Origin of the sequence: Criblamydia sequanensis CRIB-18, from assembly GCF_000750955.1 — a bacterium.
Taxonomy (GTDB): domain Bacteria; phylum Chlamydiota; class Chlamydiia; order Chlamydiales; family Criblamydiaceae; genus Criblamydia; species Criblamydia sequanensis.
Genome location: NZ_CCEJ010000010.1, coordinates 57,672 through 113,046 on the forward strand (window position 1 = coordinate 57,672; position 55,375 = coordinate 113,046).

The window sequence follows — 55,375 nt, forward strand, 5'->3', positions numbered from 1 at the left end:
CCAAAGGTCGCTTCCGGAAACACATGGGAGCGGCCTGAATTGTAGTGTTCAAAAGCTTGAAGCGAAGGGTACCAAGGAGGGTTAGGCGGGATAATTAAGAGGTTTGCAGCCAAGTTGTCACCGACTCTGAATAAATAATAACCATTTTTAAAGGGTGCAAGGCCAGCTATTCTATAGCCAGGCTTTTCAATTTTTATTCCTGCGAAATTGTAAATGTGATTTGGAACCGTTGTTGTAATGCTTAAATTTAGAGCGTTCACGAGATAGTTTTGAACTGTTACCGGGCCTATTCCATTAAGAGCAAGCTTAATGCGCAGCGGATCCGAAGTTCCGGTTTCAGCTACATTAAAAAATAAGCCTGTGCTTGCATAGCTAGGCCCAAGGGTTAAGAGAAGCGTTATAAGAAATAAACCCTTTAAAATACTAAATGGAGATCGTAAAAAAGAGTGCATTAGCATAGCTATTTCCTGTGCTTAAAGAATTTATTACCTGACTGTTAATGCGCTTTAGCTTTCCCTCGCCCAAATAAAAAAAACGATAGTCAATTTCAAGAGAGAAATTTCTAAATAAATGATTAAACCGCCACCCTAATCCTGCGGTAGCACTAAAAGCAGCCTTGGTTTTCCCGGAGAATATCTTATCACTTTCAGTGATTCCGCCATCGAGTGATCTCTCTTTAAAACCATGAGTGCTTGCAATATTAACACCTAAGCCTAAATCAAGAATCAAATCATAACTAGAACAGCAGCCAATTAGAGCTCTTGTAGCTAAATAGATCGGATAGTTGGATCGATAATATTGATAAGAGAGGTTAGCAAAAAGATCTTCTTGAATGACTTTGCCTTTTACTTTAGTTGGAGCCAAATAAAAGGCATTTATTCCATATAAAATTCTTGTCTCTCTTATTCTGAGACCCTCTAAATAAGCCCCAAGCCCAAAAAGAAGATTTTGACCCGAGTGCTTATCGACAGTAAATTGATCCCCTATCAAATCTTCAATATCCACATGCTGGGACTTGCCTTGATGGGCTGAAAACACACCTAGCTGTATGAGCGTTTCAAAGCAGCAACTTGCTAAACTAACACTCGGAATTAAAAAGCTTACAATAATCGCTAATAGCTTAAGAGATGATTTGTATCTCATGATAGGAAACCCGGGGCTTCGTAAAAGCCTCCTTCTTAGTCTAACTTAAAAAATCTGTCAATCTGAGAAAGCTATTATTTAGAGACTTTTAATCATCTGATAGGGTTTCTTTAACTCGCTGAAGTTGAGGAAATTTTTCTACGAAAGAATCTAAAACTTCCAGGGCCTTTTCTCTACTTATGCCTATACCTGATTCGCTTAAGGATTTTAAGGAGTGATTTGTCCATAGGGTATTAATTTCTAAAGCAAGACAGTCGAGTTGGTTTAACACCATATCTTTGCAAAGAGGGCTTTCGAAAGTTTTACCTATAAAATTCAAAATTTCTTGATATCTTTCAGTAATTTTTGCGGCTATCTCTTCTTTCATATTGTTTTCAGTTTCTTGATTAAAATTTGAAGCTGGTTCTTTCAGCCTTATAGAATTTATAGCGGTAGTTTGAAGATTCAAAGTTTCTGGTCTTGTTGAAGGTTTTAGGGTGCTGCAAGAAACAATCCGATAAATGGCCAATGGAATTCCAAGCGTTAGTGAGTGGAATACCACATTCATAATTCTATTTAAAAGCGACTGTCTTTCACAAAGAGGTTGGTCAAATAGATGATTAGCGTGGGAACAGATAGAAGGGGTTAGAGAGATACTACTAGCATTTTTACCTTATTAATTTTTATAGTATTTTATTTAGATTCCATAATAATAACGCCGGCGCTTGTACCAAGCCTTGACGCTCCAGCTTCAATCATCGCAAGAGCTGTTTTTAGATCGCGTATTCCTCCTGAGGCTTTAACCCCAAAATTTGGACCAACCACTTTTCTCATTAAAGCGACATCGTGAATCGTAGCTCCGGATTTAGAAAAACCGGTAGACGTTTTAACAAAAGCTGCTCCCGCATCCATTGATAAAAGACAGGCCGCTTCTTTTTCTTCATCCGTAAGCAAACAAGTTTCAATAATAACTTTAACAATCCTTGGGTCGGCAGACTTAACTACAGACTCAATATCCTGACGAACTTTTTTGTAATCTTTAGATTTTAAAGCGCCGATATTGATCACCATGTCAATTTCATGGACGCCACCCTTTGAAAGCTCGCTTGCTTCTCTAGCTTTAGTATCTGTCGTGTTTGCACCTAAAGGGAAACCGACGACGCTGCAAAGTTTAACGTTAGATCCTTTTAAAAATTCATGCGCCTCTTTAACCCATGTAGGCTGAATACAAACTGCTGCAAATTGATAATCGATACTTTCTTGGCACAACTTTTTAATTTCTTCAAAGATGGCTTCCGGCTTAAGCAAAGTATGATCAATATATTGATTTAATGTTTGCAACATAAGGCTTCGTTTTTGGTTAAGAGGCTATTATAACAAAGATTACATCAGATTGCAATGAAGGGGCTTCGAGAATAAAAAAGGCAATGCATCCGCATTGCCTTTTTTAAATAGGATATTTGACATACTTTTAGTTATAAATCAAATTGAAGACCTAAAGCAAAAGCATTGTAATTTATGTTTTTAATGTTAACATTCCAAATCGTCGTTGGAGCATGAGTCGGGTAAATGGTCGATCCTAAAATATAGTTGCTTGAATCTACAAAAACATAGCGATACTCAGCAAAAACATGGAATCGGCAGAGAAAGTTATAGCGAACGCCCACTTTTGCTTGAGCTGCCACAGTCCATGTTGAATTGCTAGTATTGGAGTTGAAGTGGTTGATGCCGGCTTCAAGAGGAGCTACTTGTAAAGAATCTGCATTTCGAATGGATATTCTAGCAGGGCCAAAACCACCGCCTATGTAAGGCGTAAAGTTTCCAAAGCAGCAATTATTTAGTGAAAGTGTGCCATTGAAAAGATAGAGGCCCATTCTCATTGGGAAGGTATCTAAAAAGTCATGTTCATCTAGTCTATCAGTTGGGTTTAAAAGATCGCCCTTCTTAGTATGACGATACCAAAAAGCTTCAAATTCCACACCAGGCGTTAAACCCCAGCCTGAGCACCCAAAATTACAAGGATTGGCTGCGAGTTCATATCCAAGCTGTATTCCGCCAAATCCTGCTGAATTTTTATCGGTTCTCCCCCTTGCATCTACAGCTAAAGGACCTCCTTGAGCTTCTAGAAATAACGCCGTTCCCATTTGTATAATTTCAACTGAGTTAGAGTAAAGGCCGCCACCAAAGGCACCGATATAAAATCGATTGCATTTAGTCTGACAGCTTGTTAGGCAACAGTCCTCTGCTGAAAAAGAATCGTCTGGATAAAAAGAATCATTAGGATAATAGTACTCTTCAGCGGTTAATGAACTAGCCGTATTGAGCACTAAAAGCGCGAGAAGCGCAGAAAGATGTTTTTTATTGAATATTTTGAGCATTTTTCTCCAGTTTTGTTAATCAGCCGCTAAGGTATGATATCAGTTTTAAGATCACGTTGTTTTATTTCAAAGACTCTCATAACACTAATCCTTTTTTTTATAATAGTTTTTTTTAGATATACTTAAGGATAAGTTGAAAAATAGATGGCTCAAGGACTGCTGAAGCCTATTTGGTAACAAAAAATTAATAGAACTGCATGGTTGATTTATGTTATTCTTCTCGTTAAATGATTTTATAAATAATTTTTCTTATAAAGGTTTCTAGTCGGAGCTCAAGCCCCTGTTCGATTTATTGCGATTATTTAACAAAAAGTGATCTTATGGAAAAAATCAATCTTAAGGAAAAATTTAGTAAATTTTCAGATTATTGGAATCCAAGAATTGTGGGAGAGCTAAATGGCCAGCATGTCAAGTTAGCCAAATTTCATGGGGACTTTGTATGGCATAGCCATGAACATGAAGATGAACTCTTTTTTGTCATCAAGGGGCGTCTTTTGATGAGGTTTCAGGATAAAGAGGTTTGGGTAGAAGAAGGTGAAATGATTATAGTTCCAGCCAAAGTGGAGCATCAGCCCGTGGCAAACGAAGAAGTTGAGGTAATGCTCTTTGAACCTAAATCGACTCTTAATACAGGGAATATAATTGAAGAAAGAACTAGAAATAATCTCGAAGAAATTTAAAAAAGGATAGCCCATGAGTCAGGAAGTGCTGCCTTGTTTTTCTGAAAAAGCCAAATCCATTTTTGTTGGCAGCCGCTATGAACATTATAAAGGCAACCTATATAGGATTCTTGGGATTGCCAGGCATACTGAAACTTTGGAAGAGTTAGTGGTCTATCAAGGTTTGTATGGAGAGGGCGATATTTGGGTTCGCCCTCTCGATCATTTTCTTGAAACGGTTGCCATAAATGGACAAATTCGCCCTAGATTCAAATTAATTGAATAGCTCTATTGCTTTAGGCGGACAAGTGTCCAAGTCTGTTCGGCGCCATCAGAAAAACGAACCGTAATCGGTGTTTGGTCTTGAGTTAGGTTGTAAATACCGGTGGAGGCCACAGGCGCCCCCGGTCTATTATCAAAAGACCAATAAGCCATTTGGGTTTCTTTATTTAAGATCCCGGCCAGATCTTGTGCGGAATCAGTTGATGAATTGTATAAGACCCCGGCAATTTCTCCGCTACGGCTGATAGCAAGTTGAATAAATCGATTGCTTTGAGCAGCAGTGTTAGCATTATTCGACACGGCAAAAACGCCAAGCGGCATCCAATCCCCTTCTTCTTCGTTAGCTGCAATCTCAGAACTTTGAAGCGGATTTAAAGAAGGTGCTGTTTCTATCGGCTGCTGTTGAACAACCGTCTGAGCCGGTGCCGGAGCTGCTGTAGTTGTGGTTGTCGAGCCGCTAGAGGGATAGTTATCATAAGAATAGTCTGAGCTTGACACTGGGTAAGCATAGCCTCCATCATCATAGTAATAAGGAGTTCCCCACCCCCAATCACCCCAATTAGCTAAAGCTGCCCAACCAACCGGTCTCCACCAATTGTTGCCAAGTCTCCCATAATCATTATCAAGATTGTGTCTTTCAAAAAAATTTCTATTAAACCAATCTTTAGAATTAGGCTGAACTTGTTTTAAGCGTTGGCTTGCCCTATCTGAAGCTTGTCTATTTTGGGCTAACTGCTGGGGGCGGTTATTTGAAAAATTCTGAGCTTTTTGCTTAAAGTCAGGGCGATTAGCCATATCTCTTGGCCTATTGGCTTCATACCGATTGACTTGGTTGCGTAATTCAGCACGGTTTGCAGCAGATGTCCTTTGCGTAGAAGGAGAACCGGGTCTTGTGGCAGGTCCTCTATTCTGTGCCATCGCAGGCCTCGTTGCTGGCCTTGCAGGTGTTGTCCTGGCAGGCGTTTGTCTTGCTGCTTGCTGTCTGCTGCGAGAATCAGAAGGCGTTCTTGAAGCCCGGCTCATCGTGGGTGTACGGTTCATAGTATGGCCTCCTTTATAGGAGCCCCCTCTTGAAGCCCCGCCTGCACGTCCTCCTCCCCCTCGGCCGCCGCCGCCTCCTCTTCCGCCTCCCCCGCCTCTACCTTCCATATCAATAGGGGCGAGTATCAGGCTCATTCCTGTAACTAAAACCATAAAAACTGCTATTTTATTCCACATGGCCTACTCGACTTTTTCAACGGTAACAGGATTCATATCGGGTAGAACTTCTCCATCTACTTCTCTCTCAACAGAAGAAAAGGTATAGCTTTTACCATCGATAGGAGTGTAAATATTTTTAGAGGTGGCAATGCGTCCATCACTTAAAATATAGCGCATAGTGGCATACCAACTATTATCTACTTTTTCCCAAGTCCCCTCTCCAAATTCGCCGTCGGAATCAAAGACCCAAGATCTGATAACTTGCTTTTCAGGATCCCAGGCAATGATCTGTTTGCCTTCAAAATCATCCTGTCCATAAACTTTCATTTTAAAATTCTGAGTTATGAAATTCTTGAATTTGTCCCATTGATTGTCCGATAAAATTTCAACGTTGTCATCAATATCCGACCACTTACCGATAAACCAAGACAACTCATTGAGATGTTCTGAATCATTTTTTATGGGAGATTCTAATTCAATCTCATTTAAGGCTTTTACAACCCACTTGTTGTTTTCTTTAGCGTATTCAGCTTGATAAGCGATATGCATCTCGGGACGATCATCAATTTTGATCTTCATCACCCCTTTTTCAATAGCCTCATCGCTGCTTGGAAATTGGATATCTTTTATCACAATTTCTAAGTGTCTTTTCTGGCTGTCGGCAAATTTTTCCTTGAATAGCTTTTCTATAGCCTCTTTACCCTCAGCTGACTCGCCCGTAAGGGGATTATTATAAGTGGCGTCTGAAGCGAAATCAGCAGCTAACTTCTCGGCATTTTCCTGATTATACGCCTCTTCATAAGAATGAACGATATTACGTATGGCTTTCTCATCGGCTTCTTCATGCCGATTGACCTCGTTGCACCCAAAAACCACGACTAGGGCAAACAATGTGAGACAAATCTTGAAAGTGGTCTGCATATAACAATCCCCCGTTAGCTTTTGTTTATAGATCTCCTCAAATTTCTACAATTAAAAATAAACAAGATTTACGGGCTCTTGTAGAACTTCTTAGGTCTTGTTTTTCGGAGAGGATTGAATCCCTTTGATTAGGTAAAAAAAGCGATAAAGCAACTACTAAGAACCCTAATTTTCAAATGTTTTGGTCTTTTTCGTTAGAATTAAGTCCAGCTTTAATAACCCAAAAACCTTTGACAAAAAATTAATTTTTCCATTAAAGTTTGCAGAACTTCCTACTTCTTAATAAGTTCCATTCACTTTTATCACCCCTTTTTTTGTTATGGATTACGATCAACTTAGAATAAAGTCTTATAAAAATTGGGATCTCTATCTTCATGAAAACCAATGTTATCTTGGCAGAGTGTTTGTTCTTTTAAAAGAAGATGACGGTGTCGAAGATTTTCTTTCAATTGAAGGAGAGGTTAGGGATGAATTTTTCAAGATAGGTGAAGAAGTAAAAAAAGCTCTTATGGAACTCTTCCAGCCTGATAAAATGAATTATGCCGCCCTAAGCAATACCTCCCCAAAAATTCATGTGCATCTTGTACCGCGTTATAAAGACTCTCGAGAATTTAATGGTTTCCTTTTTGAGGATGCGCGCTTTGGAAAAAACTACGCTCCTTACGATAAATCCTTTGAATTGGAAATGGACATGCTCATCAAAATTAGAGACGCTTTAAATCAAAAAATGAGTAGCTAGCAAATGCTCCCGATTATCAAGACAGAACGACTTATCTTACGTCAATGGAAGGAAGAAGATCGAGAACCATTTGCAAAGCTTAATGCAGATCCTCGCGTAAGAGAATATTTTACAAAACTTTTAACCCGTGAAGAAAGTGATGAGAGCATTAAGCTCTTCTCCGATCATATTGAAAAGCGAGGCTATGGGCTTTTTGCAGCTTCTCTCATCGAAACAGATGAGTTTATCGGTTTTATAGGGTTACAAGAGGTTAATTACAAAGCCGCTTTTAACGAACTCAAGCCTGCTGTAGAGATTGGATGGCGCTTAGCTTTTAATCATTGGGGAAAAGGGTATGCCACGGAAGCTGCCAGAGCTTCTTTAAAATATGGCTTTGAAACTCTAAACCTTGAAGAAATCGTTGCCATCACGGCCGTTCAAAATAAAAGGTCTCGCCATGTTATGGAAAAGATTGGCATGAGCTACGATCCAAAAGATGATTTTGACCACCCAAGATTGCCTGCAGGTCATCCTTTAACAAGACAAGTGCTTTATAGAATCTCTAAGTGAGATGAAAAGCCCTTTTACTGCCCTTGAAATTAACACTCTACTATCGGTCTCTACCCATAACATCGGTAATAAGAATTAGGGATTAGTTTTGAAATTTTTGCAAAAAGGATTCAAAACGATTTAGGCAATCTTGGAAATTTTTTTTGCCGAAGCCAATTCTAAAAAAGTTGCCCGGCAGGTCAAAATTAGAGCCCGGCATAATTAAAACCCCTTCAGACTTAACTAAATCTTCCGCAAAATTTTCAACTGAGTGCGGCAGCAAGAGTTTTATAACGGCCATCGTCCCGCAAGAAGGACGAACCCAGGAGAGGGCTTTTTGGTTTCGCTTCATAAATTCATCTAAAATTTTCAAATTTGCAAATATTATCTCCCGATTTCGTTTAAGGAGGGTTTCTTTGGCCCGAAGCGCCATAATAGCTAAGATCTCACTTGGAGCGCTATTACAAATCGATGTGTAGAGTTTATAAGAGCCGGCTTGTCTTAAAACATCAGTATCCTTAGTAGCCATCCAGCCAACTCTTAAGCCCGCGAGCCCAAAAGATTTTGTCATGACATTTATGGAAATTCCCTTTTCATAGGCATCTGCAAGGGAAGGTAGGCGGCTTGACTCATCCAATTCAAGAAAGCGATACACTTCATCAGAGAAAATGTACGCTCCCTCTTTTCGGGCAAGTTCAATCAGGCCCTCCTGGGTCTCTTTATCTAATAGGGCCCCCGTAGGGTTATGAGGGTAATTTAAAATAAGCAATTTCGTATTGGCTCGGAACGCTTTCTTTACTTCGCTTAAGTCTAACTTCCATTGATTTTCAAACTTAAGACTAACAGCTGTCACATGAGCGCCAAAAGCTTCAGGCAACGTTCCAAGAGATTGATAAAAAGGATCTATGACAATCACATGATCGCGAGGCTTTATCAATACTTTAAGACCGCAATAAATGCCCTCTTCAGCCCCGGCAAATGTGAAAATATCATCGGGGGTTAAAGTAGAATAAAGCCCCGCTATTTCTTCTCGAAGAGTCGGATGACCCGGGGCCTCTGTGTATCCAAAATGCAAGGACTCCCAGAGTTTTTTGGAACCTTCATCTGCAAGAGTTAAAATCTCTTTCATTTCCCAAGTTTCAGCATCCGAGCAGCAAAGCAAATAAGGGGTTGAAAATTCATACTTTTTCCAAAATTCTTCTAATTTAAATGGCGGCAGGATCATAGGGTTCCTCTATGGATTTTTATTTTAAGACATTTTAGTATAAAATAGATTTTTTTGTCTATTTATCAAAAAGGAAAGACCGTACGGATCTTTAAGAGAATGAGGTTTTTTTTTGCTAAGAAACTAAATTAGAAAACGTTTCTTTCACTCATTTTACCGCCGAAGGCGTGCTTTTTGGGGTTCGGCTGGAAACAAGGGGCTAAAATGAAGTGGCTATAAGTCCCCCTCTCGATGCTGGCATATAATTTTCGTCCATCATAGGGCCGAAATAATCCATATACGGCAGCTAATTCTAGAGCAAAATAAGAAATTGGGGTCGCGATAATTTTCAATAAATCACTTCCTGCATCAGAAAATCTTTCTCTGAGATTATACTTTGTTTGATTATTCATCCAAAAGTGAGAGAAAGTTGCAAGCTTTAGAATTCTATAAGCCACATTTAATAGGCCGGCTACGGCATGAATGAAAGGCGTACCTATAGAGAGCAAAAGACACTTAAAGCGTACGATATCTTGGTCTTCATTAAGATACTTTCGCCCTGTGCTTTGATCGATAAGAAAAACCGGTTCGCCTGAGCGAAATTTTTCTCCCTCAGAATCCAATTTCCACTCATTTACCGGTTGAAAATCTTTTAAAGTAACATTCATTTTTATTTTATGTTTTTATTAATAAAGAAATAATTATAAATATCTTTGTTAATAAAGTCAATTATCTAAGGAATGTTAAAAATTAGATAATATGTAAATTCATTCGATAAGATGTGAATTTATGAAAGACAGCTTCTTGCGCTTGCTTCAAGAATCTCCTTTATTTCTCGAAGATCAATAGGGTTAAGCCAAAGATTAAATTGACATGCGGCCTGTTCAACAAACATCTCGTAGCCAAACACAACACAGCATCCTCTTCTAATGGCTTGTAACAAGAACACGGTCTCTTTTGGTTTTGATTTGATATCCATGACAAGAGTCGAGGGGGAAAGAGTCATCGGAAGTTCGAATGAAATAGGAGTGCTATTAATCAAAATATCGCAATTTTCAAAGCAAGTTGATAGTGAATCTAAGCCGACACCTTTTAAGCTCAAACGTTCCGCAATCTGTTGGGCCTTAGTTTTATCCCTGTTTACAATCGTAACTAAAGCGCCCTTTTTATGCGCTTCATAGGCAATGGCTTTAGCGGCTCCTCCGGCACCTATAATTATCATTCTTTTATTTTTAACTAGAAAATTCCTCTCAATAGCATTTAAGGCGCCGATACCATCAGTGTTGAAACCGGAAATTTTTCCCCGGTCAAATACAAGGGTATTAACAGCCCCTATAGCTAAAGCTTGAGAATCTATGGTGTCTAAAAAAGGAAGGATAGCTTCTTTTAAAGGCATTGTAACGCTCAGTCCTTTAAAAGAAAAATTTTTTGCATAAGTTAAAAAATCCGGCAACTCTTCTCGCGATACTTGAATTTTTATATAAACTGACTCTATCCCTAAAGTTTTAATCAAATAATTATGGGTCTCATCACTTATGCTTTGATCAACAGGATCGCCTATTAACCCATAAAGAGTTGTTTTAGGGCTTAGTGAATAATAACGATACTTTTCAATAAGTGTTTTTGCTGTCAACTGCCCGGGTGCCGATTTTTGAGCCTCATTTAAAGCCGCGTAAGTAATAGGATTTCCTATAACCGGTCCAAGAATTCTACTGATTTGTCCATGCTCCCCCATGCTTACTGCAATAAGCCTATCGTGAGAATGCTTAGCCCAAGCTAAGAACCTTAAAGCGTCTAAACTACAATTTGCCGTCACTGCCATTTTATAAAAAAATGCGTATGGGTTTAGCATTTTTTGATAAATACCTTCAAGATCTTTTGGAGTTTCTTCAAAATTATGGTAGGAAAGAATCAGTTTGATCCCTGGGTATTTAAGAGCAATTTCTTCAATAAATGAAGTTTCTATATCATATTCCAGGTCTAGAAATTCGGGCTTTAACTTCAAAAGGCAACGGATGTCCTTTAATCGATTATCCTCGGATTGAGTATAGCTGCCTCCTTGCCTTTGACTTCGCAAAGTAAAAATCATCGGGATGGAAAAATGGGCACGCAATCTTTCTAAAGACGGAAAATCCAAAAAGTTAAAATAATCTAGCCTTAGCTCCACAAGATCAGCGTAAGGGATTGCCAACATAATCTGTTGATACGCTTCCTCGAAGGCCGGGCCTTTAATGACAACAGAAATCATGGTTCATCCATTCCAGTGTTTTTTTAAATAACATTTTCTCAACTGGAAAACAGTAATTATCTTCAGAGGATAGTGGTGAGCCTATTTCTTCAATCAAAATAAAACGGGGTTCGCCATTTCTTGATTTTTTGTCTAAAATCATGGTCTTCACAATATCATCAATGGCAACCTGAGATGGAAAACGAAGCGGAAGCCCATATTGAACTAGAATTTTTTTGATACGGTCAAAAGAGTTTTGATCAAGCTTTCCCATTTGTAAAGAGAGGTAGCTTTCTACAATGAGGCCTATGGCAACGGCTTCACCATGTGATAGTGCATGATTTGTTAAATTTTCTAAAGCATGCCCCACAGTATGGCCAAAATTTAGAAGGCTTCTTTTTCCTTTTTCTTTTTCATCTTGCTCAACAATCTCTTTTTTAATACGGCAGCTTTCAAAAATAACTTGCTCAAGCAGAGCCGAATCTTTAGCTAAAAGAGCTTCCGCATTATTTTCAAGATGGCAAAATAAGCGATAATCGGCAATCACACCATGCTTGATAATCTCAACAAAACCGTTTATATATTCTTTTTTAGGCAGGCTCTTAAGCACATTCAAATCGAGAATCACTTTTTTCGGTTGATAGATGCAGCCTATCATGTTCTTTCCTTGAGGGACATTCACTCCTGTTTTTCCGCCAATGCTGGCATCCACCATTCCTAAGAGCGATGTCGGAATCATAACGAGAGGAAGACCTCTACAGTAAGTCGCCGCTAAATACCCCGAAACATCAGTCACAACGCCTCCGCCTAAAGCTATGATGCAAGTATCTTTGCCAAGCCCGTTTTCAAGCAAGCGATTTTCCAAAAGCTCTTTGGTTGCACGCGTTTTATGGGATTCACCGCTTGAAAAAGAAAATAAATAAGCGTCTAAACCAGATTGCAAAAGGTCTTCTTTTAATTTTTTTCCATACAAAATTTCAACGTTATCATCTGTAATGATAGCAACTCTCAAACCTGCATTTTTTAAATAGTCAGCTTGTTCTTTTAATAAATCAGTCCCGATTTCTATTTCGTAAGACTCTTGGAATTGGGGAATTTGACACTGTATTTTTTTTGTCATAATTTCATACATCTTTTTAAAAGAAGGGCATCTGCTAATACTAAAGAAAGCATCGCTTCAACAATTGGAACGGCTCTTATAGCAACGCAAGGGTCATGGCGAGACCCTTTAGGCAGCTCAAAAATAGCTTCATCTCCTCCGGTTGTAAGGGTAGACTGCGGCTTCATGATGCTTGAAGTCGGTTTGAAAGCCACCCTTCCAATAATAGGCATTCCACTAGAAATGCCTCCTAAAACACCTCCTGCATGATTGCTTTTCGTCTGTACGCCCTCCAGTTCCTTAAAAAATAAATCATTATGTTTTGATCCTGTCATTGTCGCAGATTGAAATCCTGAACCGATCTCAAATCCTTTAGTGGCGGGTATCCCCATCATGGCATGCGCCAAATTGGCCTCTAGCTTTTCATAAACAGGATCGCCAAGACCTACCGGAACGGACAACGCAATAAACTCAATAATTCCGCCTACAGACTCCCCCTCAGCTTTTGTTTTTTCAACTAAAGCCATCATGGAAGAAGAAGCCTCGGCATCAGGACAAAACACGGGACTTTGATAGGTTAAACTTCGGATTGAATCCAAATCGACCTCATCCAACCCCGCAATAATCGAACCCATTTGCTTAATATAGGCCATTACTTTTATGCCATTGTATTCTAAAAACTTTTTAGCAATAGCCCCGGCTGCTACTCGGCAAGCCGTTTCCCGAGCCGAAGCTCTTCCGCCGCCTCTATAATCAAAAATTCCATATTTTTCCAGGTAAGTGTAATTGGCATGCCCAGGTCTAAGAAGGTCTTTAATAGGCTCATACTTACTCGGATCCGCATCTTTATTTGGAATCAGGATGCTGATCGGAGCTCCTGTCGTCTTGCCTTGAAACACACCCGATAGAATTTCCGCTTTATCTTCTTCATATCTTGGTGACGTGTAGGGATTTCTTCCAGGCTGCCTTAAAGCTAAAGCCTCGTTAATATCGCTTGCATTAATTTCTAAACCGGAAGGGCAGCCGTCAATCACAACCCCAATTGCTTTTCCATGGGATTCACCCCACGTTGTAATTTTAAAAATATTTCCAAAAGAGTTACTCGCCATACTTTACCTTGCTTTTTGAAAAATCTCTTCCGCGATTTCTTCAACGGTTTTTTGATCTGCATCAATGACATGATCCGCCGCTTTTAAATAGAGGGGCTGACGAAAATTATAGAGCGATTCAGCTTCTAGAATATCTTTAAATAATGGACGCGAGGCGTCGTTTGCCAATCGCATGGATAATGTCTTAAAAGAAGCCCTTAAAAAAAATATTTTCCCCTTGGGTTCTTTCAAACGTTCCAGGATAATTTTATTTAATACCACTCCGCCCCCTGTTGAGATAATGCTTTCTTTAAAAGAAGCTATTTCTTCTGAAAGGGCAAGTTCTGTTTCTCGCAAAAGAAGCTCCCCCCCTTTGGCAAAAAGCGCATCCATGTTTTTTGACTTAGTTTTCTCAAGCACAAGTTGATCCATTTCAATGACGGGCCAGTTAAAAAGATTGCTTAACTTCCCGGCAACAGAAGACTTTCCGGAGCCCATAAAACCGATTAAAATAATTTTCATTTTAAACAACCTTCTAACTTTTCCCAAAAAGTCGGAAAAGTTTTATTAACGACTTCAGGTTCTCGGATTTTCATTCCCGGTAACTTAGCTTTCGCCACAGCAAAAGCCATGGCCATACGATGATCCCTATAGGTATCAATAATAGATGGCTTTGGGTCTCCCCCATAAATCGTAAGGACGTCATGGCTATCCTCTACTTGAATCCCCATTTTTGCGAGTTCATTCTTTAAGGCAAGAACCCGATCTGTTTCTTTTAATCGTAAAGAACGAATGCCGGAGATTCTCGAAACACCTTTTGCGAAAGCGGCAAGAATCGCCACTGTTGGAATTTGATCCGGACAATCGAGCATATTATGAGACAAGGGTAAAATTTGTTTTCCCCGAATTGTGATCTGATTTTCAAAAAATTCAATTTCATTTCCCATATCAGATAAAATATTTAAAAGTTTTTTGTCCCCCTGAAGGGATTCTGGATTTAGATTTTTCAGTGTAAATGTAGATTGAGTTAATGCCGCTATTGCAAAAAAATACCCGGCAGAGGAAAAATCCCCCTCGATCATATACTCTTTTCGATTATACCTTTGATTTGAGGGGATATAGAGGCTCCCATCCTCAAAGACCATCACCTTTATACCCCACTCTTCCATAGCACGAAGGGTCATTTCCCTATAAGGCCTAGAGATACTCTTTCCTTGAGGACGAAGAGTCACTCCCCCTAAAAAAGGAGCGATCATTAGAATTGAAGAGAAAAATTGACTGCTCCTTGAGCCATCTATGGCAATTTCTTGATGGTTCAATAAAGAAGCAAATTCTACTTTTAAAGGCAGCTCTTCTTCCTTTTCAAGATAATCTATTTTCGCCCCCAAAAGACGTAAAGCATCGACCAATTCTTTTATAGGCCTCTTGTTTAAACGAGCATTCCCCTTTATAACCTTATCTCCTGGCACAAGCGTTAGCAAGCTAAGTAAAAAGCGAGCGGTAGTACCCGAATCTTTGACATATAAATCGTAAGACCTATCTTGAATGACGGTTAGATCATCATGAACGATAATCCGATCCTCTAGGGTGTCTATCCTTAACCCAAGTGTTCGTAAACAAGAAATCATAACCTCAGTATCTTCAGAATACAAAGGGTTAGAAAGAAAGACAGGCCCTTTAGTTAAAGCAGCCATAATCAGAGCTCGATTAGTATAGCTTTTAGAACCGGGAATTTCAATAACCCTTATCGGATTACCATTGGGGAGAATTTCAAAAATAGTCATAATTATCTTTCGGTTCTTGAAAACCGTTAAGACAAGGCTGCCTTGTCTTAACGAATAAGAGAAAACTTTACCGGATTCTTATAAAAAAATCACGGACAACTCAAAGGCCCGATACGAACATTTAAAAAAGTATTTTATCTTGCAAAAGTTTAATTTGAGATAAAGGCCACGCATGAAATTTCAACTAAAGCATCCAGAGGAAGTTTAGCGACTTGCATCGCTTGTCTTGCAGGTTTAATTTCATTTGAAAACTTTTCCGCATAAACCGAATTCATTCCTTTAAAATCCTTCATGTCCTTAAGATAAACTTCAGATTTGACGATATCTTTTAAACTTAAATTCTGGGCTCTTAAAATAGCTTCGATATTATTGAGGACTTGCAAGGTTTGCTCTTCAATGGTACTCCCGATTAACATATTGGTCATAGGGTCTAAAGCTAATTGTCCTGAAACAAAAAGGTATTGCCCGGCACGAACCGCCTGAGAATAAGGCCCTATCACTTGAGGAGCTTCTAGAGTTCTAATTTCATGAATGCCATTATCAGCACATATTGGTGAAGAAGCTATTAAGGATGCGATCAAAATTTTTTTAAACCATGTTGTCATAAGTATTTCCTTGAATGATTGTGGATGGGTAGCTAGATTTAAGAGCTACTACTTAAAGCTATAAATTTTCCTTTGCAAAGTAGCAAAGAGAGGTAAATTTTCCTATGAAAAAGCTTACGAGACTTCGATGAAGGTAAAGATTTATCAAACGCAGCTTTATAAAATCCCTCTCTCTAATGGCATAGAAAGGTCGGGCCTTTTAATTGGAATTTTAGATGAAAATGGGAATAAGGGTTTTGGCGAATGCGCTCCCCTCCCTAAATGGAGTAGAGAAACGCTAGAAGACTGCCTGCAACAATTTCGCCAAAAAATGACAGACATTGTGAGCATCGAATGGTCAACTAGTCATTGGCAGTCAAAACTTTTAGAACTCAACCTTCATCCTGCCTTATCCTTTGGTTTAGAATCAGCTCTCCTTTCCCTAATTTCCCCTCTTCCGAAAAAGCTTTCCTTAACAACTAGTGCTCTTTTAATGGGCTCTCCCGAAGAAATTTTGAAAGAAGCCGATCAAAGATCTAAAGAAGGTTTTACTTTTGCAAAGCTAAAAGTTGGCCACCTAGATTTTAAAACCGCTGAAAATTTAATTATACGATTGAAAGATGTCTTTCGCTTAAGAATTGATGTGAACCGTGCATGGGACACTTTAGACTCCCTTAGATTTTTTTCAAAATTTTCTTTAGACTCATTTGATTATGTTGAAGAACCCTTTAAAAACCCTCTTGACTTAGATAAATTCGAACATTCTCTTGCTGTGGATGAATCTTTCCCCAAGGATCTTTCTCTTGCTCAACTAGAAAAATTGCCGGCACTAAAGACCCTCATTTATAAACCCACAATACAGGGTGGATTGCTTCAATGCCTCCCTCTTAATGAATGGGCAAATAAAAGAGCAGTTTCTATTGTGCTTAGCAGCTGTTTTGAAAGCGATTTAGCCTTAAGCCATGTGGCTTCTTTAGCCCATCGGCTTTCAATTACAACTGCAAGCGGCATTGGCACTTACCATTACTTAAAAGACACACTCTTGTTGCATCCTTTGAAATTTTCAGGAGCTTTAGTGCATATCCCTGATAAAATTCAACCGAAACCCGGATTAAAAGACCTAGAAATTAATAACACTTAACCTTCTTTAAGAAAACGAAGGGGTAGGAAAGTTTGCATGATTGGCAGGCCTTGGGTGTTTATCCTAGGAGCCCTAGGCAAGGAATGGGTTCAAGAAATGCTTCCAATCATTCCAGGCAGAACTGAAAAGAACATTCTAGATATGCAGAAATGGATAGTAGATATTATCTACTAATGTAATTCTTAATTAAATCTTAATAAAAAACCGTTAAAATAATTGTTTTAATTATTAAAATTAATATCCATGAGATTTTTCTATGTTATCCATTGATTCTTCCCAAAGTTATTCACTATCACCCGAAGAACTAGCAGCTTTAGTAGTTGAGCTTGAAAAGAAAGAATTTCAACAAGAATTCGGAGAAATTGAATCCCCTTTTGAAGTCTCACAACCCAACTGGGAAAAGAAAAAAAAGAAATACAGGGTTTTGGAAGAAAAAATCAGGTCTGCTAGTGTTGATATCCCATCTTGGGCTGTAGCCGGACCCCTAAACTATGGATTGACCCTTGAGAAAATGAAAGAAGTCATTACCAATAAATTTATGGAAATGGCGAACTCGGGGCATTTGATATCAGAAAAACAATTAGAAAGCTGCAACCGTGAAAGTTTCTACCCTCCGGATAAAAAAGGCGGGGACAATTTAACAAGAATTTGGGGAGCCGAGTTTTTAGTTTCCAATCTCAAACATGAAAAATCATTAAATGCTCCTGAACATTTTCTTATTATAGAGGATCCAGCCTCAGACATTGAAGTACAGGTTTGGCATGGTCCATACCCTTACCTTTCAATTGTGAAAAAAAATGGCTATATCCTCTCAAAAAAAATCGAAGGAGAATCGAAGGCTCTTGCATATCGATGTTCCACGGATCTGGCTAAATTAAAATATAAGGATTTTGGGGATCCCGGGAATGTTATTAAAGATTCGAAAGGAACCGGGTGGGTTGTCGATACTGAATTAAAAAGTTTTGATCCTCCTAAATTAACCCGCGAATCGGCTTTAATTCAAGATTACTCAAAGAAGCGTTTTGAAGTTTTAGCAAAAGATGAATTTTCTTCTCTTTTTCAAACTTTTAAAATATCAGTCGCGGATTTTCTCAAGTAGTAATAAATTTCACCTCATTAGGTTCCAAGAAGCTATTTGCGCTTCTGAATCCTCTTCGTAACCCATAATGAGGGTTGAATAGTCGTCGAAAAAATAAAGTCCGAAAGGATTTCCAAAATAAGCGACTATAATCTTTTGTTCATAGGGTTTCAGCTCTCTAATTAAAGAAGCCAATGAGTCTGTTATCCCATGCACTCTAAAATGTCTTAGCTCTTCCTTTTGCTTATTTTCATTCATCAATCGAATTTCAGCAATACGTCGAGGATCTGCCGGAAAAATGGCTAAGATAACCACTCCATATTTTTCCATGTTTTTAAATAATCTTTCCTCTTCAATTATATTCTTTTTATCTAAGGAACAAAAATAGGAATCGGTATTTAAAGTGAGTTTTAATTGATTTAATAAATCAAGGGTAGAAGCCTCTCCTAGCTGAACATAAGCCGCATTTTCTTGAGAAAGTGGAATTAGCTTTCTTTCATTTCTTAGAATTGACACAGCTTCTTGGAAAAGCTTTATTCTTAAATCTTGCGAAGAAGCTGTGTGAAGGTCATTTTTATTCGGTATAGCCGCAAAACGATCAAGATCAAGATTTACTTTTTCTTTTAATTTTAAAATTGTTAAAACTCGTTCATCGATGTCTTTTTCGTTAATTTTTCCCTCTTTCAAGGCAAGTTTTAAAGCATTATAGGCCTTGGGAAAATCTTGAGGCATAAGAAGCATATCGCTTCCTGCAAGAAAGGCCCTTAAAACAATCTCTTCTTCCGACATAAAATCTGTCAATGCCTTCATACGTAAAGCCCCGCTTAAAACAAGGCCTCTAAATCCGAGCTTTTCTTTCAATAACCCCTGAACGACTTTTTGAGAAAGACTTGCCGGGATTTTTAGATCTTCAAATGCCGGAATAATTAAGTGTTCTGTCTGAATAGACAAAACCCCTTCTTTAATAGCCTCAATAAAAGGGAAAAGCTCAATTTCTTCTAATCGCTTCTTTTCATGTTTACAGTATGGCAACCCAAGATGAGGATCCACTATAATATCTCCAAGTCCCGGAAAATGTTTGGCTGAAGCAATGATTCCGGCATCTTGCAAACCTCTTATCATGGACCTTCCTTTTCTAGCGACCTCTTGAGGCGTGCTTCCGAAGGAGCGAACATTTATGACCGGATTTTCAGGCTCGGTATTCACATCAAGAACAGGGCTTAAATTCATGTGAACTCCAATAAGCTTCGCCTGTCTTCCAATTTCCAAACCCATTTGATAAATCAAATCATTATTCTTAATTGCTCCAAGAGTAATATTTTTAGGAAAACCCATGCCATCCTTAAGTCGCATGGAAAGTCCCCATTCTAAGTCTTGCGCTATAAGAATCGGGTATTTGCTAATTTTTTGATAACGATTCGCAAACGAGACTTGGGATTGGCTTAAAGATGGACCTACAAAGGCAATTCCCCCAACATGATATCTCGTAATGTAATCTTCGATCTCTTCTATGATATGAGGGTTTCCTATCTCTTTAGCTGCAAACTCGGAATCTACATAGCCTGCGATCATAAAGAGCTGTCCGATTTTTTCATCTGTCGACATGGATGCAAGCGTTCTTTCAGCCCATGAAATATTTTCATTTGCGATTAAAGTTATAGGCAGGAAGATAACAAGAAGGAAGGAAGAATAAAAACTTGAAAATCCCATGCAAACTTTAGTTATTTTGTCTAAGTTTTTCAAAAAGAAAAATAGAAGCAATATTTTGGATAATAAGTGATAAAGTGTTCATAGGCCACCCTTTATAGAGTTTTACGATGTCTTTTCGATTTAAATGATGAAGAGGATTTAAGTTTTTTGCTTGTTTCAAAGTGTTAGCAAAGTCAAAGGGTGCACCTACAAAACTTACAATAAAAGCTACTTCTACACCGACTTTTAGCATTTCGTAAGCCTTAAGTTCTTTATCTCCCTCTCGATTTTTATTTCTCAAGTATTCCTGCACAGTTAAAAAAGTGACCATATTAACAGAGCGCTTAATCCAATAAGTTGAAAAACCTTTCCAACCTTCTTTTATAATGTCGATTAATGGAAGGGATGTTTTTTTAGCCGTCGCATAGACAACCCTTACTTTTTCAAGATGAATCGTGCCAATAGAATCGACAGTTGAGATGGAAATCCCGGTCGCAATTTGTTGTTCGCGATCATTTAATCCATAGCATTTAAATAATTTTGGCAGCTCTATAATCATGGGCCAACACCAAGCTTGTTTGACGCAAGTTTTTAGAAGCTGCGGACTCAATCCATCATAAAAAGAGCGGATCCCCTCATTTTGAAAGATTTGTCTTGCTACCTTATAACTGCTTTCAGATTTATTAGAACATTGTTGGCGAAGTTTAATCAATTCAATTGGACAAACTAATATCTCAGTACCAAGGCCTCTTGCTACTGCCCAAAAACTGATCTTTCGTCAGCGAAGAGTCGGTGCTTCCACTTGTCATAAAAAGCTTCTCTTATTTTAGAAGATCCTGCCGTCTTTCCAGGGAAAGGCGGCATCGTTTAAAAAAACTTATTGCTTCTTAGCCACAAAAACAACGAAGGGAGAACAGGCGACTTCATCTTTCCAAGCATACCCTTCATCCTCTTTTCCTAAAGGATAGTGAACCTCTAACAAGTCAAAGCCTGCTTTTTTAAAGAAGAGGCGATAATCCGCTTCTGTCCAATAAAAATCTGTAAATTCAATCTCTGCTTCTCTAAGGTAGATCCTAGCTAAATCTCCGCTTTCAAGATTTTTATTTTCCGGATAGTCGGTATTAAAGATATACCAGTCCCTTGAGTACATGTCTTGGCTTCCTGTAACGGCTATTAGAACACCATCTTCTTTCATGACTCTCTTAGCTTCCCCTAAATAGTTAAGAACTTCCTGCTCTGAGCCAAGCTCAAATAAAACATAGCTTGAGAAAACAAGGTCATAGTTCTGATCTAAAACCGGGATATTTCCATTCTGCATAAAATAAAAAGGAATTTCAGGATAGATCATAGACGCTTGAGCTAACATTTCCTCGCTAATGTCTACACCTTCAGCCTCCATATTTAGATCGCAAAGGAATCGAGTTGAGAAACCGGCGCCTGAACCATAATCTAATGTTTTATTACCTTTGACATATTTGGTTATAAAAAAGGGAATGTCTCTATAAGCAAGATAACGGCTTGAAGTTTGGCCGTGCTTTGCATAAGCTATCGCTTGCTCTTTAGACTTTTCTTCATTTGATTTATAAATCGTGTCGTTGGCTGATAGATAATTTAGAGGCAATAATGCCAAAACCATTAAACGGATCCATGTGCGCATAAGTCTCTCCAGATTTTTAGAAATTAATGCTGCCAACTTTGCCATCCGTTTTTAAAAAAATCTAGTTTAATTTTTGACTTTTTTTAGACAAATTAATTTTTTAATGATGAGTGGTTTTTAATAAACTATTGAACTTATTTAATTAATATTGTTTTTTTGTATAATTATCGCTTTCTTGCAAAAGATTTTGTAAAAAAGGAATAACGACATGGCTTTTTTTTGTCCAGAGGTTTCAATCTATATAGCGACTAGTATTGATGGCTATATTGCCAGGAAAGATGGGAATATTGATTGGCTGCTCTATGGTCATACAGGAGATGAGGACTATGGGTTCAAAAAATTTATAGATAGCGTCGATGCCCTAGTTCTTGGCAGAAAAACCTATCAGGTGGTTTCAGGTTTTGAGGATTGGCCTTATTCCGGGAAAAGAGTTATTGTTTTGAGCAATACTTTAAAAAAAGTCAGAAAAGAAGCCGAACTATTTAGCGGGGATTTGAAAGACTTACTCTCTAAATTATACGGAGATGGCATCAAACATATTTGGGTGGATGGCGGGATTACAGCTTCCAAATTCTTAGAAGCCGGTCTTGTGGATAATCTTACGATATCCATAATTGCAATGGTATTAGGATCCGGAATCCCCTTATTTAGCGCCATGAATAAAGAACAGCCTTGCCGCTTGGTTTCAAGCCAATCCTATCCAAGCGGTCTTGTCCAATTAAAGTATAAGATGATTTAAACCATGACAATCCGTGTTGCAGCTTATCAAAATTTTGCCAAAAACTCCCATAAAGAACGGGTAGATGAAATCTTAGAGGTTGTAAAGCAAGCCGATCAAAAAAAAATAGATTTTCTTTGCTTTCCGGAAGGTTATCTAACAGGCTACTATGAAGAAAAAGAGCTTGCAGAAGAAACCGCTCTTGAAATTGAGGGTTCAGAATTTAAGGCCTTTCTTAGACAAGCCTCAATATTTAAAACGACGTTTATAATAGGTTTTAATGAGCGCCAAGGTCATCAAATTTTCGACTCTGCAGCCATCATCGAAAAGGGAGTTTTGCTTGGTGTTCAAAGAAAGCACTTTTTATACCACAACTACTTTGCATCTGATGATGAATTTTCAGTATTTCATAGCAAAGGCATTACTTTTGGCGTCGTCATCTGCATGGATAGTAATTACTTTGAGCCTTGCAGACTTTTAGCTTTAAAAGGAGCCGCTATCCTTTTTATCCCCATGTGTAACAAGGTGCCTTTAAATCATGCTTTAACCTCACGACCTAATTATTATAGTCATTTCGTCGCACGATCTTATGAAAACCGTTGTTGGTTAGTAGCAGCTGATTGGGTCTTCCCAAATGATGGTAAAAACATTTGTCCAGGCCATAGCGTTATCTATGATCCGAACGGATGCGAACAAGCTCGGAGCGTTGAAAATCGATATGATTGCATCCTATTGGATATTGCAAAAGATAGTTTATGCATAAATAAGGGACGAAGGGTTTCTGGAAGCCCTATTTTAAAAGAAAAGTTGAACTCTCAAAATTGATTACCACGAGTTCAGTTCGGAAACTATTTTTTTAATCCCAAAATTTGGCTTAAAGCTATCGAATCTACACGATGGGCTTGCAAACCAAAATAGTGATGCTTATCAATCTAATGTAAATTGTGATCATCAAAAACCACTTTATTTTTAGTTTCTCTGTTTATGATTTCATATTCTCCATTGGCCACGGTGACATGATCCTAAAATAAGCATTTTATTAAAGCCCTTTCCCGACCAAAGGTAGAACTAAAGCCAGGTTGCTGTCTTCTAATTGAATAAATAAGTCAGCTTCTTTCTTAAAAACCTCTTGTGCTTTGTTTACTGTGTCTACAAGTTTTCTTGCTATCTCAAAAGGGCTCAAACCATTTTGAGATAGGGCCTCTTCTCTTCTTTTGCTGTTTTTTTATTAAAACCTTGTACCTGCATTTTTTTTAAAGTAATTAGATATTTATTTACTACATTTGATAAACTTATTATTAGAAAAAATAATCTAGGGCATCAAAAAATTTTATGGCTCATTTAGAATACTATGAAACCATCCCTCCGGAATATGAAGGGATCCTTCTTAAGGGAATTAGTGATTATGCTTTAGAGAAAAAAGGCTTCCTTCCAATTCAGCCCTTTGGCTTTTTTCTTAAAAATAATGAACAAAAAGTTATTGGGGGTATATCAGGCGCCATTTTTTATGATTCTCTTTATATAGATTCACTTTGGGTTGATAAAACTTTTCGCCATCAAGGGCTTGGAAGAAAGCTCTTGCATGAAGCTGAAGCTATGGGAAAAAAAAGAAACGTTAAGTTTGCAGTCGTCCAGACTATGGATTGGGAGGGGCTTCCCTTCTACCAAAAGGTTGGCTATGCCATTGAATTCACAAGAGAGGGTTATAGCCAAAATTCAAAAATGTTTCTTTTAAGAAAAGATTTTTAATCAAATAAGGAAGCAATTTCTCCTATCGTGTTCCTTTGAAGTTCAAAATTAAAAATTTCAAGGTCTTCTTGCATATGTTTATCAGAGGTGGTTCCTGTTAAGGGTACAATGCCTATGGCAATGAGAAACCGAAAGAAAATCTGAGCAGGAGTTTTCTGATATTCAAATGCCGCCTTTTGAACCGTTTCAGAATTAAGAATTTCCGGATTTGCTGTCAGTGTCCAAAAGGATTGATAGGTTATTTCCTTTTTTTCACACCAGGCCCGTATCTCTTTATCATAACCGGTCTCTCGATAAAAACGGTTTTGCAAAATCGTCGGCTTGACTTGAGAGGCTTCATATAACTCTTTCAATATATCCAAGTCATAGCAGTTGCTTATACCTAGGCGTTGGACTCCCCCTTGATTGTGAATTTCTTCCATAGCTTTCCAAACCGCTAGGGTCTCCTCCCTTTTATTCAAAGGTGAATGAAGAATCCAACCATTGAGATAAGAAACTCCGAGATTTTTCCTTGAAACTTCAAAAGATTGGTGGACTTGGCTCTTTAAAGGGGCTTTAAAGTCATAAGGGATATTATTGGGGTCTTGGCCATTTAAAGGCGTAAACTTTGTCTGGATATATAAACTTTTTCGAGAAAATCCACTCTCCTCAAGTTTTTTAAGGGCATCGCCTACCCCTTTTTCGTTGTAATGCTTTGGCTGACAAGCCGTATCAATCCCTCGAAAGCCATATTGAATGGCTTTTGTGACAAGATCCGCCGTTTTCTCTTTTTTCCATGCGGTCCCGTAAATCAAATGCGGCATGGCCACTTTCGTATCCCTATTTTCCATAAATTTCCTCTTAAAAATTTTTATAGGGAGAATAACCAAAAAATTTTAAAAAGTCTTTGAATCCTTTTTCATTCTGATAAAAACTCCTCTAATTTTATCCAAGGAGGCCTAGAGCTTCTCCACTTGAAATAATCGATAAAGAAAATGCTCTTTTAGAATTAAAGGGAATAATTGTGGGAAAGCCAACAGCTAATTGAAACACACTAATTGACCTTTGAAAAAATAAACCCGCAATTTACGGGTTTTCAGAGTTAAACAATTCGGGCAGGTATATTAATACTAAAACACGGATCGCCCGGCAACGCTTGCCAATCACATGCTAAATAAGTAATCAAAATAGAGTCTTGTTCTTTTTTTGGAGTATAAGTGAATAATTTGATCGATTGGTGATAATCAAGTATAGTGATATTTTTGCCATTCACTTCAAGTGTTTCACTTCCACAAGAAAGATTACAAAGAATTTTTTGTTTATTTTTATTGGGGTTTTGTATGAAGAAATCCAGTTCATGATTACTTGTTAAAGTAACGTTAAAAGAATATTTTCCTATGTATTCCCAGGGGACTTGCTTATTTTCTGTGCGGTCAAAAATTATTAATCCCATGTTTATCGCAGGGATCTCTTCTTCCTCATCGTCTGTTGTCGATTCATCTATTGTTAATTCACAACTATTCTCATCTGTAGCATCATTTTCAAGACGCCTCATTTTAGAAGAAGGCTCTAATTCTTTCTCTTTACCCTTTTCTCTTATTTCTTCACTTCCTCTTTTTTTAGGGATCTTGTTTAAATCAACTATTTCAACCAGGAAATTTTTTAACTTACAATCATCGGATGTCACTATAAAAACAAATTTCCGTTTATGGCCCGGCTCAATTTTTTTCACTATATTTTGAGGAAAGTTTTTTGAGCTCGGCAAGCTAACCTTCGCATTAACAGGTTCCTTGCTTATATTAAAATAAGTTAGCACAACTTCAGAGTGTTTCGGGATGGCAGCCTTTTCTTTTATTAAAATTTTATTATTTTTATAAAAAGCGTTAGCTAAATATATAGGACCAACTTGCATAGATTCCTCTTATTAATAGTATTTAAAATTAATAAAGTTAAACTCTACCTCTAAAAAATTAGGGTAGAGTTTAAGATTAAGAAATTATTTAACGTTAACACTCAATCTTGTATGAAACGTCATGTTAGTGTTATTAAACGATGTGAAACCAAGGTCTATAATAAGAATTCCATCTTCTTTATTTGGAGTAAAAGTAAATAACCTGCAGGCTTTCTTTTCATCGATAGTTTTCATCTTATTGAACTGAGGATCGACTCTGCTGTCATCTAAGCGTTTTATATATCCCAACACTGTCATAGGTCTATCTGATGGATTAAATACCTCAAAACCCACTTCGCGACCTGCCACTAAATCATTTCCTACTGAAACTGGACGCTCTGTTTGAGTATCAACAAAACGTACCAATGCATTAAAACGAGGTATCGATTCATTATTAATCTCATTAGATCTGATCGTTTCCTCATTCGTCCTAACCTGCTCACCCTGGACCTTGTCTTGATTAATTGCTTGACTTGCAAACCGCTGAAAAACTTGAGGAAGCATTGGATCTCTGAAAACTTGTGGAAGCATTGGATCTTTGAAAACCTGTGGAAGCATTTGAGCTAAGAAAGGTCTTTGAATGGTCTTTGGAACTTCTTTTTCCTTCTCATATTCCTCATTAACCATCGCTTGAGTTTCTGTATTTGCCAGGTCATTGAAACGTCGTCTTCCAAAACTTACCCTTTCGCTTTCTTTTTCTTTCTCTTCAATACTAAGAACAGGATTGTTTGAATCAGAAACTCTTCTTTTAACTTCTCTTTCTTGTTGTTGCTTCGAGGAATCAGTCTCTTCCCGATCTCTTTTTCTATTCTTTAAATTTTCACTCACGTTGTCAACCGCTCTCATTACAAAGTCATTTAATGTGCAATCTTCTAATGGGCTAAAAGAAAAAGAACGGATGTTCGTAGAAGCAATTTTTTTGGTACAGGGATTGTTAACACCTTTTTTTTGTTTTATACGAGTGCTTACCTCGGCAGAAACAGTGGCATCGCTTGTATTTTTAATGAAAAGTTCAATGCTTGTGTTCCTTGGAATAGGAGCTCCATCCGGAAGGGGAATGTTTCTTGTTTTATCGTGGGCGTGAATAAGATATAAAGTCGGAAGACCTTGCATATGTTCCTCTATAATTTCTATGAATTAAATAAAAAATTAAATTTTCAATATTTTTTCATTGAATTATAAAGTAAACGCAACAAAATTAGTATCTTTTATTACCTTAACTAATATTTCTTTATTAAAGGAAGCAATCCCTTAAACACAATTATTTTAATTATTTAAGAATAGCAAGCCCTTGAATAGGTTATCGGATCATAGCTTTTGTTAAATAAATTTAGACTTCTTTCGAAATTTGCTTTGTGATTTAGCGCTCGCTATTTTTTAACATAGGAGATCTCCTGCTGAAAATAATTCTTTTTTGCTTCCTCAGAGGGTGCCATTTTATTTGATAAAAGAGAATACAGAATAACTCCATCCGGGGATTGTGGAGTAAAACTACAAATTTGTGCTTTTGCTTTACCCTCAAGTATACCCATTTCCACACCTTCAGCGGGGATTTTAGTCTTTTTATCACCACATGTAATGGTAAAAACAAATTTTATTCTTTCTTCGTTTGGATTACTCATAAACACAGCCACTTTACGGTTAGGCTCTAAAAAAGTTTTAAAACCGATCGGCAAATCGGTTACTGGATCATGAAGCTCCAATTCCGCAAGTTTTTGATCTGTTATTACAGTTTTAGCTTGAGTTGCTTGAACTGAAGAAGCTTCTTTTTCTCCTTCCTGCCACTCATCATTTTTTTGAGTTTCAAGATCTATTGGGTCAAGATGCTGCCTTTTACTTGCACTTTGCCCTTCTTTCTCTTTATCACTATGAGATGCGGATTCCCTGAATCTTTTTTTGGAAACCGCTTCGCCACGCTCCATCAAATTCTCACCCGCCAGATCAACGACTTTTATAACAAAGTCTTTTAACTTACAGTCCTGATCAGCCATAATGTTAAATTTTACCTTTTGTTTTGAATCTACAACCCTCATCATTCCTTGAGCTAATGCAGAATTCAAAAAAACATGCGCGTAAACTTTTTGATCCCCTTTATTTTCAACCACAAGAGAGACTTCCTCTCCTTGTAGTATGTTTGTGTCCATTTCTAAAGGAGAGCCCATAGCTTGAGCACTTAAAAGATGTAAAGGGGTGAACATTAGTTCCTCTTAATAAAAAAGGTTATAAAGATTAAAGGTAAGTTCATAATTTTTGCTTAAGGCATTAGACTTCTTTCGAAACTCAATTCAATTGTTAAAACAGCCCATTCTTCCAATCAAAGCGAATTTAGGAAGAAGTCTATTGAAACAAAACTTAAGAATTATAAGTTTAAATAATTCACAAAAAAAAGTCGAAAGGTTAGTCCTTTTTCACATTTAGTTCTATTTGTTTACGAAAGACTTGATCTAGTTTGACCGGAATATTCGATACAAAATATTCAATTATAACCCTACCGTCTGTCGAAGACGCCGGGGAAAAACTACCTATCGGGGCTACTTCACCGGCTTTAACAATTTTTATAGCGATTTCATTAAGCACTTGTTCCCTTCCTTTAATGAAAGGTATTGCTTTGCCATCGCCACGACTGACTCTGCAGCTACATTTTAATTCTTTTTCTCCGATATTTTTTATAACAATCATTACTTCATGGTTCGGGTCTAAAGTATCCCTCTCGGAAATACTATTTTTTGCGGCAATGTCGACCAGTTTAAAAAATATTCTCGGTAATTCTGCACCTTCTGTTTCCAGAAATGAAGGAGTTGTTGGAGAAGAGGGTGTCGCCTCTATTTGGTTTTCATAATCAGAATCTCTGCTTGTTGTTAGGTCAATACAGGCTTTTTTAGCTTGAGGTTCGGAAACCTTTTCTTTGCCTTTTTCAGAAACCTCTTCTCTTTTTCTTTTTAGGAGTCCTTCGGTTAAATCCAAATCCACTATTTTCATTTTGAAATCTTCAAGCTTTGTGTTTTGAATAGTCACGAAATGAAAATTCTTTTTTTTATGCGAATTGATTTTTCTTACCGTTTTTTGTTTAAGAGGTGAGTTGGGAAGCGATACCTTAGCGAAAACCGCTTGACTTGCACTATTAAAGACGGAGAGGACCACTTCTCTTTTTTCAGGAATCTCAGTTTTATTCTTTATTATGGTTTTAGCTTCTTTATCATAAGCTGCAAAAAGAAATAGAGGATTCATTATTTCTCGATTATTAAATTGTTAATAATATAATTAAAATTTTTAATTCTGTAATTATAAAAAAACAATAAACTAATTACAACAATAAAAAAGCATCGTCATTAATTAATATTTTAAACTAGTCTTTTTGGGGTACTTTGAAGATTTTTTTAAAAGAAGCCGATTTAAATCGGCTTCTTTTATGACTTAATCATTAATTTTGAAAGGCGGGTTGGTTCGAAGTTGTAATTGAGAGAAGAGCGGCTGCTGATCAAAACAGTGTTTGTTAAATTTAGGGGTTCCTCGAGGGTTGCCTAAAATTTCACCCGATTGACCAAGCGCTAGGATGCTCTGCATTTTTATTTCAAGCGGCGTAAATTCCGCCATTAGGATGCAGCCTGAAACATTGCACATAGGCATTTCTTGAACTGCGCCTAAAACAAGGTTTTCAAATTGGTAAACTCCCCTTTTGCCTTCTCCCCAAGGTCTTGCACTGAACCCTCCAAGAACGCTCAAAGCAAAATCAAGCTCTTGAGTTATAATCTCGTCTATAGAAGGCTGGTCATTTAACCAATCATTAAAGAAAAGAGTATTATCAAAAGCAAGGTTGAAAATTCTTGAAAGAGTATTGGCTTGGCTTGTCAACTCATTTGTCGAACCGTAGGCATTCTCTAAGGGAATAGGGTCGCTTGGAGTGGCTGACGCAACCTCTCGAGTTGTTCCCTCTAAATAAGGATTTAACACACGATTTGCAACCGCATTTAACCAAACGCTAGATAAGATTCTTTGGTCGCTAATATCTAAGCCATTTAGAATATTATCTAAGTCTCCATCAAACCAATTTCCTTCAAAATCTTGTAAGAGAGCCACGGCTTGCAAACGCTCCGGGGTTGGAAGATTGTGGACGGCTTGAAAAAATCTTTCCTTAAAAAGAAAGGTAAATAAATCCGCATCTTTATCAGGATCGTCTACATGAAAAGCCGTGTTGCTGTTAGCAAGGTATTGTCTTAGGCCAATATTCTTAAGGTCATCAAAAGATAATTTTGTGAAGGATCGGATGTATTGATCAAGCCAGAACATGCGGTTTACTCCTACCGGGTCAATAGTATCGCTTGATCCTTCCGCCCCTTGCTTGAATAAGGAGTTCCATCCCACATAATAACCTTGGGAGGTGTTTGTGTCTAACAAAGGTTCTTTAGCTATATTATCATAGGAATAAACAGAGTTCGACGGAATAGGATTATTGGCAACCCCTTGCGGCAATCTTCGATCATACATCGAATTAAGCTTCGTCCATCCACCGGTATGAAAAGCTGAAATGTTATTTGAAGAATCAACATAATCCCCTTCAAGCAAAAGGATATCTGCTTGCCAAGCAGGATTCAAAAGAGTATTAACAAACTCATTATGATTTTTTGCAAAAGCCGATTCAAGAAGGGCATTAATAGCTCTTAATTGCTTATCAATATAAACAGATCTTAAAGTGACGATCGTTTCAGTATTAGCTGTGATGGGGTAGGTTATTACCCACCCGCCTGATACGCTTCTATATATTGGCAGTTCAAGGGGTTCTTCATCTAAGATTTGAATTGTATCTGTTCGGACTAAAGTCGCGTTTTCAACAGGCTCAAATAAAAAGTCATTAGAGGGTAGGTGCCCAACTTGTACCCCAACTCCGTAGTTATTAAATACACCATTAGGTGTCATTGGAAAGGTCGGTATCGTAAAGTAATTTCCTCGCAGTCCGATATTATTTTTTTCAATCCTGACTTGATAAAAATCGCTTGGCTGATTGTAGTTTGGCTGGGGAGCGATGCGGATCATGGGGTTGCCGGAAAGCGATTTTTGCGCGCTGATCGCCTGTCCATTGCTTCCAAGACCGGGTATTTTTTTAGTATAGCTTTTTTGAATGGCATGCATCTTTTTAGATAAATCTTTTGCCATTTGGGTAACTTGTTTTGAACTTTCTTTTGAAATCTCTCTTGTTTCTAAGGCCAAAGGCTCTTCTTCCTCAAGAAGATTTACATCCCCGGGAACGATCGTAAATTGTGATTTTACCTGTTTGGTTGTCGGGTTGATGTCATCAAAAATTTTTTTAGCTTTGTTAAATCCAAAATTTTCTACAAGCACTTCGAAGTCTGAAAGATTATCTATTTGGTAAGTCGGGATGGAAGAGGGTGAAAATTGTTGTAAAATGAATTGGTTGGTTCGAAGGATGTCATAGAATGTAAAGCGAGGGATGGGATTGGATCTTCCAAAACCGATAGCTCGTAGCTCAAAAGGCATTTTCGATACATTCTCATTCACCTTATCGACATATTCATTAAGACCCTTTACAAAATTTTTATAGAATTTTTTTGTTTTGGTTGTGAAATAAGCATCAATTTGATTTTTGACTTCTTCGTTTGTGTAATTAAGCTGATGCTGCAAAATATCTGAGTCAATAAGGTCTTCGCCAAAGTATTGAGCGGCTCTGCCGTTAGCAAGTTGCACAGTAAAGAAAATTTGCCATAAGCGGTCTTGGGCTTGAACATAACCGATGGCGTGGGCAATTTCTTTAAGGTTCCCTCCCTTAATTGCGGGCATGCCGAATGCGTCTCGTTTAATAGTCACGCCATCGCTTGCGGAAGCGGCTATTTCAGCATTCGCAAAAGATGTGGTAAGTAGGGTCAAAGTTAGGATAAAAGAACAAAATCTTTTTTTTCTCATGTCGTCTCCTGATGGGTCATCTAATCCTAAAACCTTTTCCAAAACGACCTATTCATGTCAAGGAATAAATAGAATTGAGTTAAATAAAACACGCTTGCTAACTTACTTTACGACAAAAGCGAGAAAGCCGAGGTCTTTAGGCGTGAGCTTTCTCGCTTTTATCGTAAGCAGCCTTCGGCCGGGGGCTCGATTTTGCGGCCACTTTTTCGGAAAAAATGATGGTTTTGGCAAATGAATCCGATTTAACCTTATCTTTCGGAAGAAGACGTCTTTTTCTTATTTGATAATCACTTTTTAATCGAATATTATCAACTAGAGGAGGGTCGTTTTCCTGAAGCTAACGGAAATATGAAGTATTGGCATCGATACCCTATCGTCGCTAAAAAAATAGACTAAGGCTTGTATCTAGAGAAATTTCCTGATAGGATTTTGTTTATAAATTTTTTTATAGTGGCAAGCTAGATTGACTTCATTTAAGGATTTGTATGTCGAGCGTGACTCCCCCTTCCGGTTTAAGCACCCTCTTTATTGCTTGCGATAACATTTGCGACTACATTCCTGTTATCAGCACGATAACCAATCTTTTTTTTGGCATTCTTGAAAAGATGGTTCTCGTATATGTCCAATCGACTTCCCTAAAAGAAAATCATTATTTTTCTTATATAAAGGACAAGAGTATTTTTCGTTGCATTACTTTATTAGTTCCCTTCCTTGGCAACATCCTAGTCGGTATTCTTGACTTGATTAACAAAAAACCGAAAGAAGAGAATGATTTTGATTTTCTAGCTCGTATTCAAGGAATAGACTTAAGTGCTATGCCGAAGTCTATTTATGAAAATAATTTAGTTAAAGCGCAAGAAATGATTAACGCTTTAACTGAATCGCTTGATTCTCAAATAGAAAATTTGAAAGGAGCATTGAATGATTTTAAATCAGCCTCTGTCCAACCTCAAATAATAAATGAAGAGTGGAATGAAATAAAAACTTCTTTTTCAGACATAAAAAAACAAAAGGTTGCTCTTGAAAATAGTAAGCTTAGTCAGCATCCCAAGATTTTTCCAAAATTACAAAAACTGTTAGATTTACAAAAATCATTCATCGCTTGGAGACATTCCAATTATAAAAAATATATTGACACCCTAACCAATGAAGAAACTCTTAAAGAAGCACAAAGATATTACATTTCCACTTTTAACCCTCTGTTTAAACCATTAGAGATTGAATCACCTAAAGAACTAATGGCTGCAGTTTTGAATAGAATTGAGGATCTTGCTAAAAGCGATGAAGAACACCTCATAATAGAATTGGAAGAACTTCATTTAAAATTTAATTCATCTTTAGTGTAATAGCTTTTCTAAAGTAACATTATGCAAAGGCTCTTTTCCGGCAAAAGCATTATCAAGCGCCAATCCGAAATAATCCCTTTCAGGAATCATAACGACCCTATGGGTTGTCATCACATTGTTTACAGGCAGAAGCTCCAAAACCCTTTCAATCTCTTGAACATTTTCCTCAAAAAATTGATCAATGACTTCTTGACGCTCTTTGCTATGATGCAGATCGCAACTTGGATTGGGTCCATAACGGCAGTTTAAAGTAGCTAAAGGCTTTTCCCTATATTCACGTATTACATTAGAGCCATCTTCTGCTTGTGCAAAGTGAATGGAAAGAGCCTTTTTTGCTTTATCTGCAACTGTTAAATGATAAGGCCCAAAAGGTGAAAATTCTTCGAGAAAAGCCCTTACATCGTCCGTATCTTTACAAGTGTCCAAGCACATGCGATTATAGATGCAAGCAGGTATTCCCTTAGCTTCTTTTGTATTTCCCTCGCAAACATTCATCCCGATTGCAAGCCCCATTTCATTCATTCCGGTTAGGGTTCCAACAAACCCCGGTGTACAAACTTCAACGGTATTAAGGTAGTCTTCATTAGTATAGCGACGATTGATAATAAGGCTATAAGAGCCGGCAATTCCCAAAGACGGCCAATCCATGTTCCTTGCAAAGACAAGCTCTCCTTCTTGATTTTTAGAAACTATGGCAGCGCAAGCCATCTTAAAGTTTTTTGGCTGGAAGTGAATGGAATCAGGCATGAAATGAAACAAAAATATATCATCAAAGGTCATGTGCTTTGGTTTTTTATCGCAATTTTCTTGAGCCCATCGCTCATAGCCTTCAAGAAGACCTTCCATTTCATCCATATATCTTTTAGGGATATTCTCCTTCATGGTATTAAGAAAGGATGTAAGATTCGAAGCTCTTGGCTGACGGGCTATCGTATGAAGCACTAAGCCAAATCGTTTTGCAAGATTGCTGATAGCTTCTCCGCATAGATACCCTTGAGCTGCCCCGCAAACCCTTGGATTATCCGCATCTAGGGCAAGAATTGGAATTTCCCCTTCATAGTATAGTTTTCCGCCTTCACAGCAGTTAGGCTTAAAGGCATGATTTTTCATGTCGTGGTGGGGCGGAACAATCGCATCAAGCGCCAAAAGAGCGGCTCCTGAAGCCAGAGTTACTAATGTCCCGGCTATTCTTAAACTAATTTTACAGCTTAATTTTTTTGTTACACGCGTGTCCATGCAAGAAGAAGCTAATAACCCAACCCCTAGAATTGAAAAAGCAACTTTAAGCACCTTAACAGCTTTAGGGTTCTTGTGAATCCATAGCTCGATTTGCTGTTCAACATTTAAAAAAATTGGCCAAGATGAAGAAGGATCGGCGGCTTTTGCTTGCATATAGAACACCTCTCTAAATATTATTTTACTTCAGGAAGAAATGGCAATTAATAAAAACTATAAATAAGTTTGGTTCTAAAACCAACTGCTTTTATAGAGAGAATGGCTTTTTATGAACACAAAAACAAACGATAGGGCCTATTTAGGGCGTTATTTAATTGAAAAGAGCCCAGACTCTTTTTTAACTGAAGGGGATTTCTGGGTTGTTTCCTTCTTTAACCTAGAGGCAAGAACTACCGCGGCCGGCTTGGAAATCATAGAAAAAAAACTTATTTAAGGAAAAGCATGAAAAAGCTCATCGATCTAAAAAATGTAGGAAAAGCCACATTAAAAGATTTACACCTTTTAAGGATTAATACAGTTGAAGAATTAAGTAAGCAAGACCCGACCGATCTATTTCATAAACTTGAGAAGCTTACAAAAAGCCGGCAAGACCCTTGTGTTTGGGATGTCTTTGCAGCCATTATTCATGAAGCGAAAGGGGGCGAGCCGGCGGGGGGGGGGTGGTGGAAATGGACAAGAAAGCGTAAAGAGATGCAAAAAAAGGGTCAGTTCCATCATTTTTTATAGCTTTCAAAGATTAGGGCCTATTAAAATCAATACTAAAAAGGTTTTCAATGATTTATGAGCTATTTTTAAAGCGATTTCTGATTATATTATTCTTAAGCGCTCCCACCCTTCTTTCCACCGAAGAAAACTTTATTCTTGTAAACGGGATTACAAAAGAATGCATCCTATCTCTTGGCGAAAATGTAGATGAGCCTATAACTCCCTGTTCTACATTTAAAATTGCGCTTAGCCTCATGGGATTTGATGCCGAAATTTTACTAGATTCAGAGAATCCTGTTTGGGAGTATGAAGAAGGCTATGATGACTACTTGGAATGTTGGAAATCCTCACAGACACCCTTAACTTGGATAAAAAGATCCTGCGTCTGGTATTCTAAACTCTTAGCCAATTTTCTTGGATTAGATAAAATCAACCACTACCTGGCTCTTTTTGAATATGGAAATCAAGATATGTCCGGAGGCTTAAAAAAAGCCTGGCTTAGCTCTTCATTAAAAATTTCAACTCGAGAACAGGCTTATTTTATACAAAAATTAGTAAGCGAAGCATTTCCGATTTCAGTAAAAGCGCAGCAGATTACCCAATCCTTATTATTTATTGAAGACTTGCCGGACGGCTCTAAACTTTTTGGAAAAACAGGGCTTGGAACTCTTTATAAAGAACCTCCTGAAAATAATCTAGAAGTAGGCTGGTTTGTCGGTTGGGTTGAAAAGGAAGATCGTTTTTTTCCTTTTGCCTATCACATACGTGAGAAAAGTGTAAATACAGCCAACCGGATCGGAAGAGCTAAAGAACTCCTTTCCCTCTCTAATGTTTTATAAAAAATGGAATCAAAAAAATGCGTATTACCGTTGAAATAAGCTTATACCCGCTTACCGAAGACTATCTTCCACCTATCACAGGTTTTATTGACCGTTTAAAAAGCTATAAAGAGCTTGAAGTGATCACGAATGCGACAAGCACGCTTATTGTGGGCGAACACGACTTTGTCTTTGACATTTTAAAAAAAGAAAGCGCAGTCACGTTTGAATCGGGAAAAAATATCTTTGTAATGAAAGTTTTAGGGTTTCCGCGAGATATCCATCACCTATATAAAATGTAGATCTTATTTTTTTAATTTTAAGATCATCCGGGCCACGCGTTCCCCTGACTCAGCAGCAGATTCCATGGTGCCCGGAACTTCCATTAAAATAGAAGTGTGTTCTCCTGCAAAATAGAGTCGGTTGTCAATTGGGGAAAATAAAGTTTTAACAAGCTCGCCTTTTTCTTCTTCTATTGAAGTCAGAAGATCTTCTTGGCCGGGAGATATGTAGGAATAAGTGCCTTTAACGTAGGGGTCGTTAGGCCAGCTATAGCCGACAGATTGACCATAGCTTTGAAAATCTTCATCTAAGGCATAAGAAGCTTTGAAAGGAGGAATATCCCCTTTAAAATGCTTACCAATGATCGGCCTTGCGTGATCATAAGTCATTTGAAGATTATGTTTCGAAAATTGGCTTTGGTCGCCGCTATAAAATAAAGTGATGCAGCTTCTGACACGATCAAAAAATGCAATTAGCCCGTCTTGAATAAAACCTGTTTGATCCGGTGCTTTATCAGAATAAGGGACTAAAATTTTTGCATTTCGACCATACGCAATACTTCTAATGTTTTTAAGTTTCTCAACCGGCAAGACGTTATCGCCAAAATCAATATCTTCATAAGTCGATGCAGGGATGGCAAGAACTAATAAATCAGCTTCAACCACCCTACCATTACCAAAGGTTAGTTCATACGAATTTTCTCTAGATTTTGAAACCTTTTTTAAAGGCATGTTGAGGTAAAGGTTTTCACCGAGTGCGTCGGCTAACTTATTTGTTAATAAGCCATTGCCTCCTTTAATGCTTAAAAGGTCGACTCGGGTTTCTTCTTCAATACTACCTTGATGAACCGAACAAACCCCTCCTAAAATAATATGGTAGAGTGTTTCTGAATAGATTGTGGATAATTTTTCAGGGCTATCCCCTTCATAGGCTGCAAGCCTTGCTTCAACGATTCGATAGATCGGATCGCAAGTCTCAAATAAACCATCCAAAACTTCTTTCATATTATTTTGAGTCGATTTCAAAAGCTCGATCTTATCTCTTAAGGCTTCGGGATCGATATTTTTTTCTTTAAGGAGTTTTTTAAAAGGAATGATTTGATCATTTTCTAGATAGGAATGGTCTATTAAAACAGAACTTTCTATTAAATCTAATTTAAACTCCCGGATTAATCGATGAAGGTGAACCGCATCTCCGCCATCGGTTATATTCATGGCGCCAAGTTCTGCAATGGCTCCCTCTAGTTGAACTGTAAAGATTCTTCCTCCCACCCGGTTTCTAGCCTCATAAATTTCAACCTCCATTCCGCCATTCTTTAGTCTGTGAGCTGCTGTCAAACCGGCAAGCCCGGCGCCGACTACGACAACCTTAGGGCTTTTCTTTTCCTCTAAACAGAAGGACTTATTCATTATTAAAACCAAGAGTGATAAACACCAAATTACCTTCATCTAAAAGCCAATTTTTTTCTTTGTTCAAGGAATCTTTTCTGGAAAAACTTTACTCTCTTTGATAAATTTTCGCTAAAAAAATTATCCAATAAAGGTGAACTTATGTTTTGCAGCCGGTTTGATCCTTCTCAATATTCCCTCGTTAAAATTCTTATACATAAAATTGAAACTCAAGGAGTTGAATCTACTGCCAAATCCCTATCTATTTCTGAAGAAGAATTGAAACGATTTGACGAGAAGCTTTTGATTACGGATTTGCCGAGAACTCCTCAAAAATCAAATGCTCTTTCTTCTATTGAAGATCATATTTCATTTAAAGCTGGCTCACCGCACCTCCAAGAATTTGATGGTGTGGAAGACCTAGATCTTTTGGTTTTTAAAATAAAAGCTCTTGCCACCAAAATGGAAGCGAATGGCAAAACCATTTTAAATATCGCTTTGGAGCGTCAAGACCTACCTATGATAAAACTGCTTATCTGTATATATCCAGCTTTGCTTCATATAAAATATGAAACCCAAAGCATATTACATGACGCTGTTGTTAATGGCTGCTCCAATGAGATTGTGGATTGGTTAACTTATAAAGCTTGCCTTCTCAATGGAGATGCAGAGGCTATAGATCTTAATGTAACGGACGTTCTTGGAAATACTCCCTTGCACTATGCCCTTGAATCAGGAAATCGTGAATTAGCCTTGCATCTTATTAGCAAAGGCGCAAATAAATATTTCAAAAATAAATTAAATCAGACACCCTCAGAATCTCTGACTCAATTCATTTATAGAAATAGCTATCATGGCGCCCCTTTAGCTCTTCTTATGAATCTAATACAATTAGCCCAAGAATTTTCTTCTGCCCGCGATCAAGTTTCTTAAATAATTTTGTGATTGATCAGAAATCATTCTTAGCTCTAAACGGAAAGAAACCTATACTAGAGCTTAAAAAATGAACAAATTAAAAAATAAAGTCGCTGTTATTACAGGCGGCACTTCAGGTATGGCGCTAGCTAGCGCGAAGCTTTTTGTTGAAGAAGGCGCTTTTGTCTTTATAACAGGCAGACGTAAGGATCAACTTGACGCTGCTAAAAAAGCCATCGGAAAAAATGTCATAGGCGTTCAAAGCGACTCAAGTAAAATTGAAGATCTCGATAACTTATATAAGATTGTTGCTGAAGAAAAAGGAAAAATTGATATCCTTTTTGCAAGTGCCGGAAGAGGCGAACTTTTATCGATTGATAAAATTACAGAAGATCATTTTGATACGATCTTCGACCTTAATGTTCGAGGCACTCTTTTCACTGTGAATAAAGCTTTACCTCTTTTCAATGATGGCGGCTCTATCATCTTAAATGGCTCAATAGCCGGAAGAAAAGGCTTTCAAGGCTTTAGTGTTTACTCGGCAAGTAAAGCAGCTCTTAGGTCATTTGCAAGATCCTGGACACTTGACCTTAAAGATCGAAGGATTCGAGTCAATGTCCTAAGTCCTGGCACCATTGATACCCCTATCCTTGAACCGCTTGGACAGGACGAAAAAGATTATTTTGTCTCATTAATTCCAATGGCTAGAATGGGAAGACCGGAAGAGATTGCAAACGCCGCTCTTTTTTTGGCATCCGATGATTCAAGCTTTATTACCGGAATTGATCTTTGTGTCGACGGAGGAACAGCTCAAGTTTAAAGTTTTTCAATAGTCTAGCAAGGCACTTTTGATTCCTTCTCTAGAAGCCTCAAAGAAAGCCTGGCCCGTTAGAAGAGCAATTTTTATGACAGTTAAAGTCTCACTTGCATCCTGTTTAAATAAATTTTTCTGTGTTTTGTAAGCTTCAAGAGCGCCTTTTATGACAAGGCCTGCCACTTCACCAGTCGATGAATCTATCCCGGCATCTTTTAAATCGCTTGCATGAGAATAGGACTCCACCTTAATTCGCAAAGCCTCTCTCATCCCGACGACTCCCACCATTCTCATGATTTCAGGTTTGAAGTCACGCCTCGGTCCGAGACCTATAAGCATTAATTTTTCGGCAGCTATTGTATTCTTTGGCGGAGTGATGAGGAGCGTTTCAAGCCATTTTCCTTCAAATTGATTTGATTTTCGTAAATCTGTGATTAAACCATTTAGAGCCAGATCGACATGAACCAAACCATTTTTCTCTTTTGGTAAAGCCGGTGGTGAATTGAAAATATCGCCTTCCTCATACTCAAATAAACATATGATTTGAAGAGGGGTTTTTTGGAGAGACGGGCTTTGTACCACAGCTTCAATCTCAACTCCATCAAATTGACCTAACGTTTCTTTAGTATTAAGAGCCGGCTCTTTCTCCCCGGAATAATAAGCAATCCCTGTGACGACAAAGATTAAAGCAATTACAAACACCTTGAACAAAATCGCCATTGAAATATACCTATTAACAATTTTATTATTATCTTCAACTAACATAACTTACTTTTTAAATCAAACTAGTTTATTGATTGACACCTCTTAAAAAGTCTTTTATTTTGAAATAAGAAGAGAGAGGTACATTTAATGGATTCAATTCTATTTAATGGAAAAATAACGACACTCGATAAGAAAAAGCCCGAAGTATCCGCTATTGGAATACAAAACGGGAATGTGGCGGCTCTTGGGGCCGATCATGAAGTCAAAAAGCTTAGAAATAAAACGACAAAGCTCATTGATTTAAAAGGAAGGCGTGTCATTCCTGGTCTTAATGACTCTCACATTCACTTAATTCGAGGGGGGCTTAATTATAATATGGAGTTACGCTGGGATGGCGTTCCTTCCCTTAGCTATGCCTTAAAAATGTTAAAGGGGCAAGTGTTAAAAACACCTCCTCCTCAATGGGTTAGAGTAATCGGCGGCTTTTCTGAATTTCAATTTGCCGAAAAGAGAATGCCAACTCTTGATGAGCTCAATGCAATAGCTCCCGATACCCCTGTTTTTATTTTGCATCTTTACGATAGAGCACTTCTTAATGCCGCAGCTTTAAGAGCTGTCGGCTATACCAAAGAGACTCCTGATCCTAAAGGCGGCCGAATTGAAAGGGATAAAAACGGAAATCCAACTGGGGCCCTCATTGCGGAGCCAAATGCGCTAATTCTCTACTCTACTCTTGCTAAGGGACCCAAACTTGGGTTCCAGGATCAGTTAAATTCGACTTGCCACTTTATGCGCGAGCTTAATCGTTTAGGGCTTACAAGCTGCATCGATGCTGGTGGCGGCTTTCAAAACTATCCTGAGGACTACCTAGTCATTGAAGAGCTTCATAAAAATAATAAGCTTACTCTTAGAATAGCCTACAATTTATTCACTCAAAACCCGGGTAAGGAACTAGCGGATTTTGAACGCTTTTCAAAACTTATAAAACCTTATAGCGGTGACGGCTTTTACCGATGTAATGGCGCGGGAGAGATGCTTGTATTTTCTGCGGCTGATTTTGAGGATTTTTTATTCGAGCGGCCCGATATGGCATCAAACATGCAAGAAGACCTTAAAAAAGTTGTTTCTTTCCTTATTCAAAATAAGTGGCCCTTCCGTTTGCATTCTACCTACAATGAGACGATCGAAAGAGCCTTAACAGTTTTTGAAGAAGTGAATAAAGAAATTCCCTTTCAAGGCTTAAACTGGTTTTTTGATCATGCCGAAACCATTACTATCCCAAATTTAGAGCGGATCAAAGCTTTAAACGGCGGGATAGCTATCCAACATAGAATGGCATTTCAAGGTGAATATTTTATTCATCGCTATGGCAAAGACGCCGCCAAAAAAAGTCCCCCTATAAAAAAAATGTTAGAACTTGGCATTCCTGTGGGGGCGGGTACCGATGCGACACGCGTGGCAAGTTATAACCCTTGGGTTTCACTCTATTGGTTGGTTTCAGGAAAAACAGTCGGTGGGACTTCTCTCTATGATGAAGATAATAAGCTCGATAGGTTAGAAGCTCTACGCTTATATACCCTTGGCAGCGCACAATTTTCTCGCGAAGAAAATAATAAAGGTTCTCTTTCTATGGGGAAATATGCTGACCTTGCCGTCCTGTCCCATGATTATTTTCACATAGACGAAGAGGATATAAAAAACATTACATCGCTCCTTACTGTATTAAATGGAAATGTCGTTTATGGAGAAGGCGATTATTCCTACCTTGATGAAATTTCAAGGAATTTGCCCGTTAGTCCTGATTGGTCCCCTGTTTCAAAGTATGGAGGGTATTTCAATCCGACTAAACATAACGGTTGCTCTTGCCAAAAGCTTAAAAAAGCTTCTTTAGATTCTTTGTTAGGAATACCCGATAGTAAATCTCATTCTTTAAACCCTTGGTCTTTCGGCTGCGATTGCTTTGCCTACTAAAAAAATTTTACATTTTACAGAGCTCGTAAGAGAGCCCTGTTTTATGGGTTCTTAAGTTTTAGCTAAAGTTGCTTTTGCAGACTTTTTGTCTAACCAAGCAGTAGCGATTAATAAAAACCCGGTTATCACGAAAGTGACAATCCTTGTTAGAACCGGCATCGCCTCAATTTCTTTAAAGTAAAGACGGCAAATAACAAAAATAATGATGGCAAAAGCGCTTACCCGAAGCTCTTTTATTTTTTTTAAGCTTCCAATATAAATAAACCCTTCAGCCAAGCAAGTGTAGAGAATAAGAGCAAGCCCCCGGCCAATGCTTTCATTAGAAGTTATGTTGTAGCAAACATTCCAAATGAGAACCATCGTTAAGAGTAATGTGAATATTGCAAAAGCTCTTAAAACCCCAGCTTGGTATTCTAAAAAATCTTCCCTAACCTTAAGCTTAGACACAATCCAAGCAGCGCTTGGAAAGGATAAACACCCTGTTAAAAGTAGGGCAAAGTCTATACTATAAATAGGAGCGGATAGAATATTTGCCAGATCTTCTAATAGGAAATATAGAGGAATAAGGAGAAATAGTGAAAGTTGTAACGGACCATCTTCCGATTTTAGAAGAATGTAAGAAACTCCCATAGAAATTAATCCTAAGGCAAAACAAGCGATGGCTTTGATTTCTAAAGATAAATTAAGAGAGTTAATTACCAAAAGGGCAAAGAAAAGGGCTGTAAAAGAGAATATAAATGAAATTGCCCTTTTAAATTTAAGATCTGCCGTACTTTTATCCCAATTGGAAACAAGTAAATAGCTGCCGACTAAAGAAAGAAAAGAAGCTCCTGAATAAAAAAAAGTATCCCAGTATTCCTTACAAAAAAACTGGACCGAAGAAAACAAAAAAAGATTTGTTGTCATTAGAATAAAAAAGGAAATTTTTTTATTAATTTCCCTTTTAATTACATTGCAAGCTGAAAGAGCTACAGGCAAAAAGAATACTAAATAAAATAAAGCGATAAATAAATAAACAAGCTTTTCATTATAAAGATAAATTGTTTGTAAGACAAAAGAATAGGCTATTGTTGACACCCATGCGAAAGTAAAAGTTCTAGCCCATCCTTTAATAAGAAGCATTCCTAAGGCTGCGCCATCCATAAGAAGCACATAATTCATTATAAAAGAAGCATCAGACTTTGAACCGAAAATTAATATTGGAAGAATCATCGATGAAAAAATAGAAGCGAATCCAAGCCCCTCTAAATTTTTTTGCAAGGCTAAAAATGCCGTAGCAGAAGAAGAAAATGCCATCAATGAAAAAATAAGAAGCGGGTTAAAAAGAGCATACCAATGATATCCTCCATATAGGGCCAGCATAAAGATCGCTTTGCCCAAAACAACTAAAATCTGCCCCTGTTTTAGATCTTTTCTTAAATGAAAAAAACCCCACATGTAGATGCCAATCCCTGATGCCATGCCTATTAAGACGCGAGTTTTTTCATCTATCCAATCATTAACGACGGCATATCCAATAAACCAGCTCGTGGCGGTAAGAACAAAGAAAATCCCAATAGCAGTTAACCAATTGTCCTTTAACCAAAGAAAGATTAGAGGCGTCTTAGGGCTTGTTGACGTCTCATCTTGATCATAAGGTACCGGTTCAGAGGCCGGCTCGTCTTGAATTTTTTTAGCTTGAGTAACAGATGGAGAAGTTGCAGGCTCTCCTTTCATCTTTCTAAAGAAATGCTTTTCTTCTAGAAGTGACACTCTTTCTTCCAGCTCAATGAACCGATCTTCTAAATTTTCCATATCATCACTTGTTTTTTAAAATTTCAAATGACTATAGGTTAATTTTAAGATTATGACTAGAAGTGTTTTACATAATTAAAACGGGAAAGATTGCTATTTGTTATTTTTCAATGGAAAAATGCTTACATCAACTCCTGGAGAATATTGGATTGAATCAGGGGGGCCTTGCGGTTTAAAAAAATGATTGCTCTCAAAAAGATTTGTATTGGCAGTAAAAAAATCAGTTTGAGCTAAAGGATAGCTTTCATGATGCACTTGTCCTCTTTTCAATTGGTTTTTTACTGTTGTATAAAGAATGTATCTCTCAACCAAAAAGAAATCTTGCGTCCCCGGCTTTGCAAGCCTGTTTTTTTCATTATTTTCTTTATAGCTGAAATTAAAAAAGGTTGAAGGGTTTGATTTTCTTTGTCCTGTGATATGAATTATTCCATTTTTAAATTCACTTTTTAGATCCGCTTGATGATAGGGTAAATGAAAGAAAGTTCGACCTCCAAAGGCAGCAAGCTTGCTATCGATATCCAAAGAATAAAACCAAACTCCTGGAACGCCCCTTTCATCATAGACATAGGTTCTTAAATTAATCTCTATGAAGTGAGATAACCCGGGGACTTTAGGCAAAAAAGGCGCTCTTAAGTTCTCAATGAAAAAGACCACAACACTTAAAAAAGCTTTCCCTTCATGAACATCCACAAATAAGCCTTTCGGCAATGTTTTTTGAATCTCTTTAGGGTCATAAGCCCAATTTAAAAATAAGAGATGACGCCAATCTTGGTACATGCATGGAAATGGTCCAAGCTTTTTTGCTTTTAACCGATCTTCAATAGAGATATCCTTTTCAGATTGCATTTTAAAACCGCTTTTAAGTAAAAAATAACGATTGCTTCTTAAATCTTATTAATTTGAAAAAACATTTAGCTATGGACTGTATAGAATCAAAGCTTCCAACTACTTTCACACACTATAAAGAAAGCATAACTTTTGCAAGCGAAGAAAGAGCGCAAACTATCCAAATGATAGCAGAGCGTATTTCTTCAATTTATGCAGAATTCCTGACTTTGAATAAGCATAATCCACGGGATAACACGTTAGTATTTAAGGGTTTTCCGGAAAAGTTTCCTTCCCATGAAAACGTAATGGAGTTTCGTGAAGCTCTAAAGCAAGCTATTATTTCAAAAATAAACAAGAACCATAGAGAAATTTTTTTAACAACTCTTAAATCACCGCAAGGACTTCTTAAAAAAGTCATTCTGAAATTGCCTTCCTTGAATGAAACCCCGATAGATAAATTTTTTCCGCAAAATGCCGGCACGACCCTTGAACATGACCCTTTTGAGAATACTTTCGCAATCAGAATAGACCCTTAACTGATCTGTTTTAACAAGTGGTTCATATCAAGATAAGCAGCATAATCAAAAATTTTGCCATCCCGGATGCGGTAAAGGGTAACACCCGCATAGGAAATAGGTTTATGGGTCGCTTGAATCCCTTTAAATTCACCGAGGTGAGTGCCTTTGGCACTCCAATGGATCATAACAAGATCCCCTTCCGCAATAATATCATTATTATTCACTTTTAAATCAGGAAACGCTTTTAACCAGGCCTGAATGACATCTTTCATGGGCTTTTGACCCAAAAAATCGCCAAGGAGGGTATGAATGACAATATTTGGCTCCAAAAACTCTTCCACTGCTGTTAAATCTTTTTTATCCCAAATACGGCAAGCATAAGATTTAGCGATAGCTTTAATGTCATTTGGATTGCAGTTCATGCTATGATTTCCTTCAAAAAAAATTAGAATAAGAATCGCCTTCCTTATTCTAATCAAGACCTTTAAATCCATCAACTTTTAAGAAACGCCCTAATCGATTAAATAATCGGGAACTAAATAAAAGGGTGTTTGCTTTTTTTGCTAAGAAACAACGAGTACAAAAGGCATGTATATTGGTCCTTTGATCCTGTAAACGTACTTAAATAAGAAAGAATTTCCGCACTGTTTCTTTAACTTAAATGGCTTCATTAAAAAGTATGGGAAAGAAAAGGTCTTTAGAAATGGGCTTATGGCTTGTTTAACAAGGTTAAGACAAGCTGAAAATCGATTGCAAATAGAGCGGCCTTTTAAAGCAAATTTAATTGACCAATCGGTATTTGCTCAAAAATAAAAATTATTTATTTTTCTCACAATAAGGTTTATAAAAAAAAACCGTAAACTTTTTTTATCAAGGTTTACGGTTTTTCCTATTGTTTTAGTTAAAAAAGTCTTGGAACTTTTTTTGGTTCATTATCCACGTCATTCGATGGAATTTCAATGAGATTGATATTTTGGATTATTTTCTCTTCGAGAGTTTTACCGGAATGACGAAGGTATCTCAATTCGGTGAAAACCACATTAATGGTATCGGCCTGGAAAAGAGCCTCTGCACACTTTGTCTTTATTAAATGAGTACGGAGGGGATTTTGATTATGCGCATTAAAAAGAGCGCGAGGAACACTTGTTATTAAGCGGATTGGAAGAGTTAGCAAGTCTAATAAAATTGCTCCTGCAACAGCTATCACCTTTTTAAAAGATCCATTCGCTTTTACCCCATGATTAAGCGTCGTAGGCAAGAATAAATCTTTATTGAAATTGGAAAGATTATTGGTTCTTACAGGTATTAAAGCTGCCGGCAGAAGAGAAACTTTGCTGGAGGATACGAATTTTGATTTTAAAATTTCAGCGTCTTCTTTTGTAACATCAAATTTTTGCGCCACGCCTTCGAAAGAATAATTGACTGTATATGTCATTTTAACTCCTAATAATTATTAATTTTATTAATTAAAAACAAACAATATAGCCAATAAAAAATATAATTAAAAGGATTTTAGCGTAAGAAAACTAAATTATAAAATAGGCAATAAAAAAACCTATAAAAGTAAACTTTTATAGGTTAGGTTTATTTAATCTATTTTCTTAAAGCGATTATGGGTATGTCCACTCTTCATAACGAGCAGCTTCAACGTAATTAGGAGTTTGAACTAAATTTAAATTTTGTTTGAGTACATATAATGTAGTTTGCTTAAATTCATCTTGATACTGATACTTAAATTCAATTTTAATTGTATCTTGATCTGTATAATCTTTGCTGAATCTTTCTTCGATTAAGATTTTGCGTAATGGGTTTTGAAATACCGCGTTACATAATGCTCTTGGAGCACTCGTTACCAAACGAATAGGAAGCGTTAGCAAATCCAATAAAATTGCACCCGCAACAGCCATTACTTTTTTGAAAGTGCCTTGTGTGTTAACAGCATGATTTAGAGTAGTTGGTAAGAAAAAATCCTTACTGAAATTAGAAAGATTATTAGTTCTAACAGGTGTTAATGTAGCCGGAAGTAAGGACACTCTGCTTGATGAAATCAGGTTTGTTCTTAGGGCACGTGCCTGGTCTAAACCTAGAGGTAGTTCACAGGGGCCTGCATCGTCTAACGTATTTACGGTAATTGAACTCATTTTTTAACTCCAACTGAATTTACTTTTTAAAGGCTTAAATATTATTAAGTTTTAATAAACTATAGATATTAAACTAAATCATCAATAAAACTCTAGTTTATTTTATAAAACCGATAAATCGGGTCTATTATTCGCGCGAATACCAACGATCCGGGTTTTTTCTTGAAGGTTCAGGAAGAGGTAATTTTCCAAAGGATTCTTGATATTGATTTCCTGTGTAGTAATAATAAAATCTTCTTTCAGAACCCATTTCCCAAATAAAACGTTCTCCTTTGTTGTTGCTGATAATCAATCCAAGGGTTGTAAAGAAACTTCGGATAAAGCAAATGATTTTAGTAATAAAATTTTTATTAGTCATTCGCTTGTCATGGTCCGCATAGATTTTATCCGTAAGCTTCACGACTTCCCTGCCCGCTAATCGCTCTTTCTTTGAAAACTCAAAACTTTTATTTATAAGAGAACGGCTGACCCGGCAAGCGGCATCAATATCCACTGTCCCAGTATAGCCTTCCGCATAGAGATATTGCGTTCCAAAAAATGAAACTTCTTCTTTTACCTTTTTAAGAAGGGTTGACCACTCTTCAAAAGAAGAAACATTTGCAAAAGCAGTTTTTATTTCAACAGTCATAGAAGTTCCTATATTTTAAGCCGCAATTTCTCAAAAGCCCTGGCTGTAATATTCATTTGAATACCACCGATCCGGATCTGTCTTTATGGGTTCGAGATCAGGTAATTTACCCCACAATTTTGTATATTGAGTTTTTGTGTAGTAAAGATGGAAATTTTTATTCGAGTCCATTTCCCACTTAAAACGTTCCCCTTTGTCATTTCTGATCATCATACCAAGAAGTGTAAAAATACTTCGGATAAAGCAAATGATTTTTGTAATAAAATTTTTACTCCTCATTCGCTTGTCATTATCCTTATAAAGTTCATCCGTAAGATGCACTACAGTTTTTCCAACTAATCTCTCCTTCATTGTAAATTCAAAATTTTTATTTATAAGAGAAGCGCTGATCCGGGAAGCCGCATGGATATCCATGGTTCCCTTATAGCCTACGACGTAGAGATATTGAGTTCCAAAAAAAGAAACCTCTTCTTTTACTTCTTTAAGAAGAGTAAACCATTCTTCAAAAGAAGAAACGTTTGCAAAAGCAGTTTTTAATTCAACAGTCATAGGTTCCTTAAGTTCTTATATCTTTATATGGACCGGGTTAGCTATGTAGTAGGCCGGTTTTCTCGTAAACGATTTCGTTTCTGTTGCAATTAACCCTCCAAAGGTCCACTTCAACTCCACCCCGATAATCTTTAACTTTTTCCTTGCCCATGTACAGCAATTATCTGCACCATCGCTAAAAAATGAATCCGAACCAAAGATAGAAAATTTAGTGTTCTTAGCGTCTCTCTCTTTTGCTATGTCAGCAAGCATTTTTTGGACAAGATTTGCCGGCTTAACCCAAATTTCTGTTCGCTCATCGTATTTTAAATCTTGAGGATGAACTAAGGGGTGAGATTTTATATTATTTTCACTAATCAGATGGGAGATGTAGACAAACGGTTGCCCTTTTTTTGTCTTTCTTAAGCTGCCATCGCTTATGCCTTCCGTAACAAGCTCTGTGTGCTGACCTGAAAAACCTTGATAGCAAATTAAAGTGACTGCCCAGCGAAATTTACTCACTCGGACAGAGGGGTCAAAATAACTTGGATACGTCATAGGCTCAACCAAGATAAAAAAAGGAGAAATTTTTTTAACAATTTCTTCTACTTTACTTGAAAGATGATCGCTATTCGCCAATAATTTTTTTTCGGATCTGCCGCCCTCTTGATCTATAAACTCATATCGTTTTTTTCTTTGGGCAACACATTTATAAGATTGGTATGTAAATCCGGGATTTTTTAAATCTTCTTCTGAAACTTTGCCCTCAAAACAATTATTTACAGCATACACAGCAAAAAGACCCTTTGTCTCCTTCCACCGAAGGACCTGTTTGGGAATGGTTTTATTTCCCTCCTTTACGGAATAAACAACGAGCTCTTCTGTTGTTATGGGGTTTTGGTATTTTAATAATTTTCTTGTAATGGCTTTTATTCGAGCCTCATAAACATCGACATGCCCAGGGCTTTGCTTTGTCGAAAGCTTATTTCTTTTTTTTGCATCCTCATCGACTTTCTCAATTCTTTTATTGAGATCATATTCTGAGGGTTCTATTTCCTGAGATTCTTGCTCGGCTCCCAAAGGCCCGGAAACCCTAATTATCTTCTTTATTAAAAAATCTTCTGAGAAACTTTCTAAGGTTTGATTAGTAGTAGTTTCTTTCAAGGTTTCAAATAAGTCCCAAGTCTCCTTGTGGCAATCTGAGGAAACAAAAGTGGCTGAAAAATTTTGCCAGCAAGTGGTTTTTGTGTTCTTATCGAACACTTGCCAAATAGGCCCTTTTTTGTCTTTTAGAAGAGTTAAGGTAAAAGACCCCAAATCCACTCTCGCTACCGGCTCGCAAAATCCTATCGTTTCATGATCAAGAAAGTACACTTCTTGACGAGAGACAATCTCAATTACTTTGTCTATGGGTAATTGTTTAGGGAAAGGAAGCTCTCCTCTGATAGAGGGCCCTTCCGAAGGCACAATTTCATGAAAAAGTTGATCTGCCTTTCTTACCAATTTAACTTCAATTTCATTGACTTTCCATCTATGAAGACAAATTTCCTGTTCCGGAAAAGGAACGCTTCCAAGCAATGGGTTTAAAATTAATCCTTCCATTTAACAACATTTCCTGTCGGCTGGTAGGTTATCCTTTGAAGCGCTCCGGCTGCATTGTGAACATGCACAGCTCTCATTTCAGGAAGCCCAACACGCGCAGCTTGCTTAAGTGTTTTGGAGCATTCTTCAGTTGTGCTAATCATCGATTGGCAGGTGCTTTTTGAAGACCAAAAAGAGCCTTTGGAAGTTTGTTTAGAGGGATATAAGGAGACATCAACTGAAGAGCCAAGAGAATTAGAATTGTTGCTGAAGCAATTTTTTACTTTTTTTCCAACTTCCTCCATCGCTTTGTCAGTGTTCTTTGCTATTTGATCAAAATTATCATCAAAGGCGTTAGTTTCAAAAAAGAAATAGGAAGGTTTTCCATCAGCGGCAGTCGTCATAGTGAGTCCCCTTTAAGAGTTAATAAAATGAAAATCTCAAAAGGGAACTACATTAAAGAAAATTTAATATTTATCACATTAAAATATTATTTTTTTAGAATTAAATATATTGATTTTTTTAAAACTAGAATTTTCTAGCGCCATTAAAAGATTGAGTGTTTCTTAGATCTTCACCCTGATCAAATTCCCCATATTAGGAAGCCCTCCTAAATTGATAAGCTTCCGATCTCTCACGGCAAATAAGCTCAACCATTGAATTTAAAATTAATTATTGATTTCTTTTTCTTACCGGGACAAGGTATCATTTTTTTTGGTCGTTTTTCTTGAAGTTCTAGCTTGAAAAGTAAGCTGCAGGGGCGATGCGGGATTTTAAAACCACTCCGGGATAATTTCTCAAGGATTTTCCCTCATCCTTTCAATCTAAAAAACATAAAATTTACATGCTAAAAAGAGAGGTGAAAGAATTATAGGGAGTCTGCTATAGTTCTCAGTACTTCTTTTCAAAAAAGAAGATTTTTTTGCAATTTATTTTATAATAAGGCTGACCTATGACAAATTATACTTTGATTGAAAAACCGGAAATGATCCTCGTCGGCATCGAATGCCGAACTTCAAATAATCCGGAAGCCGGACCAAAAGATATACCTCTTCTCTGGCAAAAGTTTTATCAAGATAATATCGTCAGCAAAATCCCAAATAAGTCATCCACAGAAATTATTGCTTTATACTGCGATTATGAAACGGATGCTACCGGCGAATACACAGTCATTATTGGATGCCCTGTCACCTCCGTTGAAAAGCTATCAAAAAAATTGGTTTCTAAAATTATTCCGGCTTCCAAATACGCTCATTTTTCAGCTATTGGCGAGTTTCCTGAAAGTTTGATTTCTACTTGGAATCAAATATGGCAAACCAAGCTTCCAAGAACCTATACGGGTGATTTTGAAGTTTATGGTGAAAAAGCTCCAAATGAGGTTGATCTTTTCATCGCTGTCCAATAAAATATAAAAATTATTTTTCACTTGAGAGCAGCAAATATGAACTTTAAAAAGATTATTTTATCTCTTATCTTAATCTCTCAATTTTCACTATTTGCTGACGAATCTTATTGGATTTGGATTTAGTGAGAGCTTATGTTCCATAATTCAGAAATGCAAAGGCGCTGGGCCATAGCTTTCCTTGCGCCTCATCTCCAAAAGCTCTCAGGCAATGAAAAAATTCTAGACATCGGTTGCGGGGATGGTAAGATCACAGCCGATGTTTCCCGATTTGTAAAAGAGGGTGAAGTTCTCGGTATCGACCCCTCTTTGGCAATGATCGAATGGGGAAAAAAACAATTCTCATCTCAAGAGTACCCGAATCTTAAATTTCAACTGGGGGGCTTTTTATCCCCGAGCTTAGGTTCTTCTTTCGATCTTATTTATTCCACGGCGGCTTTACAGCACTGCACCGATCAACTGTCAGCTTTTAAAAATTTAGCCTCCCTTTTAAAACCTGAAGGCAAGCTTCTTGTGATGATCCCGGCTTTTAATAACGCTTATCTTAAAAAAGCCATTATCAATGTAGAAAAAGACTCAAGATGGTCTCCTTATTTTAAAGATCATAAACCCCGTAAATTTTTCTCCATAGAAGAAGCTAAAAAGTACATTTTAACAACAGGTTTTACTCCCATAAGAATAGAAAATATCGAAACGATAGACCCTTTTGTCGATCGACAAGAGCTTCTTAGTTTTTTTATGGGAACTTTCCCGGCTTTAGTTCCTAAAGAATGCGCTCTAGATTTTTACAATGAATGGATAGATGAATACTTTCGATTGCTTCCTGAAGCCTTTCATGACGGGATTATTGAAGCTCGCTTTGGAAGAATTGAGATTGAAGCTATAAAACTATGACAAACTTTGTAGAAGTAATTAAGGCAAATCATGAATGGCCTTCCCTTTTTGAAATGGAAGCTCTTCATCTAAAGAAGGCCTTAAATTGCTTAGAGATTCATCATATCGGTTCAACTGCCATTCCAAACTTAGCTGCAAAACCGATTCTTGATATGATCCCGGTTGTGGATAGCCTCTTGGAGGTAGATTTAAAGGCCTCTGAAATGGAAAGGCTTGGTTACAAAGTTATGGGTGAGCATGGCATTGCTTTTCGTAGATTCTTTCAAAAAAAAGGCCTTAAGGCAAGCTATAACATCCATGTGTATGAAAAGGGACATCCCGAGATTGATCGTCATCTTAAATTTCGGGATTGGATGCGGGAGAATGAGAACGATCGAAAAGCCTATGAAGAGCTTAAAATAAGCTTAGCCCAAAAATACCCGAATGATCTTCTAAAATATTGCTTAGGCAAAGATGATTTTGTGTTAGAAATTGATAAGAAGACAGGCTATAGCGGATGGAAAATAGTCAAAGCCCTAACCCACAGGGAATGGGCCTCTTTAAATGCTTTTCGAAGCTCTTTTTATAAATCGGACCCGGATCCTTTTTTATGGACCTTTATCCACCGGGACCACATTCACTTTATATTTTATAAAGACCTAGAGATTATTGGCTACGCCCACCTTCATCTGTTAAGTGATAATAAAGCTATTCTTCGCTTGCTAACCATAGCTGAGAGATTCCAAAATCGTGGACATGGCTCCTTTTTTTTAAAACAATGCGAGAAGTGGCTTGCCATGCAACATTTTAACACTTTACATCTTTTTGCAAGTCCCCTTGCCTTGCCCTTCTTCTCAAAAGCAGGTTATGAACCCATGTCTTTTGTTGACCCTGAGGCTTACGAAAATATAGATTTAAGTCTCGGAAAAATTCTCTCAAAACCTGAATAAACCAATCCTATTTTAGCTTTCACTTGTATATTAGTTAATTGTCACCTAAACTACTTCAAACTAATTTTTTTTGGAGATAAAAAATGATTATTCCTTTTAGCGCCTCTACTTTAGGTTTCGGGCCTTTTACAGAACCTTCCTCTGAAAGCATTCAGCCCGCTCATTTGCAAGGATTGTTCCAAATTATTAAGCCTCCCTCTCCGCAACTACAATGCGGCGCTAAAAAGCTTTTCGAGCTTGCGCAGCCTTTTTTCTGGAATGAGGAAAGAAAGGGCGTAATACAAAACCTTAATGGAAAAATTCAATTAAATGTTTATAGCTTAGAGAACTCTTTTCAAATCGTTAGAGCTGCAAAAGCAAAAGTTGCTAAATGCGAAAAGCACTTACAAAGGCTTAGCCAAAACGTTGCTAGCTGCGGCAAAGGAAAATCCGGGCGTGCAAAGAAAGCCAGTCTTAAAATGCAAATCGATGTACATGTAAAAAGCCTAGAGGGCTATAACGCAAATTTAACTTACGTTGCAAAGAAAGAATCCGATAATAGAGCCCTTATCAAGTCTGAAATCGGAATTCTTGAGAAGGAAATTGCAAGAGTTGATTCAATGGAGCCTCCGAAATCTCAGGCGCCTGATTTCCTTTTTGGTCCTGAGTACAATTGGAACGGCCGAAAGGTACGTCTAGAGACACAAAAACGCGACTTGCTTTTCTAAACATTAGCTTCTTTTAGAATAAAAGCCTCCTTTACTTCTAGTAAAAGAGGTTTTTTTTATTCAAATACCGTGAAATTAAAAGGAAATGCCATATTTGATATACATGAGAGGTAGACACATTGAATGAGGATGTTTGCCTACCAGCATAGATGGAATAGCTACATGCATTTCGATAAAATGCCTACGGTCTCCCGATCTTTCAAGCTGTTTACCAAAAACGAAATCAGGGGATAATGTCCCTAAACCTTTTTTATCATTAGTGAAAATACAGCTGCCCATCAAGCCGAGGCCAAGGTAAGCCGAATTTTTTTGTAAAGGGCTAAGGTAGTAATGACCGACAAGATGACCGCTTATTTGATGTGCGTATCCGATAGTTGAAAAGCTTAAACCTGTATCCCAGCCAAGTTGCGAATAACGCGATCTATAGCCGATACCCACGTTAGGAATAACAATAATGGGACCAACACCAAAAGAAGCATAGCGATAAGCATCTTGCACCTCAAATTCAAAATTTGGAAAACGTTCTTCAAGACAAGGTTCAGGGCTGCAGATGGATGAGTCGCAGTAAGAAGGCTTTATAATACAAAGATTAATAATAAAGATTAGAAATGCAATTTTACTTTTCATTATATTATCCTATTATTAGCATTAAGCGACCTCCATTTTATGTTTACAATTTCATTAAATCAATATTAATAAATTATTAACAGTTACATTTTACTTTAATTTTTAATTAATAAATCAAGAAGATTCTAATTCTTTTTTCAATGCAATTACAACCTCTCTCATTTCTTCTTTCGGAAGAGGTTTTTTTATTACCGCACCAACCATACTTATAATAAATTCAAGCGAGGAACTCGCTCCTTTCTCTCTTGGTATATAATGAAAATGAACATGAGGGACGCTTTGGCCGGCTTCATAGCCATTTTTCTGCAATAATACATAGGAAGCCGTGTGGTAATTACTTTTAACGGCCTTATCCACTTTTTTTATCAAAGCTCCTATACGGCTAATTTCCGTTTCTGTTAACTCTCCAAACTGTTCGGCATGCCTTTTTGGGATAATAAGAACATGCCCTTTATAGATTGGTTTATGAGTGAGCAAGCCAATCACTAAATCGTCTTCATAAAACTTTTGGCCTTCCAGGACTTTTTCCGAGCAAAAGGGGCAATCCCTAAGGTTTAACGGTTTTAAAGAAAAAAGATTCCAGATGAAAAAGCTTAGTAGGATTAAAGAAACAGCAAAACAAAATTTAATTTTACGCATGATAAAAATGATTTTTAGTTAGATAAATTTTATATCATTTTTTAATAGAGAACAAGCCTTCATCCGAGAGATAAGGTTTTGGAAGGAGCTATAGTTACTGTCTCATTTAAACAGTAACTATAATTTTTCCGAATTGTTGATTGGATTCCAAATAGCGATGCGCTTCTACAATATCATCTAGCGCAAAAGTTTTGGCTATAATGGGTTTTAATAAACCTTTTGACAAGGCGTCTGAAATAAATTTTTTAGCTTCCTCTCTTCTTTTATCATGGCTTAAGACTTCAAA

Annotated in this window: 62 protein-coding genes (2 of these 62 only partly in view); 23 read left to right on the forward strand and 39 right to left on the reverse strand. The window is 37.4% G+C overall.

What is annotated here, in order from left to right:
- The 5 genes from CSEC_RS10455 to CSEC_RS10475 all read right to left on the reverse strand — a co-directional run.
- A protein-coding gene (locus CSEC_RS10455) for a hypothetical protein (protein WP_041018424.1) crosses the window boundary here: on the reverse strand, positions 1-458 show its 5' end (the start). It extends 1,321 nt beyond the left edge of the window; the window shows 458 of its 1,779 coding nt (coding positions 1-458); the start codon lies at positions 456-458; its stop codon lies off the left edge, out of view.
- Positions 424-1,143, reverse strand: a complete 720-nt coding sequence (locus tag CSEC_RS10460) for a hypothetical protein (protein WP_041018425.1) — start codon at positions 1,141-1,143, stop codon at positions 424-426. The genes CSEC_RS10455 and CSEC_RS10460 overlap by 35 nt, the downstream gene beginning before the upstream one ends.
- Before the next feature lie 88 nt (positions 1,144-1,231).
- Positions 1,232-1,690: a hypothetical protein gene (locus tag CSEC_RS10465; RefSeq protein WP_154017689.1), complete on the reverse strand. Its 459-nt coding sequence runs from the start codon at positions 1,688-1,690 to the stop codon at positions 1,232-1,234.
- 125 nt (positions 1,691-1,815) lie between these two features.
- Positions 1,816-2,466: a deoxyribose-phosphate aldolase gene (deoC, locus tag CSEC_RS10470; RefSeq protein WP_041018427.1), complete on the reverse strand. Its 651-nt coding sequence runs from the start codon at positions 2,464-2,466 to the stop codon at positions 1,816-1,818.
- A 131-nt stretch (positions 2,467-2,597) separates the two neighbouring features.
- Positions 2,598-3,500 (reverse strand): outer membrane protein, encoded by a 903-nt coding sequence (locus CSEC_RS10475; RefSeq protein WP_053332006.1) that lies wholly within the window; start codon positions 3,498-3,500, stop codon positions 2,598-2,600.
- A gap of 320 nt (positions 3,501-3,820) precedes the next feature.
- Between CSEC_RS10475 and CSEC_RS10480 the strand changes: the two genes are divergently transcribed.
- Together CSEC_RS10480 and CSEC_RS10485 are read left to right on the forward strand one after the other, a co-directional pair.
- Positions 3,821-4,180: a cupin domain-containing protein gene (locus CSEC_RS10480; RefSeq protein WP_041018428.1), complete on the forward strand. Its 360-nt coding sequence runs from the start codon at positions 3,821-3,823 to the stop codon at positions 4,178-4,180.
- A gap of 13 nt (positions 4,181-4,193) precedes the next feature.
- On the forward strand, positions 4,194-4,445 hold the full coding sequence (locus CSEC_RS10485; protein ID WP_053332007.1) for a DUF1653 domain-containing protein: 252 nt from the start codon (positions 4,194-4,196) through the stop codon (positions 4,443-4,445).
- A gap of 2 nt (positions 4,446-4,447) precedes the next feature.
- Here CSEC_RS10485 and CSEC_RS10490 read toward each other — a convergent pair whose 3' ends face one another.
- Positions 4,448-5,659: a hypothetical protein gene (locus CSEC_RS10490; RefSeq protein ID WP_041018429.1), complete on the reverse strand. Its 1,212-nt coding sequence runs from the start codon at positions 5,657-5,659 to the stop codon at positions 4,448-4,450.
- Positions 5,660-5,662: 3 nt separating this feature from the next.
- Positions 5,663-6,562, reverse strand: coding sequence for a YybH family protein (locus CSEC_RS10495; protein WP_041018430.1), 900 nt, complete (start codon positions 6,560-6,562; stop codon positions 5,663-5,665).
- Positions 6,563-6,881: 319 nt separating this feature from the next.
- Here CSEC_RS10495 and CSEC_RS10500 point away from each other — a divergent pair, with 319 nt between their 5' ends.
- Positions 6,882-7,301, forward strand: coding sequence for an HIT family protein (locus tag CSEC_RS10500; RefSeq protein ID WP_041018431.1), 420 nt, complete (start codon positions 6,882-6,884; stop codon positions 7,299-7,301).
- Positions 7,302-7,304: 3 nt separating this feature from the next.
- Positions 7,305-7,850 carry a GNAT family N-acetyltransferase gene (locus CSEC_RS10505; RefSeq protein WP_041018432.1) on the forward strand — a complete coding sequence of 182 codons (546 nt, stop codon included), beginning with the start codon at positions 7,305-7,307 and terminating at the stop codon, positions 7,848-7,850.
- Positions 7,851-7,932: 82 nt separating this feature from the next.
- Here the strand turns inward: CSEC_RS10505 and CSEC_RS10510 are convergent, their stop codons facing one another.
- The 8 genes from CSEC_RS10510 to CSEC_RS10545 form a co-directional block, all read right to left on the reverse strand.
- A complete protein-coding gene (locus CSEC_RS10510; RefSeq protein WP_041018433.1) occupies positions 7,933-9,054 on the reverse strand; it encodes an aminotransferase class I/II-fold pyridoxal phosphate-dependent enzyme in 1,122 nt (373 codons plus the stop codon).
- A gap of 128 nt (positions 9,055-9,182) precedes the next feature.
- Positions 9,183-9,701: a hypothetical protein gene (locus CSEC_RS10515; RefSeq protein ID WP_041018434.1), complete on the reverse strand. Its 519-nt coding sequence runs from the start codon at positions 9,699-9,701 to the stop codon at positions 9,183-9,185.
- Positions 9,702-9,820: 119 nt separating this feature from the next.
- Positions 9,821-11,281, reverse strand: coding sequence for a shikimate dehydrogenase (gene aroE / locus CSEC_RS10520; protein ID WP_041018487.1), 1,461 nt, complete (start codon positions 11,279-11,281; stop codon positions 9,821-9,823).
- Entirely contained in the window at positions 11,262-12,380 is a 1,119-nt protein-coding gene (gene aroB / locus CSEC_RS10525; protein WP_041018435.1) for a 3-dehydroquinate synthase, read from the reverse strand. The genes aroE and aroB overlap by 20 nt, the downstream gene beginning before the upstream one ends.
- The gene (aroC, locus tag CSEC_RS10530; protein WP_041018436.1) at positions 12,377-13,468 is read right to left on the reverse strand and encodes a chorismate synthase; all 1,092 of its coding nucleotides are present in this window, start codon (positions 13,466-13,468) and stop codon (positions 12,377-12,379) included. The genes aroB and aroC overlap by 4 nt, the downstream gene beginning before the upstream one ends.
- A gap of 3 nt (positions 13,469-13,471) precedes the next feature.
- Positions 13,472-13,969, reverse strand: a complete 498-nt coding sequence (locus tag CSEC_RS10535) for a shikimate kinase (protein ID WP_041018437.1) — start codon at positions 13,967-13,969, stop codon at positions 13,472-13,474.
- Positions 13,966-15,231: a 3-phosphoshikimate 1-carboxyvinyltransferase gene (gene aroA / locus CSEC_RS10540; RefSeq protein ID WP_041018438.1), complete on the reverse strand. Its 1,266-nt coding sequence runs from the start codon at positions 15,229-15,231 to the stop codon at positions 13,966-13,968. Before aroA ends, CSEC_RS10535 begins: the two co-directional genes overlap by 4 nt.
- Positions 15,232-15,380: 149 nt before the next feature.
- The gene (locus CSEC_RS10545; protein WP_079978046.1) at positions 15,381-15,836 is read right to left on the reverse strand and encodes a Rid family detoxifying hydrolase; all 456 of its coding nucleotides are present in this window, start codon (positions 15,834-15,836) and stop codon (positions 15,381-15,383) included.
- A 127-nt stretch (positions 15,837-15,963) separates the two neighbouring features.
- Between CSEC_RS10545 and menC the strand changes: the two genes are divergently transcribed.
- The 3 genes from menC to CSEC_RS10555 all read left to right on the forward strand — a co-directional run bounded on the left by menC (position 15,964) and on the right by CSEC_RS10555 (position 18,055).
- A complete protein-coding gene (menC, locus tag CSEC_RS10550) occupies positions 15,964-16,956 on the forward strand; it encodes an o-succinylbenzoate synthase (protein ID WP_041018439.1) in 993 nt (330 codons plus the stop codon).
- A gap of 36 nt (positions 16,957-16,992) precedes the next feature.
- Positions 16,993-17,130 carry a hypothetical protein gene (locus CSEC_RS13175; RefSeq protein WP_154017690.1) on the forward strand — a complete coding sequence of 46 codons (138 nt, stop codon included), beginning with the start codon at positions 16,993-16,995 and terminating at the stop codon, positions 17,128-17,130.
- A gap of 82 nt (positions 17,131-17,212) precedes the next feature.
- Positions 17,213-18,055 carry a hypothetical protein gene (locus tag CSEC_RS10555; RefSeq protein ID WP_041018440.1) on the forward strand — a complete coding sequence of 281 codons (843 nt, stop codon included), beginning with the start codon at positions 17,213-17,215 and terminating at the stop codon, positions 18,053-18,055.
- A gap of 9 nt (positions 18,056-18,064) precedes the next feature.
- Here CSEC_RS10555 and CSEC_RS10560 read toward each other — a convergent pair whose 3' ends face one another.
- From CSEC_RS10560 to CSEC_RS10570, 3 genes are all read right to left on the reverse strand, one after another.
- A complete protein-coding gene (locus CSEC_RS10560; protein WP_053332008.1) occupies positions 18,065-19,744 on the reverse strand; it encodes a glycoside hydrolase family 3 protein in 1,680 nt (559 codons plus the stop codon).
- A 7-nt stretch (positions 19,745-19,751) separates the two neighbouring features.
- Positions 19,752-20,495: an MC/SLC25 family protein gene (locus CSEC_RS10565; RefSeq protein WP_079978047.1), complete on the reverse strand. Its 744-nt coding sequence runs from the start codon at positions 20,493-20,495 to the stop codon at positions 19,752-19,754.
- A gap of 105 nt (positions 20,496-20,600) precedes the next feature.
- Entirely contained in the window at positions 20,601-21,380 is a 780-nt protein-coding gene (locus CSEC_RS10570) for a class I SAM-dependent methyltransferase (protein ID WP_161780988.1), read from the reverse strand.
- Positions 21,381-21,588: 208 nt separating this feature from the next.
- Here CSEC_RS10570 and CSEC_RS10575 point away from each other — a divergent pair, with 208 nt between their 5' ends.
- From CSEC_RS10575 to CSEC_RS10585, 3 genes are all read left to right on the forward strand, one after another.
- Positions 21,589-22,119, forward strand: coding sequence for a dihydrofolate reductase family protein (locus CSEC_RS10575; protein WP_041018443.1), 531 nt, complete (start codon positions 21,589-21,591; stop codon positions 22,117-22,119).
- 3 nt (positions 22,120-22,122) lie between these two features.
- Complete coding sequence (locus CSEC_RS10580) at positions 22,123-22,923, forward strand: carbon-nitrogen hydrolase family protein (protein WP_041018444.1); 801 nt, start codon at positions 22,123-22,125, stop codon at positions 22,921-22,923.
- Between the two features lie 507 nt (positions 22,924-23,430).
- Complete coding sequence (locus tag CSEC_RS10585) at positions 23,431-23,847, forward strand: GNAT family N-acetyltransferase (RefSeq protein WP_053332009.1); 417 nt, start codon at positions 23,431-23,433, stop codon at positions 23,845-23,847.
- Here the strand turns inward: CSEC_RS10585 and CSEC_RS10590 are convergent.
- The 6 genes from CSEC_RS10590 to CSEC_RS10615 all read right to left on the reverse strand — a co-directional run bounded on the left by CSEC_RS10590 (position 23,844) and on the right by CSEC_RS10615 (position 31,693).
- Entirely contained in the window at positions 23,844-24,677 is an 834-nt protein-coding gene (locus CSEC_RS10590; RefSeq protein WP_041018445.1) for an aldo/keto reductase family protein, read from the reverse strand. The two genes, CSEC_RS10585 and CSEC_RS10590, sit on opposite strands and share 4 nt — an antisense overlap.
- A gap of 251 nt (positions 24,678-24,928) precedes the next feature.
- Positions 24,929-25,738: a hypothetical protein gene (locus CSEC_RS10595; protein ID WP_041018446.1), complete on the reverse strand. Its 810-nt coding sequence runs from the start codon at positions 25,736-25,738 to the stop codon at positions 24,929-24,931.
- Between the two features lie 84 nt (positions 25,739-25,822).
- Complete coding sequence (locus CSEC_RS10600) at positions 25,823-26,890, reverse strand: hypothetical protein (protein ID WP_041018447.1); 1,068 nt, start codon at positions 26,888-26,890, stop codon at positions 25,823-25,825.
- A gap of 257 nt (positions 26,891-27,147) precedes the next feature.
- Positions 27,148-27,975 (reverse strand): hypothetical protein, encoded by an 828-nt coding sequence (locus CSEC_RS10605; protein WP_041018448.1) that lies wholly within the window; start codon positions 27,973-27,975, stop codon positions 27,148-27,150.
- Between the two features lie 199 nt (positions 27,976-28,174).
- The gene (locus CSEC_RS10610; protein ID WP_041018449.1) at positions 28,175-29,005 is read right to left on the reverse strand and encodes a hypothetical protein; all 831 of its coding nucleotides are present in this window, start codon (positions 29,003-29,005) and stop codon (positions 28,175-28,177) included.
- A gap of 186 nt (positions 29,006-29,191) precedes the next feature.
- Entirely contained in the window at positions 29,192-31,693 is a 2,502-nt protein-coding gene (locus tag CSEC_RS10615; protein ID WP_041018450.1) for a penicillin acylase family protein, read from the reverse strand.
- 485 nt (positions 31,694-32,178) lie between these two features.
- Here CSEC_RS10615 and CSEC_RS10625 point away from each other — a divergent pair, with 485 nt between their 5' ends.
- Complete coding sequence (locus CSEC_RS10625; RefSeq protein WP_041018452.1) at positions 32,179-33,039, forward strand: hypothetical protein; 861 nt, start codon at positions 32,179-32,181, stop codon at positions 33,037-33,039.
- Here the strand turns inward: CSEC_RS10625 and CSEC_RS10630 are convergent.
- Positions 33,031-34,431, reverse strand: coding sequence for a C45 family autoproteolytic acyltransferase/hydrolase (locus tag CSEC_RS10630; RefSeq protein ID WP_041018453.1), 1,401 nt, complete (start codon positions 34,429-34,431; stop codon positions 33,031-33,033). The genes CSEC_RS10625 and CSEC_RS10630 overlap by 9 nt on opposite strands.
- Positions 34,432-34,543: 112 nt before the next feature.
- On the opposite strand from CSEC_RS10630, the gene CSEC_RS13180 reads away from it, so the two are divergent.
- From CSEC_RS13180 to CSEC_RS10645, 4 genes are read left to right on the forward strand one after another with little or no spacing between them, the layout of a single operon-like run.
- Positions 34,544-34,708: a hypothetical protein gene (locus CSEC_RS13180; protein ID WP_154017691.1), complete on the forward strand. Its 165-nt coding sequence runs from the start codon at positions 34,544-34,546 to the stop codon at positions 34,706-34,708.
- An 8-nt stretch (positions 34,709-34,716) separates the two neighbouring features.
- Complete coding sequence (locus CSEC_RS10635; protein WP_041018454.1) at positions 34,717-35,001, forward strand: helix-hairpin-helix domain-containing protein; 285 nt, start codon at positions 34,717-34,719, stop codon at positions 34,999-35,001.
- Positions 35,002-35,048: 47 nt separating this feature from the next.
- The gene (locus CSEC_RS10640) at positions 35,049-35,819 is read left to right on the forward strand and encodes a penicillin-binding transpeptidase domain-containing protein (protein ID WP_079978049.1); all 771 of its coding nucleotides are present in this window, start codon (positions 35,049-35,051) and stop codon (positions 35,817-35,819) included.
- Between the two features lie 17 nt (positions 35,820-35,836).
- Positions 35,837-36,100, forward strand: coding sequence for a YkoF family thiamine/hydroxymethylpyrimidine-binding protein (locus CSEC_RS10645; protein ID WP_041018455.1), 264 nt, complete (start codon positions 35,837-35,839; stop codon positions 36,098-36,100).
- Between the two features lie 3 nt (positions 36,101-36,103).
- Here CSEC_RS10645 and CSEC_RS10650 read toward each other — a convergent pair whose 3' ends face one another.
- Entirely contained in the window at positions 36,104-37,489 is a 1,386-nt protein-coding gene (locus CSEC_RS10650; RefSeq protein ID WP_041018456.1) for a flavin monoamine oxidase family protein, read from the reverse strand.
- A gap of 141 nt (positions 37,490-37,630) precedes the next feature.
- Between CSEC_RS10650 and CSEC_RS10655 the strand changes: the two genes are divergently transcribed.
- The gene (locus tag CSEC_RS10655; protein WP_041018457.1) at positions 37,631-38,401 is read left to right on the forward strand and encodes an ankyrin repeat domain-containing protein; all 771 of its coding nucleotides are present in this window, start codon (positions 37,631-37,633) and stop codon (positions 38,399-38,401) included.
- 70 nt (positions 38,402-38,471) lie between these two features.
- Positions 38,472-39,203, forward strand: coding sequence for an SDR family NAD(P)-dependent oxidoreductase (locus CSEC_RS10660; RefSeq protein ID WP_041018458.1), 732 nt, complete (start codon positions 38,472-38,474; stop codon positions 39,201-39,203).
- A gap of 6 nt (positions 39,204-39,209) precedes the next feature.
- Here CSEC_RS10660 and CSEC_RS10665 read toward each other — a convergent pair whose 3' ends face one another.
- Positions 39,210-39,917: a M17 family peptidase N-terminal domain-containing protein gene (locus CSEC_RS10665; protein WP_041018492.1), complete on the reverse strand. Its 708-nt coding sequence runs from the start codon at positions 39,915-39,917 to the stop codon at positions 39,210-39,212.
- 132 nt (positions 39,918-40,049) lie between these two features.
- On the opposite strand from CSEC_RS10665, the gene CSEC_RS10670 reads away from it, so the two are divergent.
- A complete protein-coding gene (locus CSEC_RS10670; RefSeq protein ID WP_041018459.1) occupies positions 40,050-41,873 on the forward strand; it encodes an amidohydrolase in 1,824 nt (607 codons plus the stop codon).
- A gap of 51 nt (positions 41,874-41,924) precedes the next feature.
- On the opposite strand, the gene CSEC_RS10675 is transcribed toward CSEC_RS10670, so the two are convergent.
- Positions 41,925-43,589 (reverse strand): DUF2339 domain-containing protein, encoded by a 1,665-nt coding sequence (locus CSEC_RS10675; protein WP_419761216.1) that lies wholly within the window; start codon positions 43,587-43,589, stop codon positions 41,925-41,927.
- A 171-nt stretch (positions 43,590-43,760) separates the two neighbouring features.
- Positions 43,761-44,513, reverse strand: coding sequence for a YqjF family protein (locus tag CSEC_RS10680; RefSeq protein ID WP_041018461.1), 753 nt, complete (start codon positions 44,511-44,513; stop codon positions 43,761-43,763).
- Between the two features lie 71 nt (positions 44,514-44,584).
- Between CSEC_RS10680 and CSEC_RS10685 the strand changes: the two genes are divergently transcribed.
- Positions 44,585-45,031, forward strand: coding sequence for a hypothetical protein (locus CSEC_RS10685; protein ID WP_041018462.1), 447 nt, complete (start codon positions 44,585-44,587; stop codon positions 45,029-45,031).
- Here the strand turns inward: CSEC_RS10685 and CSEC_RS10690 are convergent.
- From CSEC_RS10690 to CSEC_RS10720, 7 genes are all read right to left on the reverse strand, one after another.
- Complete coding sequence (locus tag CSEC_RS10690; protein ID WP_041018493.1) at positions 45,028-45,435, reverse strand: ester cyclase; 408 nt, start codon at positions 45,433-45,435, stop codon at positions 45,028-45,030. The two genes, CSEC_RS10685 and CSEC_RS10690, sit on opposite strands and share 4 nt — an antisense overlap.
- A 479-nt stretch (positions 45,436-45,914) precedes the next feature.
- A complete protein-coding gene (locus tag CSEC_RS10695; RefSeq protein WP_041018463.1) occupies positions 45,915-46,448 on the reverse strand; it encodes a hypothetical protein in 534 nt (177 codons plus the stop codon).
- A gap of 175 nt (positions 46,449-46,623) precedes the next feature.
- Complete coding sequence (locus CSEC_RS10700; RefSeq protein WP_041018464.1) at positions 46,624-47,154, reverse strand: hypothetical protein; 531 nt, start codon at positions 47,152-47,154, stop codon at positions 46,624-46,626.
- A 127-nt stretch (positions 47,155-47,281) separates the two neighbouring features.
- The gene (locus CSEC_RS10705; protein ID WP_041018465.1) at positions 47,282-47,782 is read right to left on the reverse strand and encodes a hypothetical protein; all 501 of its coding nucleotides are present in this window, start codon (positions 47,780-47,782) and stop codon (positions 47,282-47,284) included.
- A gap of 30 nt (positions 47,783-47,812) precedes the next feature.
- Positions 47,813-48,331 carry a hypothetical protein gene (locus CSEC_RS10710; protein WP_041018466.1) on the reverse strand — a complete coding sequence of 173 codons (519 nt, stop codon included), beginning with the start codon at positions 48,329-48,331 and terminating at the stop codon, positions 47,813-47,815.
- 15 nt (positions 48,332-48,346) lie between these two features.
- Complete coding sequence (locus CSEC_RS10715; protein WP_041018467.1) at positions 48,347-49,912, reverse strand: hypothetical protein; 1,566 nt, start codon at positions 49,910-49,912, stop codon at positions 48,347-48,349.
- Entirely contained in the window at positions 49,900-50,295 is a 396-nt protein-coding gene (locus CSEC_RS10720) for a hypothetical protein (protein WP_041018468.1), read from the reverse strand. Before CSEC_RS10720 ends, CSEC_RS10715 begins: the two co-directional genes overlap by 13 nt.
- 548 nt (positions 50,296-50,843) lie before the next feature.
- Between CSEC_RS10720 and CSEC_RS10725 the strand changes: the two genes are divergently transcribed.
- From CSEC_RS10725 to CSEC_RS10740, 4 genes are all read left to right on the forward strand, one after another.
- A complete protein-coding gene (locus CSEC_RS10725; RefSeq protein WP_053332012.1) occupies positions 50,844-51,296 on the forward strand; it encodes a GyrI-like domain-containing protein in 453 nt (150 codons plus the stop codon).
- A gap of 132 nt (positions 51,297-51,428) precedes the next feature.
- Complete coding sequence (locus CSEC_RS10730) at positions 51,429-52,187, forward strand: class I SAM-dependent methyltransferase (RefSeq protein WP_041018469.1); 759 nt, start codon at positions 51,429-51,431, stop codon at positions 52,185-52,187.
- On the forward strand, positions 52,184-53,116 hold the full coding sequence (locus CSEC_RS10735) for a GNAT family N-acetyltransferase (protein WP_041018470.1): 933 nt from the start codon (positions 52,184-52,186) through the stop codon (positions 53,114-53,116). Before CSEC_RS10730 ends, CSEC_RS10735 begins: the two co-directional genes overlap by 4 nt.
- An 83-nt stretch (positions 53,117-53,199) precedes the next feature.
- Positions 53,200-53,823 (forward strand): hypothetical protein, encoded by a 624-nt coding sequence (locus tag CSEC_RS10740; RefSeq protein WP_041018471.1) that lies wholly within the window; start codon positions 53,200-53,202, stop codon positions 53,821-53,823.
- A 75-nt stretch (positions 53,824-53,898) separates the two neighbouring features.
- On the opposite strand, the gene CSEC_RS10745 is transcribed toward CSEC_RS10740, so the two are convergent.
- From CSEC_RS10745 to CSEC_RS10755, 3 genes are all read right to left on the reverse strand, one after another.
- A complete protein-coding gene (locus CSEC_RS10745; RefSeq protein WP_041018472.1) occupies positions 53,899-54,450 on the reverse strand; it encodes a hypothetical protein in 552 nt (183 codons plus the stop codon).
- 114 nt (positions 54,451-54,564) lie between these two features.
- A complete protein-coding gene (locus CSEC_RS10750; RefSeq protein WP_041018473.1) occupies positions 54,565-55,089 on the reverse strand; it encodes an HIT family protein in 525 nt (174 codons plus the stop codon).
- 106 nt (positions 55,090-55,195) lie between these two features.
- Positions 55,196-55,375: the 3' end of a zinc-dependent alcohol dehydrogenase family protein gene (locus CSEC_RS10755; protein WP_041018474.1), read on the reverse strand. It continues 810 nt past the right edge of the window; 180 of the gene's 990 nt are visible here — the last part of the coding sequence; its start codon lies beyond the right edge, outside the window — the gene reads right to left on this strand; the stop codon is at positions 55,196-55,198.

Excerpts from the sequence above, each read along its gene's own strand:
- CSEC_RS10460 (WP_041018425.1), bottom strand. The coding sequence starts at position 1,143 with ATGAGATACAAATCATCTCTTAAGCTATTAGCGATTATTGTAAGCTTT.
- CSEC_RS10465 (WP_154017689.1), bottom strand. The coding sequence starts at position 1,690 with ATGAATGTGGTATTCCACTCACTAACGCTTGGAATTCCATTGGCCATT.
- deoC (WP_041018427.1), bottom strand. The coding sequence starts at position 2,466 with ATGTTGCAAACATTAAATCAATATATTGATCATACTTTGCTTAAGCCG.
- CSEC_RS10475 (WP_053332006.1), bottom strand. The coding sequence starts at position 3,500 with ATGCTCAAAATATTCAATAAAAAACATCTTTCTGCGCTTCTCGCGCTT.
- CSEC_RS10480 (WP_041018428.1), top strand. The coding sequence starts at position 3,821 with ATGGAAAAAATCAATCTTAAGGAAAAATTTAGTAAATTTTCAGATTAT.
- CSEC_RS10485 (WP_053332007.1), top strand. The coding sequence starts at position 4,194 with ATGAGTCAGGAAGTGCTGCCTTGTTTTTCTGAAAAAGCCAAATCCATT.
- CSEC_RS10490 (WP_041018429.1), bottom strand. The coding sequence starts at position 5,659 with ATGTGGAATAAAATAGCAGTTTTTATGGTTTTAGTTACAGGAATGAGC.
- CSEC_RS10495 (WP_041018430.1), bottom strand. The coding sequence starts at position 6,562 with ATGCAGACCACTTTCAAGATTTGTCTCACATTGTTTGCCCTAGTCGTG.
- CSEC_RS10500 (WP_041018431.1), top strand. The coding sequence starts at position 6,882 with ATGGATTACGATCAACTTAGAATAAAGTCTTATAAAAATTGGGATCTC.
- CSEC_RS10505 (WP_041018432.1), top strand. The coding sequence starts at position 7,305 with ATGCTCCCGATTATCAAGACAGAACGACTTATCTTACGTCAATGGAAG.
- CSEC_RS10510 (WP_041018433.1), bottom strand. The coding sequence starts at position 9,054 with ATGATCCTGCCGCCATTTAAATTAGAAGAATTTTGGAAAAAGTATGAA.
- CSEC_RS10515 (WP_041018434.1), bottom strand. The coding sequence starts at position 9,701 with ATGAATGTTACTTTAAAAGATTTTCAACCGGTAAATGAGTGGAAATTG.
- aroE (WP_041018487.1), bottom strand. The coding sequence starts at position 11,281 with ATGATTTCTGTTGTCATTAAAGGCCCGGCCTTCGAGGAAGCGTATCAA.
- aroB (WP_041018435.1), bottom strand. The coding sequence starts at position 12,380 with ATGACAAAAAAAATACAGTGTCAAATTCCCCAATTCCAAGAGTCTTAC.
- aroC (WP_041018436.1), bottom strand. The coding sequence starts at position 13,468 with ATGGCGAGTAACTCTTTTGGAAATATTTTTAAAATTACAACGTGGGGT.
- CSEC_RS10535 (WP_041018437.1), bottom strand. The coding sequence starts at position 13,969 with ATGAAAATTATTTTAATCGGTTTTATGGGCTCCGGAAAGTCTTCTGTT.
- aroA (WP_041018438.1), bottom strand. The coding sequence starts at position 15,231 with ATGACTATTTTTGAAATTCTCCCCAATGGTAATCCGATAAGGGTTATT.
- CSEC_RS10545 (WP_079978046.1), bottom strand. The coding sequence starts at position 15,836 with ATGACAACATGGTTTAAAAAAATTTTGATCGCATCCTTAATAGCTTCT.
- menC (WP_041018439.1), top strand. The coding sequence starts at position 15,964 with ATGAAGGTAAAGATTTATCAAACGCAGCTTTATAAAATCCCTCTCTCT.
- CSEC_RS13175 (WP_154017690.1), top strand. The coding sequence starts at position 16,993 with ATGATTGGCAGGCCTTGGGTGTTTATCCTAGGAGCCCTAGGCAAGGAA.
- CSEC_RS10555 (WP_041018440.1), top strand. The coding sequence starts at position 17,213 with ATGTTATCCATTGATTCTTCCCAAAGTTATTCACTATCACCCGAAGAA.
- CSEC_RS10560 (WP_053332008.1), bottom strand. The coding sequence starts at position 19,744 with ATGGGATTTTCAAGTTTTTATTCTTCCTTCCTTCTTGTTATCTTCCTG.
- CSEC_RS10570 (WP_161780988.1), bottom strand. The coding sequence starts at position 21,380 with ATGCGCACATGGATCCGTTTAATGGTTTTGGCATTATTGCCTCTAAAT.
- CSEC_RS10575 (WP_041018443.1), top strand. The coding sequence starts at position 21,589 with ATGGCTTTTTTTTGTCCAGAGGTTTCAATCTATATAGCGACTAGTATT.
- CSEC_RS10580 (WP_041018444.1), top strand. The coding sequence starts at position 22,123 with ATGACAATCCGTGTTGCAGCTTATCAAAATTTTGCCAAAAACTCCCAT.
- CSEC_RS10585 (WP_053332009.1), top strand. The coding sequence starts at position 23,431 with ATGGCTCATTTAGAATACTATGAAACCATCCCTCCGGAATATGAAGGG.
- CSEC_RS10590 (WP_041018445.1), bottom strand. The coding sequence starts at position 24,677 with ATGGAAAATAGGGATACGAAAGTGGCCATGCCGCATTTGATTTACGGG.
- CSEC_RS10595 (WP_041018446.1), bottom strand. The coding sequence starts at position 25,738 with ATGCAAGTTGGTCCTATATATTTAGCTAACGCTTTTTATAAAAATAAT.
- CSEC_RS10600 (WP_041018447.1), bottom strand. The coding sequence starts at position 26,890 with ATGCAAGGTCTTCCGACTTTATATCTTATTCACGCCCACGATAAAACA.
- CSEC_RS10605 (WP_041018448.1), bottom strand. The coding sequence starts at position 27,975 with ATGTTCACCCCTTTACATCTTTTAAGTGCTCAAGCTATGGGCTCTCCT.
- CSEC_RS10610 (WP_041018449.1), bottom strand. The coding sequence starts at position 29,005 with ATGAATCCTCTATTTCTTTTTGCAGCTTATGATAAAGAAGCTAAAACC.
- CSEC_RS10615 (WP_041018450.1), bottom strand. The coding sequence starts at position 31,693 with ATGAGAAAAAAAAGATTTTGTTCTTTTATCCTAACTTTGACCCTACTT.
- CSEC_RS10625 (WP_041018452.1), top strand. The coding sequence starts at position 32,179 with ATGTCGAGCGTGACTCCCCCTTCCGGTTTAAGCACCCTCTTTATTGCT.
- CSEC_RS10630 (WP_041018453.1), bottom strand. The coding sequence starts at position 34,431 with ATGCAAGCAAAAGCCGCCGATCCTTCTTCATCTTGGCCAATTTTTTTA.
- CSEC_RS13180 (WP_154017691.1), top strand. The coding sequence starts at position 34,544 with ATGAACACAAAAACAAACGATAGGGCCTATTTAGGGCGTTATTTAATT.
- CSEC_RS10635 (WP_041018454.1), top strand. The coding sequence starts at position 34,717 with ATGAAAAAGCTCATCGATCTAAAAAATGTAGGAAAAGCCACATTAAAA.
- CSEC_RS10640 (WP_079978049.1), top strand. The coding sequence starts at position 35,049 with ATGATTTATGAGCTATTTTTAAAGCGATTTCTGATTATATTATTCTTA.
- CSEC_RS10645 (WP_041018455.1), top strand. The coding sequence starts at position 35,837 with ATGCGTATTACCGTTGAAATAAGCTTATACCCGCTTACCGAAGACTAT.
- CSEC_RS10650 (WP_041018456.1), bottom strand. The coding sequence starts at position 37,489 with ATGAATAAGTCCTTCTGTTTAGAGGAAAAGAAAAGCCCTAAGGTTGTC.
- CSEC_RS10655 (WP_041018457.1), top strand. The coding sequence starts at position 37,631 with ATGTTTTGCAGCCGGTTTGATCCTTCTCAATATTCCCTCGTTAAAATT.
- CSEC_RS10660 (WP_041018458.1), top strand. The coding sequence starts at position 38,472 with ATGAACAAATTAAAAAATAAAGTCGCTGTTATTACAGGCGGCACTTCA.
- CSEC_RS10665 (WP_041018492.1), bottom strand. The coding sequence starts at position 39,917 with ATGGCGATTTTGTTCAAGGTGTTTGTAATTGCTTTAATCTTTGTCGTC.
- CSEC_RS10670 (WP_041018459.1), top strand. The coding sequence starts at position 40,050 with ATGGATTCAATTCTATTTAATGGAAAAATAACGACACTCGATAAGAAA.
- CSEC_RS10675 (WP_419761216.1), bottom strand. The coding sequence starts at position 43,589 with ATGAAAGGAGAGCCTGCAACTTCTCCATCTGTTACTCAAGCTAAAAAA.
- CSEC_RS10680 (WP_041018461.1), bottom strand. The coding sequence starts at position 44,513 with ATGCAATCTGAAAAGGATATCTCTATTGAAGATCGGTTAAAAGCAAAA.
- CSEC_RS10685 (WP_041018462.1), top strand. The coding sequence starts at position 44,585 with ATGGACTGTATAGAATCAAAGCTTCCAACTACTTTCACACACTATAAA.
- CSEC_RS10690 (WP_041018493.1), bottom strand. The coding sequence starts at position 45,435 with ATGAACTGCAATCCAAATGACATTAAAGCTATCGCTAAATCTTATGCT.
- CSEC_RS10695 (WP_041018463.1), bottom strand. The coding sequence starts at position 46,448 with ATGACATATACAGTCAATTATTCTTTCGAAGGCGTGGCGCAAAAATTT.
- CSEC_RS10700 (WP_041018464.1), bottom strand. The coding sequence starts at position 47,154 with ATGAGTTCAATTACCGTAAATACGTTAGACGATGCAGGCCCCTGTGAA.
- CSEC_RS10705 (WP_041018465.1), bottom strand. The coding sequence starts at position 47,782 with ATGACTGTTGAAATAAAAACTGCTTTTGCAAATGTTTCTTCTTTTGAA.
- CSEC_RS10710 (WP_041018466.1), bottom strand. The coding sequence starts at position 48,331 with ATGACTGTTGAATTAAAAACTGCTTTTGCAAACGTTTCTTCTTTTGAA.
- CSEC_RS10715 (WP_041018467.1), bottom strand. The coding sequence starts at position 49,912 with ATGGAAGGATTAATTTTAAACCCATTGCTTGGAAGCGTTCCTTTTCCG.
- CSEC_RS10720 (WP_041018468.1), bottom strand. The coding sequence starts at position 50,295 with ATGACGACTGCCGCTGATGGAAAACCTTCCTATTTCTTTTTTGAAACT.
- CSEC_RS10725 (WP_053332012.1), top strand. The coding sequence starts at position 50,844 with ATGACAAATTATACTTTGATTGAAAAACCGGAAATGATCCTCGTCGGC.
- CSEC_RS10730 (WP_041018469.1), top strand. The coding sequence starts at position 51,429 with ATGTTCCATAATTCAGAAATGCAAAGGCGCTGGGCCATAGCTTTCCTT.
- CSEC_RS10735 (WP_041018470.1), top strand. The coding sequence starts at position 52,184 with ATGACAAACTTTGTAGAAGTAATTAAGGCAAATCATGAATGGCCTTCC.
- CSEC_RS10740 (WP_041018471.1), top strand. The coding sequence starts at position 53,200 with ATGATTATTCCTTTTAGCGCCTCTACTTTAGGTTTCGGGCCTTTTACA.
- CSEC_RS10745 (WP_041018472.1), bottom strand. The coding sequence starts at position 54,450 with ATGAAAAGTAAAATTGCATTTCTAATCTTTATTATTAATCTTTGTATT.
- CSEC_RS10750 (WP_041018473.1), bottom strand. The coding sequence starts at position 55,089 with ATGCGTAAAATTAAATTTTGTTTTGCTGTTTCTTTAATCCTACTAAGC.